This is a genomic window from Lentzea sp. NBRC 105346, assembly GCF_030269605.1.
Lineage (GTDB): Bacteria > Actinomycetota > Actinomycetes > Mycobacteriales > Pseudonocardiaceae > Lentzea.
Genome location: NZ_BSTQ01000026.1, coordinates 1 through 54,500, shown reverse-complemented (window position 1 = coordinate 54,500; position 54,500 = coordinate 1). Strand labels below are relative to the sequence as shown.

Annotated in this window: 63 protein-coding genes and 1 pseudogene (1 of these 64 running past the window's edge); 27 read left to right on the top strand and 37 right to left on the bottom strand. The window is 69.0% G+C overall.

The window, feature by feature from the left end; translation table 11 throughout:
- Positions 1-457 carry the 5' portion of a helix-turn-helix transcriptional regulator gene (locus tag QSK35_RS39640; protein WP_285753145.1) on the bottom strand. Its footprint begins 368 nt before the window's first position, so the window shows 457 of its 825 coding nt (coding positions 1-457); it begins with the start codon at positions 455-457; the stop codon falls past the left edge of the window.
- Between the two features lie 102 nt (positions 458-559).
- Between QSK35_RS39640 and QSK35_RS39635 the strand changes: the two genes are divergently transcribed.
- Positions 560-1,324, top strand: coding sequence for an SDR family oxidoreductase (locus QSK35_RS39635; RefSeq protein WP_285753143.1), 765 nt, complete (start codon positions 560-562; stop codon positions 1,322-1,324).
- A gap of 508 nt (positions 1,325-1,832) precedes the next feature.
- Here the strand turns inward: QSK35_RS39635 and QSK35_RS39630 are convergent.
- From QSK35_RS39630 to QSK35_RS39590, 9 genes are all read right to left on the bottom strand, one after another.
- Positions 1,833-2,810: a hypothetical protein gene (locus QSK35_RS39630; RefSeq protein ID WP_285753141.1), complete on the bottom strand. Its 978-nt coding sequence runs from the start codon at positions 2,808-2,810 to the stop codon at positions 1,833-1,835.
- Positions 2,811-2,910: 100 nt separating this feature from the next.
- Entirely contained in the window at positions 2,911-3,801 is an 891-nt protein-coding gene (locus tag QSK35_RS39625) for an SDR family NAD(P)-dependent oxidoreductase (protein WP_285753203.1), read from the bottom strand.
- Between the two features lie 259 nt (positions 3,802-4,060).
- Positions 4,061-5,245: an ABC transporter ATP-binding protein gene (locus QSK35_RS39620; RefSeq protein WP_285753139.1), complete on the bottom strand. Its 1,185-nt coding sequence runs from the start codon at positions 5,243-5,245 to the stop codon at positions 4,061-4,063.
- Positions 5,246-5,252: 7 nt separating this feature from the next.
- Complete coding sequence (locus tag QSK35_RS39615) at positions 5,253-6,098, bottom strand: carbohydrate ABC transporter permease (protein ID WP_285753138.1); 846 nt, start codon at positions 6,096-6,098, stop codon at positions 5,253-5,255.
- Positions 6,098-7,051: a carbohydrate ABC transporter permease gene (locus tag QSK35_RS39610; protein WP_502881777.1), complete on the bottom strand. Its 954-nt coding sequence runs from the start codon at positions 7,049-7,051 to the stop codon at positions 6,098-6,100. The genes QSK35_RS39615 and QSK35_RS39610 overlap by 1 nt, the downstream gene beginning before the upstream one ends.
- Positions 7,048-8,304 (bottom strand): ABC transporter substrate-binding protein, encoded by a 1,257-nt coding sequence (locus QSK35_RS39605; protein WP_285753136.1) that lies wholly within the window; start codon positions 8,302-8,304, stop codon positions 7,048-7,050. Before QSK35_RS39605 ends, QSK35_RS39610 begins: the two co-directional genes overlap by 4 nt.
- 292 nt (positions 8,305-8,596) lie before the next feature.
- Positions 8,597-9,118: a YflT domain-containing protein gene (locus tag QSK35_RS39600; protein WP_285753134.1), complete on the bottom strand. Its 522-nt coding sequence runs from the start codon at positions 9,116-9,118 to the stop codon at positions 8,597-8,599.
- A 74-nt stretch (positions 9,119-9,192) separates the two neighbouring features.
- A complete protein-coding gene (locus tag QSK35_RS39595; protein WP_285753133.1) occupies positions 9,193-9,606 on the bottom strand; it encodes a DoxX family protein in 414 nt (137 codons plus the stop codon).
- Positions 9,599-10,339 (bottom strand): CDP-alcohol phosphatidyltransferase family protein, encoded by a 741-nt coding sequence (locus QSK35_RS39590; protein ID WP_285753131.1) that lies wholly within the window; start codon positions 10,337-10,339, stop codon positions 9,599-9,601. Before QSK35_RS39590 ends, QSK35_RS39595 begins: the two co-directional genes overlap by 8 nt.
- A gap of 43 nt (positions 10,340-10,382) precedes the next feature.
- On the opposite strand from QSK35_RS39590, the gene QSK35_RS39585 reads away from it, so the two are divergent.
- Together QSK35_RS39585 and QSK35_RS39580 are read left to right on the top strand one after the other, a co-directional pair.
- Complete coding sequence (locus QSK35_RS39585; RefSeq protein ID WP_285753129.1) at positions 10,383-11,351, top strand: zinc-dependent alcohol dehydrogenase; 969 nt, start codon at positions 10,383-10,385, stop codon at positions 11,349-11,351.
- Entirely contained in the window at positions 11,348-12,031 is a 684-nt protein-coding gene (locus QSK35_RS39580; protein WP_285753127.1) for a creatininase family protein, read from the top strand. Before QSK35_RS39585 ends, QSK35_RS39580 begins: the two co-directional genes overlap by 4 nt.
- A 99-nt stretch (positions 12,032-12,130) precedes the next feature.
- On the opposite strand, the pseudogene QSK35_RS39575 reads toward QSK35_RS39580, so the two are convergent.
- The 4 genes and pseudogenes from QSK35_RS39575 to QSK35_RS39560 form a co-directional block, all read right to left on the bottom strand.
- A pseudogene (locus QSK35_RS39575) lies at positions 12,131-12,916 on the bottom strand (lysylphosphatidylglycerol synthase transmembrane domain-containing protein); the annotation flags it as partial.
- Entirely contained in the window at positions 12,913-13,713 is an 801-nt protein-coding gene (locus QSK35_RS39570; RefSeq protein ID WP_285753125.1) for a class I SAM-dependent methyltransferase, read from the bottom strand. The gene QSK35_RS39570 and the pseudogene QSK35_RS39575, both read right to left, overlap by 4 nt.
- Positions 13,710-14,693, bottom strand: a complete 984-nt coding sequence (locus QSK35_RS39565) for a glycosyltransferase family 4 protein (protein WP_502881776.1) — start codon at positions 14,691-14,693, stop codon at positions 13,710-13,712. The genes QSK35_RS39570 and QSK35_RS39565 overlap by 4 nt, the downstream gene beginning before the upstream one ends.
- Entirely contained in the window at positions 14,690-15,088 is a 399-nt protein-coding gene (locus QSK35_RS39560) for a 6-pyruvoyl trahydropterin synthase family protein (protein WP_285753200.1), read from the bottom strand. The genes QSK35_RS39565 and QSK35_RS39560 overlap by 4 nt, the downstream gene beginning before the upstream one ends.
- Positions 15,089-15,176: 88 nt before the next feature.
- Here QSK35_RS39560 and ribA point away from each other — a divergent pair, with 88 nt between their 5' ends.
- Together ribA and QSK35_RS39550 are read left to right on the top strand one after the other, a co-directional pair.
- Positions 15,177-15,830: a GTP cyclohydrolase II gene (gene ribA, locus QSK35_RS39555; protein WP_285753123.1), complete on the top strand. Its 654-nt coding sequence runs from the start codon at positions 15,177-15,179 to the stop codon at positions 15,828-15,830.
- Complete coding sequence (locus QSK35_RS39550) at positions 15,802-16,572, top strand: inositol monophosphatase family protein (protein ID WP_285753122.1); 771 nt, start codon at positions 15,802-15,804, stop codon at positions 16,570-16,572. The genes ribA and QSK35_RS39550 overlap by 29 nt, the downstream gene beginning before the upstream one ends.
- Here QSK35_RS39550 and QSK35_RS39545 read toward each other — a convergent pair.
- Positions 16,558-17,403, bottom strand: coding sequence for a hypothetical protein (locus QSK35_RS39545; RefSeq protein WP_285753121.1), 846 nt, complete (start codon positions 17,401-17,403; stop codon positions 16,558-16,560). The two genes, QSK35_RS39550 and QSK35_RS39545, sit on opposite strands and share 15 nt — an antisense overlap.
- A gap of 154 nt (positions 17,404-17,557) precedes the next feature.
- Entirely contained in the window at positions 17,558-18,754 is a 1,197-nt protein-coding gene (locus QSK35_RS39540) for an acyl-CoA dehydrogenase family protein (protein WP_285753120.1), read from the bottom strand.
- Between the two features lie 88 nt (positions 18,755-18,842).
- Here QSK35_RS39540 and QSK35_RS39535 point away from each other — a divergent pair, with 88 nt between their 5' ends.
- Positions 18,843-19,148, top strand: coding sequence for a DUF4190 domain-containing protein (locus QSK35_RS39535; RefSeq protein ID WP_285753119.1), 306 nt, complete (start codon positions 18,843-18,845; stop codon positions 19,146-19,148).
- Positions 19,145-19,276, top strand: a complete 132-nt coding sequence (locus tag QSK35_RS39530) for a hypothetical protein (protein WP_285753118.1) — start codon at positions 19,145-19,147, stop codon at positions 19,274-19,276. The genes QSK35_RS39535 and QSK35_RS39530 overlap by 4 nt, the downstream gene beginning before the upstream one ends.
- Here QSK35_RS39530 and QSK35_RS39525 read toward each other — a convergent pair.
- Entirely contained in the window at positions 19,273-19,446 is a 174-nt protein-coding gene (locus tag QSK35_RS39525; RefSeq protein ID WP_285753116.1) for a hypothetical protein, read from the bottom strand. The two genes, QSK35_RS39530 and QSK35_RS39525, sit on opposite strands and share 4 nt — an antisense overlap.
- A 144-nt stretch (positions 19,447-19,590) precedes the next feature.
- Entirely contained in the window at positions 19,591-20,550 is a 960-nt protein-coding gene (locus QSK35_RS39520) for an HpcH/HpaI aldolase/citrate lyase family protein (RefSeq protein WP_285753114.1), read from the bottom strand.
- 114 nt (positions 20,551-20,664) lie between these two features.
- Between QSK35_RS39520 and QSK35_RS39515 the strand changes: the two genes are divergently transcribed.
- From QSK35_RS39515 to QSK35_RS39500, 4 genes are read left to right on the top strand one after another with little or no spacing between them, the layout of a single operon-like run.
- Complete coding sequence (locus QSK35_RS39515) at positions 20,665-21,000, top strand: hypothetical protein (RefSeq protein WP_285753112.1); 336 nt, start codon at positions 20,665-20,667, stop codon at positions 20,998-21,000.
- The gene (locus QSK35_RS39510) at positions 20,997-21,836 is read left to right on the top strand and encodes an aminoglycoside phosphotransferase family protein (protein WP_285753110.1); all 840 of its coding nucleotides are present in this window, start codon (positions 20,997-20,999) and stop codon (positions 21,834-21,836) included. Before QSK35_RS39515 ends, QSK35_RS39510 begins: the two co-directional genes overlap by 4 nt.
- A gap of 14 nt (positions 21,837-21,850) precedes the next feature.
- Complete coding sequence (locus tag QSK35_RS39505; RefSeq protein ID WP_285753108.1) at positions 21,851-23,104, top strand: magnesium transporter MgtE N-terminal domain-containing protein; 1,254 nt, start codon at positions 21,851-21,853, stop codon at positions 23,102-23,104.
- Positions 23,097-23,588, top strand: coding sequence for a DUF1003 domain-containing protein (locus tag QSK35_RS39500; RefSeq protein WP_285753106.1), 492 nt, complete (start codon positions 23,097-23,099; stop codon positions 23,586-23,588). Before QSK35_RS39505 ends, QSK35_RS39500 begins: the two co-directional genes overlap by 8 nt.
- Before the next feature lie 117 nt (positions 23,589-23,705).
- Here QSK35_RS39500 and QSK35_RS39495 read toward each other — a convergent pair whose 3' ends face one another.
- The gene (locus QSK35_RS39495; protein ID WP_502881775.1) at positions 23,706-24,842 is read right to left on the bottom strand and encodes an Mrp/NBP35 family ATP-binding protein; all 1,137 of its coding nucleotides are present in this window, start codon (positions 24,840-24,842) and stop codon (positions 23,706-23,708) included.
- Positions 24,843-24,916: 74 nt separating this feature from the next.
- On the opposite strand from QSK35_RS39495, the gene QSK35_RS39490 reads away from it, so the two are divergent.
- Together QSK35_RS39490 and QSK35_RS39485 are read left to right on the top strand one after the other, a co-directional pair.
- On the top strand, positions 24,917-25,414 hold the full coding sequence (locus QSK35_RS39490) for a MarR family winged helix-turn-helix transcriptional regulator (protein WP_285753102.1): 498 nt from the start codon (positions 24,917-24,919) through the stop codon (positions 25,412-25,414).
- Positions 25,378-25,788 carry an NUDIX hydrolase gene (locus tag QSK35_RS39485; RefSeq protein ID WP_285753100.1) on the top strand — a complete coding sequence of 137 codons (411 nt, stop codon included), beginning with the start codon at positions 25,378-25,380 and terminating at the stop codon, positions 25,786-25,788. The genes QSK35_RS39490 and QSK35_RS39485 overlap by 37 nt, the downstream gene beginning before the upstream one ends.
- A gap of 4 nt (positions 25,789-25,792) precedes the next feature.
- Here QSK35_RS39485 and QSK35_RS39480 read toward each other — a convergent pair whose 3' ends face one another.
- The 4 genes from QSK35_RS39480 to sigE form a co-directional block, all read right to left on the bottom strand.
- Positions 25,793-26,167 (bottom strand): sec-independent translocase, encoded by a 375-nt coding sequence (locus QSK35_RS39480; protein WP_285753098.1) that lies wholly within the window; start codon positions 26,165-26,167, stop codon positions 25,793-25,795.
- Positions 26,168-26,324: 157 nt separating this feature from the next.
- Positions 26,325-27,845, bottom strand: a complete 1,521-nt coding sequence (locus tag QSK35_RS39475) for a S1C family serine protease (protein WP_502881774.1) — start codon at positions 27,843-27,845, stop codon at positions 26,325-26,327.
- 35 nt (positions 27,846-27,880) lie between these two features.
- The gene (locus QSK35_RS39470) at positions 27,881-28,387 is read right to left on the bottom strand and encodes an anti-sigma factor family protein (protein WP_285753097.1); all 507 of its coding nucleotides are present in this window, start codon (positions 28,385-28,387) and stop codon (positions 27,881-27,883) included.
- On the bottom strand, positions 28,384-28,962 hold the full coding sequence (gene sigE / locus QSK35_RS39465) for an RNA polymerase sigma factor SigE (protein ID WP_285753096.1): 579 nt from the start codon (positions 28,960-28,962) through the stop codon (positions 28,384-28,386). The genes QSK35_RS39470 and sigE overlap by 4 nt, the downstream gene beginning before the upstream one ends.
- A gap of 248 nt (positions 28,963-29,210) precedes the next feature.
- Here sigE and QSK35_RS39460 point away from each other — a divergent pair, with 248 nt between their 5' ends.
- A complete protein-coding gene (locus QSK35_RS39460) occupies positions 29,211-29,816 on the top strand; it encodes an O-methyltransferase (protein ID WP_285753095.1) in 606 nt (201 codons plus the stop codon).
- Between the two features lie 208 nt (positions 29,817-30,024).
- Here QSK35_RS39460 and glgC read toward each other — a convergent pair whose 3' ends face one another.
- Entirely contained in the window at positions 30,025-31,239 is a 1,215-nt protein-coding gene (gene glgC, locus QSK35_RS39455; protein WP_285753093.1) for a glucose-1-phosphate adenylyltransferase, read from the bottom strand.
- Positions 31,240-31,298: 59 nt separating this feature from the next.
- On the opposite strand from glgC, the gene glgA reads away from it, so the two are divergent.
- Positions 31,299-32,450 carry a glycogen synthase gene (gene glgA / locus QSK35_RS39450; protein WP_285753091.1) on the top strand — a complete coding sequence of 384 codons (1,152 nt, stop codon included), beginning with the start codon at positions 31,299-31,301 and terminating at the stop codon, positions 32,448-32,450.
- A gap of 1,315 nt (positions 32,451-33,765) precedes the next feature.
- Here the strand turns inward: glgA and QSK35_RS39445 are convergent.
- Entirely contained in the window at positions 33,766-35,010 is a 1,245-nt protein-coding gene (locus QSK35_RS39445) for an MFS transporter (RefSeq protein ID WP_285753090.1), read from the bottom strand.
- A gap of 52 nt (positions 35,011-35,062) precedes the next feature.
- Between QSK35_RS39445 and QSK35_RS39440 the strand changes: the two genes are divergently transcribed.
- Complete coding sequence (locus QSK35_RS39440) at positions 35,063-36,247, top strand: LysR family transcriptional regulator (RefSeq protein ID WP_352244197.1); 1,185 nt, start codon at positions 35,063-35,065, stop codon at positions 36,245-36,247.
- Here QSK35_RS39440 and QSK35_RS39435 read toward each other — a convergent pair.
- Both QSK35_RS39435 and QSK35_RS39430 read right to left on the bottom strand, forming a co-directional pair.
- Positions 36,229-37,671 (bottom strand): leucyl aminopeptidase family protein, encoded by a 1,443-nt coding sequence (locus QSK35_RS39435; protein ID WP_285753088.1) that lies wholly within the window; start codon positions 37,669-37,671, stop codon positions 36,229-36,231. The two genes, QSK35_RS39440 and QSK35_RS39435, sit on opposite strands and share 19 nt — an antisense overlap.
- A 117-nt stretch (positions 37,672-37,788) precedes the next feature.
- The gene (locus tag QSK35_RS39430) at positions 37,789-37,956 is read right to left on the bottom strand and encodes a DUF3117 domain-containing protein (protein ID WP_065914675.1); all 168 of its coding nucleotides are present in this window, start codon (positions 37,954-37,956) and stop codon (positions 37,789-37,791) included.
- A gap of 251 nt (positions 37,957-38,207) precedes the next feature.
- Between QSK35_RS39430 and QSK35_RS39425 the strand changes: the two genes are divergently transcribed.
- Positions 38,208-39,008: a PaaX family transcriptional regulator gene (locus tag QSK35_RS39425; protein ID WP_285753086.1), complete on the top strand. Its 801-nt coding sequence runs from the start codon at positions 38,208-38,210 to the stop codon at positions 39,006-39,008.
- Between the two features lie 13 nt (positions 39,009-39,021).
- Complete coding sequence (locus QSK35_RS39420) at positions 39,022-39,807, top strand: enoyl-CoA hydratase-related protein (RefSeq protein ID WP_285753084.1); 786 nt, start codon at positions 39,022-39,024, stop codon at positions 39,805-39,807.
- Here QSK35_RS39420 and QSK35_RS39415 read toward each other — a convergent pair.
- Genes QSK35_RS39415 through QSK35_RS39395 form a run of 5 tightly spaced genes read right to left on the bottom strand, consistent with a single transcriptional unit; the run spans position 39,801 to position 42,045 of the window.
- Positions 39,801-40,349: a DNA-3-methyladenine glycosylase I gene (locus tag QSK35_RS39415; RefSeq protein ID WP_285753082.1), complete on the bottom strand. Its 549-nt coding sequence runs from the start codon at positions 40,347-40,349 to the stop codon at positions 39,801-39,803. The genes QSK35_RS39420 and QSK35_RS39415 overlap by 7 nt on opposite strands.
- Entirely contained in the window at positions 40,346-40,750 is a 405-nt protein-coding gene (locus QSK35_RS39410) for an SRPBCC family protein (protein ID WP_502881773.1), read from the bottom strand. The genes QSK35_RS39415 and QSK35_RS39410 overlap by 4 nt, the downstream gene beginning before the upstream one ends.
- Positions 40,737-41,036 carry a DivIVA domain-containing protein gene (locus QSK35_RS39405; protein ID WP_285753080.1) on the bottom strand — a complete coding sequence of 100 codons (300 nt, stop codon included), beginning with the start codon at positions 41,034-41,036 and terminating at the stop codon, positions 40,737-40,739. The genes QSK35_RS39410 and QSK35_RS39405 overlap by 14 nt, the downstream gene beginning before the upstream one ends.
- The gene (locus tag QSK35_RS39400) at positions 41,033-41,713 is read right to left on the bottom strand and encodes a permease prefix domain 1-containing protein (RefSeq protein WP_285753079.1); all 681 of its coding nucleotides are present in this window, start codon (positions 41,711-41,713) and stop codon (positions 41,033-41,035) included. The genes QSK35_RS39405 and QSK35_RS39400 overlap by 4 nt, the downstream gene beginning before the upstream one ends.
- On the bottom strand, positions 41,710-42,045 hold the full coding sequence (locus QSK35_RS39395; protein ID WP_285753077.1) for a PadR family transcriptional regulator: 336 nt from the start codon (positions 42,043-42,045) through the stop codon (positions 41,710-41,712). Before QSK35_RS39395 ends, QSK35_RS39400 begins: the two co-directional genes overlap by 4 nt.
- Before the next feature lie 106 nt (positions 42,046-42,151).
- Here QSK35_RS39395 and QSK35_RS39390 point away from each other — a divergent pair, with 106 nt between their 5' ends.
- The 4 genes from QSK35_RS39390 to QSK35_RS39375 are packed head-to-tail and all read left to right on the top strand — an operon-like array spanning position 42,152 to position 46,623.
- Positions 42,152-43,312 (top strand): cytochrome ubiquinol oxidase subunit I, encoded by a 1,161-nt coding sequence (locus tag QSK35_RS39390; protein WP_285753075.1) that lies wholly within the window; start codon positions 42,152-42,154, stop codon positions 43,310-43,312.
- 13 nt (positions 43,313-43,325) lie between these two features.
- A complete protein-coding gene (locus QSK35_RS39385) occupies positions 43,326-43,952 on the top strand; it encodes a cytochrome d ubiquinol oxidase subunit II (protein WP_285753073.1) in 627 nt (208 codons plus the stop codon).
- The gene (locus tag QSK35_RS39380) at positions 43,922-45,271 is read left to right on the top strand and encodes an ABC transporter ATP-binding protein/permease (protein ID WP_285753072.1); all 1,350 of its coding nucleotides are present in this window, start codon (positions 43,922-43,924) and stop codon (positions 45,269-45,271) included. Before QSK35_RS39385 ends, QSK35_RS39380 begins: the two co-directional genes overlap by 31 nt.
- Positions 45,268-46,623, top strand: a complete 1,356-nt coding sequence (locus QSK35_RS39375; protein ID WP_285753070.1) for an amino acid ABC transporter ATP-binding/permease protein — start codon at positions 45,268-45,270, stop codon at positions 46,621-46,623. The genes QSK35_RS39380 and QSK35_RS39375 overlap by 4 nt, the downstream gene beginning before the upstream one ends.
- Here QSK35_RS39375 and QSK35_RS39370 read toward each other — a convergent pair.
- Both QSK35_RS39370 and QSK35_RS39365 read right to left on the bottom strand, forming a co-directional pair.
- Positions 46,555-47,466 (bottom strand): glucosyl-3-phosphoglycerate synthase, encoded by a 912-nt coding sequence (locus QSK35_RS39370; protein ID WP_285753068.1) that lies wholly within the window; start codon positions 47,464-47,466, stop codon positions 46,555-46,557. The two genes, QSK35_RS39375 and QSK35_RS39370, sit on opposite strands and share 69 nt — an antisense overlap.
- Positions 47,466-47,789, bottom strand: coding sequence for a hypothetical protein (locus QSK35_RS39365; protein ID WP_285753067.1), 324 nt, complete (start codon positions 47,787-47,789; stop codon positions 47,466-47,468). The genes QSK35_RS39370 and QSK35_RS39365 overlap by 1 nt, the downstream gene beginning before the upstream one ends.
- Before the next feature lie 130 nt (positions 47,790-47,919).
- On the opposite strand from QSK35_RS39365, the gene QSK35_RS39360 reads away from it, so the two are divergent.
- The 4 genes from QSK35_RS39360 to QSK35_RS39345 all read left to right on the top strand — a co-directional run bounded on the left by QSK35_RS39360 (position 47,920) and on the right by QSK35_RS39345 (position 51,471).
- Positions 47,920-49,425, top strand: a complete 1,506-nt coding sequence (locus QSK35_RS39360) for a CocE/NonD family hydrolase (RefSeq protein ID WP_285753066.1) — start codon at positions 47,920-47,922, stop codon at positions 49,423-49,425.
- Between the two features lie 83 nt (positions 49,426-49,508).
- On the top strand, positions 49,509-50,015 hold the full coding sequence (locus QSK35_RS39355) for a hypothetical protein (RefSeq protein WP_285753065.1): 507 nt from the start codon (positions 49,509-49,511) through the stop codon (positions 50,013-50,015).
- Between the two features lie 36 nt (positions 50,016-50,051).
- On the top strand, positions 50,052-50,429 hold the full coding sequence (locus tag QSK35_RS39350) for a DUF3224 domain-containing protein (protein ID WP_285753064.1): 378 nt from the start codon (positions 50,052-50,054) through the stop codon (positions 50,427-50,429).
- Entirely contained in the window at positions 50,422-51,471 is a 1,050-nt protein-coding gene (locus QSK35_RS39345; RefSeq protein WP_285753063.1) for a winged helix DNA-binding domain-containing protein, read from the top strand. Before QSK35_RS39350 ends, QSK35_RS39345 begins: the two co-directional genes overlap by 8 nt.
- On the opposite strand, the gene QSK35_RS39340 is transcribed toward QSK35_RS39345, so the two are convergent.
- From QSK35_RS39340 to dapE, 3 genes are read right to left on the bottom strand one after another with little or no spacing between them, the layout of a single operon-like run.
- Positions 51,442-51,975: an LOG family protein gene (locus tag QSK35_RS39340; protein ID WP_285753062.1), complete on the bottom strand. Its 534-nt coding sequence runs from the start codon at positions 51,973-51,975 to the stop codon at positions 51,442-51,444. The genes QSK35_RS39345 and QSK35_RS39340 overlap by 30 nt on opposite strands.
- Positions 51,975-52,751: an LOG family protein gene (locus QSK35_RS39335; RefSeq protein WP_285753060.1), complete on the bottom strand. Its 777-nt coding sequence runs from the start codon at positions 52,749-52,751 to the stop codon at positions 51,975-51,977. The genes QSK35_RS39340 and QSK35_RS39335 overlap by 1 nt, the downstream gene beginning before the upstream one ends.
- Entirely contained in the window at positions 52,748-53,803 is a 1,056-nt protein-coding gene (dapE, locus tag QSK35_RS39330) for a succinyl-diaminopimelate desuccinylase (protein ID WP_285753059.1), read from the bottom strand. Before dapE ends, QSK35_RS39335 begins: the two co-directional genes overlap by 4 nt.
- A gap of 93 nt (positions 53,804-53,896) precedes the next feature.
- Between dapE and QSK35_RS39325 the strand changes: the two genes are divergently transcribed.
- The gene (locus QSK35_RS39325) at positions 53,897-54,313 is read left to right on the top strand and encodes a hypothetical protein (RefSeq protein ID WP_285753057.1); all 417 of its coding nucleotides are present in this window, start codon (positions 53,897-53,899) and stop codon (positions 54,311-54,313) included.
- Positions 54,314-54,500 lie beyond the last annotated feature (187 nt).

Below are 54,500 nucleotides of genomic sequence, written 5' to 3'. Positions count from 1 at the left end.
TGGCGGCGGGGTCGAGGAACATCTGCCGAGCCGCGTTCGTCCACCTGTCGTCGAATCCCCTGATCGCCTTGGCCAGCGGGTTCATCGCGAGCACGTCCATGCGCCGGCCGAGCACGAACGCCGGGACGTCGTTCATCATCTCCAGCATCCTTTGGATGCCGGGCCGCACCTTCTGCGTTCTGCGACGGGTCTTCGACGGCCTGATCAGGTTGCGCAGGTGGTGCCGTTCCGTCTCGTCGAGCCGCAGGACGTTGGCGATCGCGTCGAGCACGGCGTCCGACACGGCGGGGCTGCGCCCCTGTTCGAGCCGCACGTAGTAGTCGACGCTCACCCCGGCCAGCTGCGCGAGCTCCTCGCGCCGCAGTCCGGGCACGCGCCGCCGTGCCCCCGCGGGCAGGCCCACGTCCTCGGGCTGGATGCGGGCGCGCCTCGCGCGCAGGAACTCTCCGATGCTCACGTTCCCAGTATGTCTTTTGCCGGGCCGCTCATCCTGGTACTGCCAAACCCAGGAACAGCAGGGCATCGGGTAGTTGTTGGTGGTGGCAGCAGGGTTGTTGCCATGACCTCTTACGACAACCTCGCCAACCGCACCGCAGTCGTCACCGGAGCCGCCAGCGGCATGGGCGAGGAGATCGCCCGCCTGCTCGGCGCGTCCGGCGCCCGAGTCGCCTTGATGTCGCGCCGCCGCTCCCGCCTCGATTCTCTGGCCGAGAAGATCACCGCCGACGGCGGCCAGGCCCTCGTCGTTCCGGTGGACGTCTCGTCTGCTGATGCGGTGGACGAGGCCGCGGCTCTGGTTCACTCGGCCTTCGGGTCCGTGGACCTGGTGGTCAACTCGGCCGGTGTGATGCTGTCCAACCCGATCGTCTCCGGCCGGGCCGACGAGTGGGAGCGGATGATCGACACCAACCTGACCGGTGCTCTGCGCATCATCCGCGCTTTCGTGCCCGACCTCGTTTCCGTGGCTGCTGCCGGTGGTGTGGCCGACCTGGTCAACATCTCGTCGATCGGTGCTCACCTGACCTTCCCGCGGTTCGGCGTGTACTCCGCTACCAAGGCTGCTTTGACGCACCTTTCGGCTTCGTTGCGCACGGAGCTCAGCCCGTTGGACGTGCGGGTTACGAACATCGAGCCGGGTCTGGTGGCTACCGAGTTGGCCGGGCACCTGGACGATCCCGAGTCGTCCGCGCTGGTCGAGCAGATGTTCTCGGCGTTCGGCACGCTGTCGTCGGTGGAGATCGCCGACCTTGTTGGGTATGTGACCAGCCGGGCGCGGCACGTCAACCTGCGTCAGGTTGTGGTGCTGCCTACGCGTCAGGCTTGATCGGCGGTGGAGCGGGTCCGGAGGGCGGACCCGCTCACGCCGGGTCGGCGGTGCGGGCAGGGCGACTCTCCGGGATCTAACGGACAACTCGGCAGGGGCCAAAGGGCGACTCGCCGGGGTGGAGGTGAGGACTCGCGTCGGGCGGCGTGAGGCCGGGGGCGCCAAGGGTCGACTCGCCGGGGCTGAAAGCGCGACTCGCCGGGGCCGAGTTGAGGACTCGCGCTGGACGGCGTGATCGCGAACTATCGGCTCGACCGAGCCGGAAGCGCCCAAGTACCGGACTCGGCGGTGCCGAATAGGCGACTCGCCAGGGCCGAGTTGAGGACTCGCGTCAGGCTGCTCGGTCCCGGAGTCGCCCGCTTCGCTCTGGTGGCGGGGCCTTACGGCTGGCACACCAGGGTCCTACGGACGGCTTGGCAGGGTCTAAAGGGCAACTCGCGGGGCCTGCGCGCCACGTGGTGGCGGGGGTCCACGCAAGGTGGAGGCGCCGAGTGGTCGAGCGGTGCGGTCAGCGTTGCGCCTCCCAGTCCGGCAGCGGGCGCGCCTTGTCCAGGACCTCGTCCGTGTACTTGTCGAGTAATCGCGTCCCGATCTGCTGCGCGTACCCGAAGATCACGGCCCACAGCAGCAGTGCCGCCGCCGACGGGATGCCGATCAGACCCGAGGTCACACCCGCCCCCAGGGCCAGGATGCCCACGACCGCCAGCGCCGCCCCGAGCATGATCTTGATCAGCGCCTGGTAGCCGATCATCACGTACGGCGAGAGGCTCGGGCGGCGGCGCAGCAGCAACACGACGGAGGCCAGCACGGCGCCGAACGAGCCGAGCACCTGCACGAGCCAGACGTCCACGGCGGAGGCCTTCGGCAGACCACCGGGGCAGACCGTCGGCAGAGCGGTCTCCTTGGGGTCCACGCACAGCGGGATGATGCCGGGCTTCACGATGCCCACGACGCCCAGCACCGTATTGATGACGAACAGCACGAGCGACGCGGCGATCAGCTTGTTGCGCAACGCCCGCGAGCCCGCGTGCGCGAAGTCGGAGTTGTCGTAGGCGCCGCGCAGAGCGTCCACGACGATGGCGCGTTCTACGGCCGGCGTGAACTCCCCCGGCCGCAGCTGCTCCAGCGCTCGGCGCCGGGGGTCGTCCTCGTCCAACGCCGCGGCACGGGCCTGCAGGCCTGGTAAACGGCCAAGGAAGCCGCGCTCCGCCGAGATCGTCGCGACCTCGGCCTCGTGCAGCGCCCGCCATGCCCGCTCGATGTGCCAGCCCGACCACCACGACGCGAACTTCTCGAACCAGCGGTCTTCACGGGTGAGCATCTCGTCGACCACCGCCGCCTGCTCCTCGGCGGTGCGGCGCCACACGTCGCCCTCGGGATCGACCGGGTCGGGCGGGCCGAGCGCGGCCAGATCCGCGCGGACACGGTCCAACCTGGACTGCACGATGAGTCGCCAGTCCGTCACCCTCGGTTTGCGTTCGGCCATGCCACGATGGTGACAGCGGGGTCTGACAAAAACCGGGGCCGAACGTGTGACGTGCGAAAACGTTACTCGTCGGCCCCGAACACGTGATCGACAGGGCGGGTCAGGCCGTCTGCGACGGCTCACCCACCAGAGCGCGCAGCCGCGGCGGCATCCGCTTCTCCAGCCCGTAGGGCTCCAGGTGCGCCTGCAGCACCCCGGTGAACGCCCGCTCCACCGACGCGGTGTCCCAGGTGTCGCTCTCCAGGATCGGCTGCTTGAAGTACGGCTGGCCGACGATGTGCAGCTGCCGGCCGTTGCACCGGATGATCTGGCCGGTGATGCCCGCCGAGGCGTCGGACAACAGGAACAGCACCAGCGGCGCCACCTTGCCCGGCGTGCGGTCCGCCGGAATGGCGCGCAGGGAACGCTCGGACTTCCACACCATCCGGGTGTGCGCCACCGGGCAGACGGCGTTCACGCGGATGCCCTCGGACTCGAGGTCGAGCGCCCACGAGTAACTCAGCGAGGCGACCGCGCCCTTGGTCGCCGAATAGGTGCCGAGTTTGCGTTGGCCGAAGGACGCGCCAGAGGAAATGTTGATGATGGAGCCACCACCGGTGCCGCGCATCACGCGCATAGCGGCGATTCCGGTGTAGATGACGCCGAGGATGTTCACCTCGACGACTTCCTTGATCGTTTCCGCGGAGTCCTCCCAGGGGAGGGTCTCGTAGTTCAGGCCCGCGTTGTTGACGAGGCCGTCGATGCGCCCGAATTCGTCGACGCACAGATCGATGATCTTCGCGGCCTCGCTGGGGTCGGCTACGGTGTGCGTGCTCGCGACGGCTCGGCCGCCGAACTCCCTGATGTGCTCGGCGACCTTCTCGGCCAGGTCACCGTCGATGTCGTTGACCACCACAGATGCGCCCGCCAGCGCCGCGTGCATCGCGTACGCCTCGCCGAGGCCGCGCCCCGCGCCGGTGATGACGACAGCCTTTCCGTCCAGGATCCCCATCGCGCACTCTCTCCCGTCCTCGGCGGTGGCCCGGCCCCCGGTGTTCACGGGATGTACCCGCCTTGGACCAGCGTGATGAGAATCCGAACGATGAAACTGCATGTTTCGATGAGACGTCGTTCGGATGCGCCCAATGGCGAAGCGAGTTCAGCCCGGCCGATGGTCCGGACTAATCATGGGCCCTATGGCCTCACCCGAAAGTGTGAACGGAAAGGGCCGCCCTCCCAAGATAGGGAAGACGGCCCCTAAAAACGAGAATTCAGCGTTCCGTGTATGTCAGGTTCTTACCGGACGACGGGTCGAACAACTGCACCTTGTCCGCGTCGAACCAGATCTCCGCGGACTCGCCCTCGCGCGCGCCGGAAGCGGACGAAAGGCGCGTCACCAACGAAATGCCGCCACCGGGGACGTCCTCGGCGTGGGCGTCCGCGGCGAGGTCCTCCAGGTCGGCCGCCGACGCCGCTTCGCCGCTGAGGCTGAAGTAGGCGTACTTGTCCGATCCCATGGACTCGAGCACCTCGACCTGCGAGTCGAACGTGCAGCCGGCGGAACGCGCGGAGGCCTCCACCAGCGCGGCGTCCTCGAAGTGCTCCGGGCGGATGCCCATGATCACTTCACGAGGTGCGTCGGCGCCCTCCAGCAGCCGGCGGACACGGTCGGTCATCGTGACCGTGCCGAGCGCCGACCGCAGCGAGCCGTCCTCGATCGTCGCGGGGACGAAGTTCATCGACGGGGAGCCGATGAACCCCGCGACGAACAGGTTCGCCGGGTTGTCGTACAGGAACTGCGGTGCGCCGATCTGCTGCACGATGCCGCCGCGCATGACAACGACGCGGTCGCCGAGCGTCATGGCCTCGGTCTGGTCGTGCGTGACGTACACCGTGGTCGTGCCGAGCTGCTTCTGCAGGCGCGACACCGAGGTGCGCATCTGCACGCGCAGCTTCGCGTCCAGGTTGGACAGCGGCTCGTCCATGAGGAACGCCTTGGGGCTGCGCACGATCGCGCGTCCCATGGCGACCCGCTGGCGCTGGCCACCGGACAGGTTGGACGGTTTGCGGTCGAGGTGCTGCGTGAGATCCAGGATCTCCGCGGCCTCCGAGACCTTGCGCTCGACCGTGGCGTTGTCGACCTTCGCCAGCCGCAACGGGAAGGCCATGTTCTCCTTCACCGTCATGTGCGGGTAGAGCGCGTAGGACTGGAACACCATCGCGATGTCCCGGTCCTTCGGCGCCCGCTCGTTGACGCGCTGTCCGCCGATGCGCAGCTCGCCGTCGGTGATGTCCTCCAGGCCCGCGATCATGTTGAGCGTGGTGGACTTCCCGCAGCCGGACGGTCCGACCAGGATGATGAACTCACCGTCGGCGATCTCGAGGTTGACCTCCTGCACGGCCAGTGCGCCGTCGGGGTACCTCTTGGTCACCTTGTCCAGAACTATCTCTGCCATTCGCAACTCACCCCTTGACGGCGCCGGAGGTCAGGCCCGCGACGATGCGGCGCTGGAAGAACAACACGAAGAGGATGATCGGGATCGTGATCACCACGGCGGCCGCGGAGATCGACCCGGCCGGGTCCTCGAACTGCGAGCTGCCGGTGAAGAACGACAGCGCCGCAGGCACCGTCCGCGACTGCTCGGTCGACGTCAGCGAGATCGCGAACAGGAAGTCGTTCCAGCAGAAGATGAACACGAGGATCGCGGTGGTGAAGACACCGGGTGCCGCGAGCGGCGCGATCACCTTGCGGAACGCCTGTCCCGGCGTCGCGCCGTCCATCTTGGCCGCCTTCTCGAGCTCCCAGGGGATCTCGCGGAAGAACGCCGACAGCGTGTAGATCGCCAGCGGCAGCGCGAACGTGATGTACGGCAGGATCAGGCCGGGCCAGGTGTCGAAGATGCCGAGACCACGCTCGATCTCGAACAACGGCGACACCAGCGACACCTGCGGGAACATCGCGATCAGCAGGGAGACACCGACCAGCAGGTTCTTGCCGGGGAAGTCGAGCCGCGCGATGGCGTACGCGGCCATCGTGCCGAACACGACCGCGATCGCCGTCGCGATGATCGCGATGCCGATCGAGTTGGCCAGTGCGCGGACGAACTCCGTGGTGGCGAAGATGTTCCGGTAGTTCTCGAAGCTGATCTCGCGTGGGATCAGGTTGCCGTCCGCCAGCGTCTTGGACGACTTCAACGACAGCGACAGGATCCACAGCACCGGGAACAGCGCGTAGATCACGACGACGAGGTTGAGCAGGCTCCAGCCGACTTTCTTCTGGGTGGTCTCGGCTCCACCGATGCCGGCCATCAGCGCCTCCCTCCGGTGTCACTGCCAGGGGCAGCGGTGCCGAACAACTTGATGAAGATGAACGCGATCAGCGCCACCATCAGGAAGATGAGCACGGACATCGTGGATCCGATGCCGAGGTTCAACCCCTTGATCAGGTTGTTGTAGGTCAGCATCGACACCGACGATGTGCCCTGCGAACCCGCGGTGAGCACGAACAGGTTGTCGAAGATGCGGAACGCGTCGAGCGTGCGGAACAGCAGTGCCACCAGGATCGCCGGCTTCATGATCGGCACGGTGATCTTGATGAACCGCTGCCACGCCGAGGCGCCGTCCATCGCGGCGGCCTTCAGCAGGTCGTCCGGAACGAGCGCGAGACCGGCCATCAGCAGCAGCGCCATGAACGGCGTGGTCTTCCAGACCTCGGCCAGGGTGACCACCATCAACGCGGGCAGCTTCTCGGTCAGTACGGGCTCGCCACCGGCCAGCTCGGACAGGTAACCGGTTCCCGGCGTCCAGGCGAACCGCCACGAGAACGCGGCGACGACCGTGACGATGCCGTACGGGATGAGCGAGGTGGTGCGGACGATGCCGCGCCCGACCAACGCCCGGTGCATGATCAGCGCGAGCCCCATGCCGAGCACCAGTTCGATCGCCACGGAGATGACGGTCAGCACGACCGTCACCCACACGGCGTTCCACCAGTAGGGGCTGCTCAGCACGGTGATGTAGTTGTCGAGTCCGACGAACTCGACGCGGTCGGGGAACTTCAGGTCGTAGCGCTGCAACGACAACCAGATCGAGTACACGATCGGCCAGCCGGTGACGGCGATCATGGTGATCGCCGCCGGTGCGCAGAGCAGCCAGCCCAGCTTGCGCTCGGCCCTCTTGCCCTCGCTCAGCACGGCCTTCTTCTTCGTGTCAGCGGTGGTTTCCGTTGTCACGCCAGGCGTTTCGGTAACCGCGTGGCTCACGGCAGCACCCCCTTGGAGTCGAGTGCGTTCTGCAGTTCCGTGCGCAAGCGGTCCCCGGTGGCCTTCGGGTCGATGCTGCCCGGCGGCGACAGGACGGTGGAGATCACCGTCGAGACGTTCTGGTACGCCGGGGTGCGCGGCCGCACGCTGGCGTTCTCGAGCGTCTCCAGGATCGCGTCCTTCATCGGGTACGCCTTGGCCATCTCGGGGTCGTCGTAGACGTCCTTGATGGTCGGTGGCACACCGTCCTTGATGGCGGCGGTCTTCTGGCTCTCCGCGCCGCGCAGGCACAGCACGGCGTCGAACGCCTCGTCCGGGTGCCTGGTGTAGTTGCTGACCGCGTAGTTGATGCCACCGACGGTCACCTTGGACGACCCACCACCGACGGACGGGTAGGGCGCCCATTTGAAGTTCTTGGCGAAGTCGGGCTTCTTCTGTGCCGCCGCGTAGACGTACGGCCAGTTGAGCTCGAACGCGGCCTTGCCGGACTCCATGAGCAACCGCGCGGGGTCCTCTGTGGAGTTGGAGAAGGACGGGTCGATCGCCTTGGACGTGGCGAGCTTCTTCAACGCCGCCAACGCTTCCACGGCCTTGTCGTCGACGATCGCCTTGGTGCCGTTCTCGTCGAGGATCGTGCCACCGTTGGAGTTCACCAGGGTGTTGAACAGCACGACCAGGCCCTCGTACTGCTTGCCCTGCCCCACGATCAGGCCCGGTTTGCCCTGTGCGACCAGGTCCTCGGCCTGCTTGATCATCTCGTCCCACGTCTCCGGCGGGGAGGAGACGAGGTCCGCGCGGTACCAGAGCAGCTGCACGTTGGTGTTGTCCGGGGCGCCGTAGAGCTTGCCCTCGTACGTCGCGGTGTCCAACGGGGTCTGCAACGTCCCGTTCGTCACCTGCGACTTGACCTGACCCGTGAACTCCTTGATCCAGCCCGCTTTCGCCAGCTCGGCGGTCCACGTGACATCCAGCGCCAGGACGTCCATGCTGTCGTCCTCGGCCGCGAGTCTGCGGACCATCTGTTCGCGCTGACCATCGGCCTCACGCGGCAGCTTGTTGTAGACGATCTTGTACTTGCCGCCGGCTTTCTTGTTGCAGTTGTCGACGATCGTCTGGAAGTTCTCTTGGTTGTACTTGTAGACGTTGACGGTGATCCCGTCGCCACCCGACCCGCACGCCGCTATTCCGGGCACCGCCACCAAGGCGGCCCCCACTGCGGCTACGAGCCTGCGGCGCCGTTTCGCGCCCCTCATCGGCCCTGCCTCCTTCCCGACTACACGGAGGAGCCAGACCGCTGAGCCCGGCACCCCGTCGTGCCACCGGCCGCACCGGGCGTACCGGTGCAACGAACCTAGGCCTGGTGATCAGGAGCCGCAACCAACCGGAGCAACGATTCAGAACCAATCGTTACTTTCGTCGATCTTTATGGGGAAAGATCTAGTGGCGTGGCTCGCGACGTTGCCGTGGGAATCTGCGCGTGGGGCCGGTGCCGCGAGGCGTCCCGCTGAGCGTGGATTCACCGTCAACGTTGCGAGTCACGCGCCACTAGTTGGGCCGCATGGCCAGCTTGGCGAGCAGGTCACGCCCGCGTTCGGCCGAGGAAGGCTGACACAGCACGTCGTATCGGCCGGCGACCAGCTGGCTGGCGGACTGGAAGTCCCGCTTGCCGCGAGCCGACCCGTACCCGACGGCGGCGAATACCAATCCGAAGAAGACACCCGTGACCAGGCCGACCAGCACCGGACCGGGGTTCACGCCGGGCGTGGTGCTGAACAGCGTCAGCAGCAGCCCGACGAACAGGCCGAACCAGGCGCCGGAGGCGGCACCGGTCGCCAGCACGCGGCCCCAGGTCAGCTTCCCGGTGACCCGCTCGACGAGCATGAGGTCGACGCCGACGATCGTGACGTCCTGGACCGGGAAGTCCTCCATCGCGAGGAAGTCGACGGCCCGCTGCGCCTCCTCGTAGGTGGCGTACGAGCCGACCGGCCAGCCCGTCGGCGGCGTGGGCAGGCGCGGCGGGACACCCGGCCGGTTCTGAGCGGAGAACGGACTCGTCACGGTGACCACCTCTTCACGCGCACCTGATCACACCATCCTGCCAGCAAGCGCCCGGCTCGTGCCGGAGTGTCCGGCTTAGCCCGTCAGGCTGAGCGCTCGGTGCGCGTGACGAGGGCGAAGAGGTACTGGATGGTGTCGCGGCGGAAGTACGCGATGACGAGCGCCACGAGACCGAGCAGCGCGGGCAGCTTCGCGTCGCCGTGCGCCAGCAGGAACAGCTCGGTGCCGACGGCGCCGACCATGATCCCGACCAGCCCCAGCGCGGCGAGCCCGCACAGCCGGGGAATCAGCAGCCCCAGCGCACCGAGAATCTCGAGCACACCGGTGAGGTATCGGAGCCACTGCCCGAAGCCGATCTCGTCGAACTTCCGCACGAGACCATCGCCGAACAACATGAAGCCGCTGTACACGAAGTAGGCGGCCAGCAGAATCTGAAGCGCCCAGAGCGCGATGTTCCCGATGCGCGCACCCGTGGACTGCGCTGCCTGATCAGACACGGACAGATCCTTCCACCGTTGCCGAGGGCGCCGCCACTCGAGCGTTCCAGAGCCAGAGCACGTCGCGGCCGAACGACCACACGAGCGACGCGAGCGCGAGCGCGACCAGCACGGCACCGAACGGGAAGACGCCGGAGGCCGCGACGACGAGCACGATTCCCTGCACCGCGGCCACGGTCTTGCGGGCCATCGAGTGCGGGAGCGAACCGCGCATCCAGCGCAGCTTCCAGGAGAATGCCACGAACACGTACCGCATGGCTCCGATCGCGAGCACCCACGGCCCGAACGACAGCGCCACGTACGCGCTCAGCACCAGGATGAGGAACGCGTCGACCTCCATGTCGAACCGCGCGCCGAGCCGGGAGGCGGTCCCGGTCCTGCGGGCGACCTGGCCGTCCACGAAGTCCAGCGCCAGCGCGATGGCGGCGAACGTGACGACGATGGTGGTCGGGATGCCCTCGTCCGCACGGTCGGCCACGAGCGCGGTGACCGCGCCGACGAGCAGCCCGCGGCCGAGGGTCACGCGGTCGGCCGGGCCGAGCGACGTGCCGGACCGCTGCAGCGCGTAGCTGAGCAGCGCCCACGTGGCGAAGCCGTACGCGAGACCGGCGGCCCACCCGAGCCCGCCCAGCCCGATCGTCCCGCCGAGCACGCCGAGCAACAGGAACTGCCCGCCGGCCCAGATGGCCTGCTCTTGCACGACCGGCCCGGTCTTGTGGTGAAGTGTGATCATCGGTGCCCCTCTTGGCTGTGCCCCGCTCTCGGAGGTTCCTCAAGTGACACGTACGGCAAGGGCATTCTGGCTCAATGCATCTGGAAACGGTTTGATTCGGGACGAAACGCTGCCCGAGCCGAAACCGGGTGAAGTCGTCGTGCGGACCCTGTTCTCCGGGGTGAGCCGCGGCACGGAAACCCTTGTCTGGCAAGGACGAGTGCCGGAGAACCAGTACGACTCGATGCGGGCCCCCTTCCAGGAGGGTGACTTTCCGTGGCCGGTGAAATACGGATACCTCAACGTGGGGGTGGTCGAAACCGGTGACCTGAAAGGCCGCACGGTGTTCTGCCTCTATCCACATCAGACCGACTACGTCGTCCCGGCGACGGCCGTCACACCCGTGCCGGACGACGTGCCACCCGAACGGGCGGTTCTCGCGGGCACCGTCGAAACGGCCGTGAACGCGCTGTGGGACGCCAAACCGTTGATCGGCGACCGCGTCACGGTCGTCGGCGGCGGGATGGTCGGCTGCAGCGTCGCGGCGGTCCTCGCGGGCTTCCCCGGCGCACGGGTGGAACTGGTCGACGCCGATCCGGCCCGCCAGGCCGTGGCGGACCGGCTGGGCATCGGTTTCGCGCTCCCCCAGAACGCCACCGTGGGCCGCGACCTCGTCATCCACGCGAGTGCCACCGAGGCCGGGCTGGAGACGTCGCTGCGGCTCCTCAAGGCGGAGGGCACGGTCGTCGAGCTGAGCTGGTACGGCGACCGGCGGATCTCCCTGCCGCTGGGTGAGAACTTCCACTCGCGCCGCCTGACGATCCGCAGCAGCCAGGTCGGCACGGTCGGGCGCCCGGACCGCTCGTACGCCGACCGGCTCGGGCTCGCGCTGGACCTGCTGAAGAGCCCGGTGTTCGACGCGTTGATCACCGGTTCGAGCCGCTTCGACGAGCTGCCCGACGTGATGCCCAAGCTGGCGAGCGGCGAGATTCCCGCGCTGTGCCACCGGATTGAGTACGGTGCCGCCTCGTGATTCCCACATACACCACCGAGGACGCCATCGACCGCACCGTGGCGGTGCTGCCGGTCGGCAGCTTCGAGCAGCACGGCCGGTACCTGCCGCTCGCCACCGACACGATCATCGCGAACACCATCGCGCGCGCGATCGCGGACACGTACCCGGTCCTGTTGCTGCCACCCATCACGATCTCTTGTTCGCACGAGCACGCCGCTTGGCCCGGAACCGTGAGCATTTCGGCGAAAACGCTCTACTCGGTCGTCACCGACATCGCCGAGTCACTGGAACGCTCGGGCGTGCCGCACCTCGTGATCGTCAACGGGCACGGCGGGAACTACGTGCTGCAGAACGTGGTCCAGGAGTCACGCGGCCGCATGGCGCTCTTCCCCGGTTTCGAGGACTGGGAGGCCGTCCGCGAGGCCGCGGGCCTGGAGGCCTCGGCCTACGAGGACATGCACGCCGGCGAGCTCGAGGTCTCGCTCCTCCTGCACGCGCACCCGGAGGTCCTCAGGCCCGGTTACGAGACCAGCGACCACGACGGCGGGTCGCGCCGGTTCCTGCTCACGCAGGGCATGGGGCCGTACACCGAGTCCGGCGTGATCGGCCGTGCCTCGCTCGCCACCGCCCGCAAGGGCGAGGACCTGCTCGCCGCGCTCGTCGACGCCTTCCGCGACTACCTGGACGTCTGGCACTGACCGCTTGCGGAACAGCGTGACAGCGCCCGGCAGGCTGGCGATCATCGCGAGCACGCCGTAGACCACCGCGGTCGTCACGCCCTGCGCGGCGCCGAGCCCGGACGCGCCGAACGCGACGGCCAGGAACGCCTCGCGCGGGCCGAAGCCGCCGATGTTGATCGGCACCGCCATCACCAGCAGTGCCAGCACGAACAGCGGGACGAGCTGCGCGAGCGTCGCCTCGGAGCCCGCGACACGAGCCGCGACGTAGAACATCGCGATGTGGCCGGCGATCGTCGCGGCCGAGGAGAACGTGACCCGCGGCAGCGCGTGCCGCGAGAACAGCCCGGCCCGCGCGTCCAGCCAGGTCGTCGTCAGCAGCTGCCGCACCCGGCCGACCATCGCCGCGCCGGTGACCATGACACCCAGGACCACCAGTGCGGTCAGCACGGTCTCGCGGCTCGGCACGAGGTCGACGGGCAGCGTGCGCTGGGTGAGCAGCACGCCGACGCCGACGACGATCAGCACGATCTGGCCGGCGAACCGCTCGAACACCACGGCGCGCACGCCACGGCCGACGTCACCGGACTGCTGGCCGTGGTTGACCGCGCGGTGCACGTCACCGAGCACGCCGGCGGGCAGCACCGAGTTGAGGAACAGGCCGCGGTAGTAGTCCGCGACGGCCGTGCGCAGCGAGAGCGGCAGACCGAGGTTGTGCGCGACGACGCTCCAGCGCCACGCGCTCAGCACGGTCGTCGCGAACCCGATGCCCAGCGCGGCGAGCACGGACCACGCGTTGATCGCGCGCAGCCCGTCCACGAACGCGCCGGTGCCCAGCTTCCACGCCAGCGCCGCCAGTACGGCGACCGCGAGGAGCAGGCGCAGCCACGGCCAGAAACGCTTCATCGGTCCACCCTCGGTATCGCCAGCAAGTCGATGTGGTGGACGACGGCGTTCAGCTCACCGCTCAGCCTGCGCTCCAGATACGGCCCTGCCTGTTCGGCCAGCTCCGGCTCCTGCTCGACGGCCGCGCCGACCCAGCCCCGCAGCCATTCCGCCGTGAGAGCGGCCTGGTCCGGGCCGAGTCGCCACGGACTCGGTGCCGTGCGCACGTCCGCGCCCAGCTGGGCGAACGCCTCCGCAGCGGCCTCGGGGGCGTCCGGACCGAGCAGCCTCCGCCCGCCCTCGACGCGGCGCTGGTGCGCGTTGAACGCGTCCTGGAACGCGGCGTCGAGCGGCTCGGCCGGGGTCAGCTCGACCCGGCCGGCGACGGACAGCGTGAAGAGTGCGGGCACACCACCATGTACGCAGGCGGCGGCCAACGCGTTCATCTCGTCGGCGGTGAGCAGGTCCAGCAGCGCCGAGCAGGTCACCAGATCGGCACCCGCCAGGTCGTCCGCCTTCAGCGCGGCGAGGTCGCCCTCACGCGTCTCCACGGTGATGCCAAGGGCGCTCATGCTCGCCTCCGCGAGCCCGAGCAGCCGGGGGTCGCGGTCGTGCAGCACCACGTGCCGCACACCGCTGAGCTTCCCGGCGAGCCATCGCCCCATCGATCCCGTGCCACAACCCAGGTCACGTACCGAGACCCCGGATCGGTTCAAAATGGAGTCACGCAGGTAGTCGAGGAGTTCCGTCGCGCGCGCGTCGGCGTCCGCCTTCTCCCGCAGTGCCAACCATTCCGGGGCGAATCCCTCATTGCTCATGCGCGCAGACTAGCCAGCACCTCCGTCATCGCCCGCGCGGTTTCGTCCCAAGTGGACAGCTCGGCCCGCCGCTTCAGCGCGCGGTGGCGCAGGTCACGCCGGTGCTGCTCGTCGGTCAGCCACCGCCGGAGCGCGCGGGTCAGCGCGCCGGCATCACCCGGCGGGAGGAGCACGCCACCGCGGCCCAGCGCGTCCGGCACCGAGCTCGCGACCACGGGGATTCCACGCGCCAGCGCCTCGGTGACGACCATGCCGTAGGTCTCCGCGCGCGACGGCAGGACGAACAGGTCCGCGGCCGCGTACGCGGCGTCCAGGGCCGCGCCGACCAGCGGGCCGCTGACCCGGATCCGGCCGTCCAGCCGGTCGATCTCGGCGTGACCGGGACCGACGAGCTCGCAGGTCCACGGCAGGCCGACGAGCGGCCGGAGCGCCTCCACCAACACGTCCTGGCCCTTGCGCGGGGTCAGCGACGCGACGCAGAGCAGCCGCGACACGCCGTCCGTGCCCGGCGCGAGGGCGGCGGGATCGGTGCCCGGTGTGACGGTGTTCACACCGGTGAGCCCGTGGTGCTCCTCGAGGCGGCGCCGGGCCCACGGACTGGTGGCGATGACCGCGCTCGCCGCCCGCAGCACCTCGCGCTCCGCGGCGTCGAGGCGAGCCGCGGTGTGCGGGTCGAGCCCGGTCTCGTCGGCCAGCGGCAGGTGGACCAGCACGGCGAGCCTGAGGCGTCGCGCGTGCGGCACGACGACCTCCGGCACACCGCACGCGACGAGGCCGTCGAGCAGCACGGTCTCGCCGTCCGGAATGTCGCCCAGCGCCTGGTCCAGGGCCGCGCAAGCGATTGCGTCCGGCTGCGGCCAGGCGCCGGGGACGGCGACCTCCTCGAACGCCAGCGCGTCGCACAGGCGCCGGTCGTAGACGTTGCCCCCGCTGGGAGCGGAGGCATCGTCGATGTCGCCGGGCAGGACGAAGCGGATCACAACTGCCGTTCGTACGATGCCCAGGCCACGTGGGACTCGTGCAGGGTGACCTCGATCGCGGTGAGGCCGCGCGCGCCCTCACCGAGCGAGCCCGCGTGCACGCGTTCGGCGAGCTGGTCCGCGATGTGCTTCGCGAGGAACTCGGTCGATGTGTTGATTCCCGCGAACGCGGGTACGTCGTCGAGGTTGCTGTAGTTGAACTCGGAGAGCACTGCGTGTAGCTGTTCGGTCGCTAGTCCGATGTCGACCACGATGTTGTCGTCGTCCAGGTCGGGACGTTTGAACCGCGCGTCCACAAGGAACGTTGCCCCATGCAGACGTTGCGCCGGTCCGAACACCTCGCCTCGGAAGCTGTGAGCGATCATGACGTGATCGCGGACGGTGATGCTGAACAGGGTGTCCTCCACCTGGTGAGCCGGGTTACGGTGCAACTTCGGCCGAGCGTAATGACGTTCGGCCGGTGTCGGGTGACGAGGGGACCGGATGTACGAGCAAGCGTTCAACGAAGAGGACGTCGCGGAGTCGGACCTGGTGACACGCCGGGGCACGTTCCGCGCGGTGGCCTTCCGGGCGAACGGGCACGAGCACATGGCCCTCGTGTACGGCAAGATCCGGATGCGCGAGAAGGTGCTCGTGCGCGTGCACTCCGAGTGCATGACCGGTGACATCTTCGGCGCCATGCGGTGTGAGTGCGGTGAACAGCTGGACGCGGCGCTGGACACGATCGTCCGCGAGGGCAGCGGTGTCCTGGTGTACCTGCGCGGCCACGAGGGACGTGGAATCGGTTTGGTCGCGAAGGTTCGCACGCACGTCCTGCAGGACGAGCAGGGCCTCGACACGCTCGACTCCGCCACCACGCTCGGCCTGCCGGTCGACGTGCGCGACTACACGCCCGCCGCGCTGGTCCTCAAGCACCTGCGGGTGCAGTCGGTGCGCCTGATGTCGAACAACCCCGACAAGATCTCGGCCTTGGAGTCGCACGGAATCCCCGTCGTGGCACGGGTTCCGCTGCTGATGCCGCCGAACACCCACAACATCGGCTACCTGACCGCCAAGCGCGACCGGCTCGGTCACGACCTGCCCCAGGTCGACGTCTTCACGCTCCCCAATGCGGCAGCTGCTCCCCATCGCTCGTGAGGCCGTAGCGGTCGCCCGCCGGATCATCCGGTCGCGTCCGCTCGGTTCCGTGGTGGAGAAGAGCGAGCGCGACCTGGTGACCGACGTCGACCTCGCGGTCGAGGACGCCGTGCGCTCGTTCCTGGCGCGCGAAACCCCCGAGATCGGTGTGCTGGGCGAGGAGCGCGGCCACACCGGGTCAGAGGACCTGTGGTGGGCCCTGGATCCTGTGGACGGCACGACGAACTTCTCGCGCGGCATGCCGTTGTGCGGCGTCTCGCTGGCGCTGGTATCGGGTTCGGCGTCGGTCGTCGCGGCGATCGACCTGCCGTACCTGGACGAGACCTACTCGGCGGTCGCGGGTGAGGGCGCGTTCGTCGGCGTGGACCGGATTTCCTGTTCCACGGTGGACGAACTGTCATCGGCCGTGATCTCCATCGGCGACTTCGCCATCGGTCCGGGTGCCGTCGAGAAGAACCGACGACGCCTGGAGCTGTTGTCGTACCTGGGCTCTCGCGCGCAACGGATCCGCATGCTCGGCACGGCGGCGATCGATCTCGCGTGGGTGGCCTCGGGCCGGCTCGACGCGTCGATCATCCTGGCCAACATGCCGTGGGACACCATGGCCGGGGTGCTGCTCGTGCGCGAGGCGGGCGGTGTCGTGGTCGACACCGACGACACCGACCACACCGTGTCGTCCAAGGCGACGATCGCCGTGTGTCCCGGTCTGCGCAAGGAGATCCTGGCCCTACTGTCCGATTAGGACGGGCGCGAGAAACCGGTGCAGCGGCTCCAGATCCTTGGTGTCCTCCAGATCGTCGGTGAGCTTGAGCAGAATCCGCCCACCGCCGAGGTGCTCGCGCCACACGCACGGAGCGTCCCGGAGCACCCGCTCGACCCCGCCGAGCTGGGCGACTTGCCTTGGTCCCAGGACAGTCGCCCAGTGCACCCCGCGGGCATAGTCCGCGACGCCGACGAGCGCGGCGTCGATCCCGATGCCCATGTGTTGCTCGTAGGCGGTGCGCGCGCCGACCCGGTCGAGCGTGATCCACCCGTGCGCGGCCTTGGCGAGCGTCGCGCCGGTGGCGAGCACCTTGAGCCAGTCCTGCTGGACGACCCGGCTCACCCAGCCGCCGAACGCCTCCCTGGCCGCGGTGACGATGACCTGGTGCGGGAACTCGGGATCGCGCTTGAGCGTGATCTCCGCGCACCATCCGCCCTCGGTGGTCGGGAGCCCCTGGTCGTCGAGCCGGATGAGCATCACGCGCAGGAAGTCGCTCTCACCCCTGCTGAGCGCGTCCAGCTGCCGTGCCCAGGCGTCGACCGTGAAATCACCCGCACTGAGCAACAGGCGGGCGTAACCCGGCGGCCCCCACGGCGTTGTGTCGGACGGGTGGTATCCGCGGGCCACTTCCACCAGTTCTTTCACGCTCGCAGGGCACAACGGCACGAGGAGCGTGGCGAACACCTCGCCGAACCACGCGGCGAGCTGTCCGGCGTCGCGGCGGAGGTCGGCGAACGTGTCGACCTCGAGCCGGACGACGTGCGGCGGGACAACGGATCTGGGGAGCGTCAGGTCTAACGGGAGTTCCAAGGACGACCTTCTGTCAGCGGCGGCTGGTCCCCCGGCGACGAAGACTCTACTCAGCGGCTGAACGAGTGACGCCCTTTAGCCCCAACGAGTGCTATGAGGGGAGCTTTGCCAGCGCTGACCGCTGGCAAAGCTCCCCCCATGGCGATTCCGGGTGTCAGCCGCGCGACTGGTACTCCCGCAGCAGGCCACGGCTGATGATCGTCTTCTGGATCTCGGACGTGCCCTCACCGATCAGCAGGAACGGCGCCTCCCGCATCAGGCGCTCGATCTCGTACTCCTTGGAGTAGCCATAGCCGCCGTGAATGCGGAACGCGTCCTGAGTGACCTCGGCGCAGTACTCCGACGCGATGAGCTTCGCCATGCCGGCCTCGACGTCGTTGCGCGCGCCGGAGTCCTTCAGTCGCGCCGCGTTGACCATCATCAGGTGCGCGGCCTCGACCTTGGTGGCCATCTCGGCGAGCTTGAACGCGATGGCCTGGTGCTCGGCGATCGGCTTGCCGAACGACTTGCGCTGCTGCGCGTACTCGATGGCCAGCTCGAACGACCGGATCGCGATGCCGCACGCGCGGGCGGCGACGTTGACGCGGCCGACCTCGACGCCGTCCATCATGTGCCGGAAGCCCTGGCCGGTCTGGCCGCCGAGGACCTGGTCCGGGGAGATCTTGAAGCCGTCGAACACCATCTCCGTGGTGTCGACGCCCTTGTACCCCATCTTGTCGATCTTGCCGGGGATGGTCAGGCCGGGCAGCACCTCGCCGTAGCCGACGGGCTTCTCGACGAGGAACGTCGTGAGGTTCTGGTGCGGCTTGTCGGCGCCCTCGTCGGTCTTCACCAGCACGGCGGTCAGGTTGGACGTGCCGCCGTTGGTCAGCCACATCTTCTGGCCGTTGATGACGAAGTCGTCGCCCTGCTTCACGGCCTTCGTGCGGATCGCCGCGACGTCGGAGCCGAGCTCGGGCTCGGACATGGAGAACGACCCGCGCACCTCGCCGGCCGCCATGCGCGGCAAGTACTTCGCCTTCTGCTCGGGCGTGCCGTGCTGCTTGAGCATGTGCGCCACGATGAAGTGCGTGTTGATGACACCGGAGACGCTCATCCAGCCGCGCGCGATCTGCTCGACGACGAGCGCGTAGGTCAGCAGCGACTCGCCGAGGCCACCGAACTCCTCCGGGATGGTGAGCCCGAACAGGCCCATCTCCTTCATGCCGTCGACGATGTCGGCGGGGTACGTGTCGCCGTGTTCCAGCGTCTGGGCGTGCGGGATGATCTCCTTGTCGACGAAGGTGCGTACGGTCGCGAGGATCTCTTCCTGGATGTCAGTGAGACCCGCGGTCTGGGCGAGGCGCGCCATCGCACTTCCCTTCGTTCCTGGAGGTTACCGGCGAGTATGGACCGGTTAACGCCCGTTTGCGAATGCGGGTGTGCTCATCGCAACATGCTTGACCGAGACAGCGCTCGACGAAGGGGCCGCGATGTACCAGCCGTACTACCCGCCACCGCGCAGAACGAACACGCTGGCCATCGTGTCGCTCGTCATGCTGTTCTTCTTCGCGCCGGCGTCGATCGTGCTGGGCGTCATGGCCCGCAAGGAGATCCGGCGCACCGGTGAGGACGGCTGGGGCCTGGCGACGGCGGGCCTGATCGTCGGGAGCGTCCTGACCGCGTTCTACACGCTGGCCATGATCTTCTGGATCTTCATCATCGTGAGGTACTGGCCACCGATGTCGGATCTGCCGAACCAATGAGCAAACGCCGGATCGTGGCGATCGTCCTGGGCATCGTGGTCGTCAAACTCATCGTGCTCGCGGCCGCGTTGTACGGCTTCGCGGCGCTGCTCGGGTGGGTGTTCCACGAGGCGAACAACCCGCACTAGCCGGCGAGGAGCTCCAGCGCGCCGCCGCAGTGCCTGCAAACGTCGAAGAACACGTGCACATCGGTGTGACAGCCGGGGCAGCTGCGGAAGCTGCGCTCGTAGAGATCGTCTTCGCGGCGCTTGAACAGCCGCAGTCCTCTCCAGCCCTTGCCGTTACTCGTTCGTGACATGCGATCAGCATGCACCCACAGGGGGCCGCGAACGCAATTTTCTGTCACGGATTGTGCGCCACTTCACGCGTTTTTGAAGCAACCAGTAACCGTCGAACACGTCCAGTCACAGTCGGCGTGAAGTGGCGCACAATCTGTAACGGCCTACTCCTCCGGCGGCGACCAGACGTTGCTGCGCTGCATACCCGCCGCACGCCCCTTGCCGGAAATGACGAGCGCCATCTTGCGGGACGCCTCGTCGATCATCTCGTCGCCGAGCATGACGGCGCCGCGCTTGCCGCCCGCCTCCGAGGTGAAGTACTCGTACGCGTCGAGGATGTTCTCCGCGTGGTCGTAGTCGTCCTGCTTGGGGCTGAACACCTCGTTGGCCGCGTCGATCTGACCGGGGTGCAGCACCCACTTGCCGTCGAAGCCCAGCGCGGCGGACCGGCCGGCCACGCGCTTGTAGCCCTCGACGTCGCGGATCTGCAGGTAGGGACCGTCGATGGCCTGCTTGTCGTGCGCCCGCGCGGCCATCAGGATCCGCATCAGGATGTAGTGGTAGGCGTCGCCGACGTCGTAGCCGGGCGGCTGCTCACCGACCACGAGCGACTTCATGTTGATCGACGCCATGAAGTCGGCCGGCCCGAAGATGATCGTCTCGACGCGCGGGGACGCCGTGGCGATCGCGTCGACGTTGACCAGGCCGAGGGCGTTCTCGATCTGCGCCTCGATGCCGATCTTGCCGACCTCGTAGCCCATGGTCTTCTCGATCTGCGTGATCAACAGGTCGAGCGCCTTGATCTGCTCCGGAGTCTGCACCTTCGGCAGCATGATGCAGTCGAGGTTCGCGCCCGCGCCCTCGACGACCTCGGTGACATCGCGGTAGGTCCACTCGGTGGTCCAGTCGTTCACGCGGACCACGCGGGCCTTCTCACCCCAGCCGCCCTCGTTGAGCGAGGCGACGATCGTCTTGCGGGCGTCCGGCTTCGCGAGCGGGGCGCAGGCGTCCTCGAGGTCGAGGAACACCTGGTCCGCCGGCAGCGTGCGGGCCTTGTCGATCATCTTCTGGCTCGAGCCGGGAACGGCCAGACACGAGCGACGGGGACGCTGCTGGTCGACCACGGGGTACCTCCTCGTACCAGCCGGTAACTATGTGTTGGGGCCAACATTGGCACGCCCGAGGGGCGACCGCATATTCGCTGAGTCGGGTCTCACAAACCGTGCCAGGCTTTACCGGTGGAGATCGCACAAGTCCTCGACGCCGCTCTGCGCAAGGCCGCCGCCATCTGGATCACCGTGCCGGCACACCCGCCCCGGCTCGTCTGGGCGCTGTGGCGGAACAACACGATCTGGCTCGCGACCGGCGGCACCGAGCAACAGGTGCCCGGCCTGGCCGACGGCACCATCTGCACCATCACCCTCCGCTCGCCCAGCACCCATTCGCATCTGCTGGAAACACAGGCGATTGCGCACAATGTGGAGCCCGACGAGGAGACCATGCAGGCTCTCAGAACCGCCAGGTTGAACACCGATCCGGAGTGGGAGTCCGTATACCGCCTGGAGGTCGTGTGATCACTGTCCCGGACGGATTCGGCGACGGCCTGGGCCCCGACGCGCCGCAGTGGGTCGCGACGCTGCCACGCCTCGCCACGAAGATGTGCGCGCGCTGGGACCTCACCCCGGACGGCGACGTCATGACGGGGTTCTGCGCGGTCGCGCTCCCGGTACGGCAGGCCGACGGGCATCCGGCCGTGCTCAAGCTGACGTGGATCGACGAGGAGACCGAGCACGAGGCGCTCGCCCTGCGGACCTGGGACGGCGACGGCGTGGTGCGCCTGCTGGACCACGACGCGGAGCTGGGCGCGTTGCTGCTGGAACGACTGGACCACACGTACTCGCTGCACGAGGCGCCGATCGAGGAGGCGATCGACGTGATCGGCCGGCTGCACCGGCGGTTGCGCGTCCCGGCGCCGCCCGAGATCCGGCGCGTCGAGCCCGAGATCCTCGACCACGCCGGCGTGCCCGCGCGGTTGCTCGACGCCGCGCGCGAGGCGGGTGAGGAGCTGGCCAAGACGCAGGGCGAGCTGCTGGTCAACGAGGATCTGCACTACGACAACGTGCTGCGCGGCGACCGCGAGCCGTGGCTGATGATCGACCCCAAGCCGGTGTGCGGCGATCCCGAGTGGGCGGTGATCCCGTTGCTGTGGAACAGGTTCAGCGAGCTCGACGACGGGCGCGGGCTGAGCGACCGGTTCGCGGCGATCTGCGCGGCGGGCGAGCTCGACCCGGACCGGGCGCGCGGGTGGGTGTTGCACCGCGCGGTGTCGAACTGGATCTGGTGCCTGGACGCCGATCCGGAGGCCGAGGAAGTGCTGGAGAAGATCGCGCTGTGGGCCGCCGGTTCCTGATCTAGCCTTGCCTTGTGGTGGCTGTGAACAGGGTCTACGTCGCTCAGCTCGCCGGTCTGCCGGTGTTCGGCCCGGACGGTGAACCCATCGGCAAAGCCCGCGACGTCGTGATCAGCCTGCGGATCGACCGCCAGCCGCCGAGGGTGCTCGGCGTCGTACTGGAGCTCGCGACGCGACGGCGCATCTTCGTGCCGATGCTGCGCGTCACGTCGATCGAGCCGAACGCGGTGACGCTCGCGACCGGGTCGGTCAACCTGAGGCAGTTCCACCAGCGCGCCAACGAGGTGCTGGTCATCGGCGAGCTGCTGGACGCCCGCGTGCAGCTGGACGACGGCGCGACCGCGGTGGTCGTCGACGCCGCGATGGAACCGACCCGCACGCGCGACTGGCGGATGACCCGCGTCGCCGCGCGCACCCGCACCGGACGGCTCGGCCGCAAGGGGCCCGTGCAGGTGTGGCGGTGGGAGGAGATCAGCGGCCTGAGCGTCAACGAGCTCGCCGGCCAGCCGCAGGGCGCACAGCAGCTGCTGGCCGTGTTCGAGGGCATGCGCGCCGCGGACGTCGCGAGCACGCTGCACGCGTTGCCCGCCAAACGCCGCTACGAGGTCGCGGACGCGCTGGACGACGAGCGGCTCGCCGACGTCATCGAGGAACTCTCCGAAGAGGACCAGAAGGACCTGCTCGCGCACCTCGACGAGGAACGCGCGGCGGACATCCTCGAGGTGATGGACCCGGACGACGCGGCGGACCTGCTCGCCGAGCTGCCCGAGTCGGAGAAGGACCGGCTGCTCGGCCTGATGGAGCCGGAGGAGTCCGAACCGGTCCGGCGGCTGCTGGAGTACTCGTTCGACACCGCGGGCGGCCTGATGACGCCCGAACCGATCATCCTGCCGCCGGACGCCACGATCGCCGAGGCGCTGGCCCACGTCCGCAACCCCGACCTCACGCCCGCGCTGGCGTCGATGGTCTTCGTGTGCCGGCCCCCGACCGCGACGCCCACCGGGCGCTACCTCGGCTGCGTGCACATCCAGCGGCTGCTCCGCGAACCGCCGTCCGACCTGGTCGCGGGAGTGCTGGACACCGACCTGGCCCGGCTTTCGCCGTCGGCGTCCCTCGGTGACGTCACCCGGTACTTCGCCGCGTACAACCTGGTGTGCGCGCCGGTGATCGACGAGACTGACCACCTGATCGGCGCGGTCACCGTTGACGACGTGCTGGACCACCTGCTGCCGGACAACTGGCGCGAGACGGGACTGACCCATGCCTGAACTGCTGCCGCGGCGCCGACTCGACCAGCCGCGCGAACCCCGGCGGTTCCGGTTCGCGATCGACCCCGAGGCGTTCGGGCGCGTGTCGGAGCGGCTGGCCCGGTTTCTGGGGACCGGGAAGTTCCTGTTCTGGCAGACGGTCCTCGTGGTGTCCTGGATCGCGCTGAACCTGTTCGCGGTCTCGCTGCGCTGGGACCCCTATCCGTTCATCCTGCTGAACCTGGCGTTCTCGACGCAGGCCGCCTACGCCGCGCCGCTGATCCTGCTGGCGCAGAACCGGCAGGACGACCGCGACCGCGTGTCGCTCGAGGAGGACCGGGCGCGGGCCGCGCAGACGAAGGCCGACACCGAGTTCCTCGCCCGTGAGCTGGCCGCGCTGCGGCTCGCGGTGGGCGAGGTCGCGACGCGCGACTTCGTGCGCGGCGAGCTGGACCGCCTGGTCAAGGAGAAGAAGGTCCGGGCCCGGGACTACGAGCCGCGCTGACGCGAGCGTCCCCGACCCGCTGGGGGACCCCCGGTTTCAATTCTCCCAGGCAGGACCGACAGTTCCGGCCACGCGACCATCGACCTGTGGACAACTCGTGGCCTGTGGACAACCGGGTCAGCGGCCCGCGGGCGACACGTTCAGCAGCCGCCCGGCCAGGCCGCGCGACCGCACGCTGAGCTTCTGCGCCACCTCGGTCAGCACCTGTGCCGCCGCCGACTCCGGGACGGCGGTGACGATCGGCGTGCCGGTGTCACCGTTCTCCCGCAGCCGCGGGTCGAGCGGCACCTGGCCCAGCAACGGCACGTCGGCGCCGACGGCCTTGGTCAGCGACTCGGCCACCGCGGAACCGCCGCCCGAACCGAAGACCTCCATGCGGGAGCCGTCGGGCATCTCCAGCCAGGACATGTTCTCGATCACGCCCGCGACCCGCTGCCGGGTCTGCAACGCGATCGAGCCCGCCCGCTCGGCCACCTCGGCGGCGGCCTGCTGCGGGGTCGTCACGACCAGGATCTCGGCGTTCGGCACCAGCTGCGCCACCGAGATCGCGATGTCGCCGGTGCCGGGCGGCAGGTCGAGCAGCAGCACGTCCAGGTCGCCCCAGAACACGTCGGCGAGGAACTGCTGCAGCGCGCGGTGCAGCATCGGGCCGCGCCACACGACCGGGGTGTTGCCCGGCGTGAACATGCCGATCGAGATGACCTTCACGCCATGCGCCTGCGGCGGCATGATCATCTTCTCGACCTGCGTCGGCTTTCCGTCAGCGCCGAGCATGCGCGGGATCGAGTGGCCGTAGATGTCGGCGTCGACGATGCCGACGGACAGGCCGCGCGCGGCCATCGCGACCGCGAGGTTCACCGTGACGCTGGACTTGCCGACCCCGCCCTTGCCGGACGCGACGCAGTAGACGCGCGTCAGCGAGCCCGGCTGGGCGAACGGGATGACCGGCTCCTCCGCGCCGCCGCGCAGGGACTTGCGCAGCTCCGTGCGCTGGGCGTCGCTCATCACGTCGAGCGTGACGCGCACGTCGCGCACGCCTTCGAGTGCCTTGACCGCGGCCGTCACGTCCGCCGTGATCTTGTCCCGCAACGGGCAGCCGGCCACCGTCAGGTAGACCTCGACCGCCACGATCCCGTCTTCGCCAACTGAGACGTTCTTGACCATCCCGAGCTCGGTGATGGGACGCTTGATCTCGGGGTCCTGGACTCCGGACAGCGCCTTGTGGACGTCGTCGACCGCGGGTAGGAGCTTCACGTTTGCCATGCTACGTCCGGCCCAGCGACGTTCTACCGACTGGTCACTTTCGTCCACAGGGTCAGGTCGTAGTCATGCACCTGCAGTCCGTAACATCGACATCCGTGCCGGATTCGGGTAGTTCCCGTTTGCCCACCCGCGTTGAGCTCGGGGTGTGGCGATCGTTCCTCCGCGCGCATGCAAGGATCACTCGGATCCTCGAGACCGAACTGATTGCTGAGCAGCGCCTTTCGCTCGCGGCCTATGACGTCCTCGTCCAGTTGGCGGAGACACCAGGCATGCGGATGCGCATGACCGAACTAGCGGACGCCGTGCTGCTGTCGCGCTCCGGTGTGACTCGCCTCGTGGACCGTTTGGAACGCGCGGGCCTCGTCGGGCGGGAACGCGCCGATGGTGACGGACGCGGCATCGTTGCGGTACTCACACCTCAGGGCATGGATCGCCTGAAGAACGCCTCGGTCACCCATCTCGCGGGCGTCGCGCAGCACTTCGGCGAGAGCTTCGGCCCCGGCGAGCTGGAGGCGTTCGGCCAGACGTGCGACCGCCTCGGTACGGACGGGGAGTACACCTGATCACGGTCGTCGGGCTCGTGCACGTGCGGGACGGGCGGCTGCTGGTCGTCCGCTCACGGCACAAGCAGGCCTTCTACCTCCCCGGCGGCAAGATCGAGCCGGGCGAGACGCTCGAGGCCGCCCTCAGACGCGAGGTCGCGGAGGAGCTGGGCGTGCGGCTGCGGGAGCCCCGGCTGCTGCGGCGGTACGTCGCGCCCGCCTATGGGGAGGGTGAGGGGGCGATGGTCGACATGACCTGCTTCACCGCCGACTTGGACGGCGAACCCCGGCCGTGCGGGGAGATCGCCGAGCTGAGCTACGTGACGGCCGCGGAGTACGCGGCGCACGACGAGACGGCACCCGCGATCCACGAGGTGCTGGCCGACCTGGCCTGACGCCTCAGGTCGCGTCCGGGTCGTAGGGCGGACGCTCGCCCGGCGACAGCGGCCGCTGCTCCTGGATCGGCGGCGTCGACGGCGTGGCCGGATACCCGTTGGGCTTGGCGTCCGAGTCGTCGAACAGGTGCTTCGTGACCGCGCGCTTCGGATCGAAGTTGCGCAGCTCCCGCAGGTCCTCCAGCGGCTTGCGCAGCTGTTCGAACTCGGGCCCCATCTCCTGCTTCAGCTGCTCGCGTGCGCCGGTCGCGTACTCGCGAATCTGGCGCACGGTCCGGCCGAGCCATGCCGCAGCCTCCGGCAGGCGGTCCGGGCCCAGGATGAACAGGCCCGCGACGACGATGATGAGGATCTCGCCCCACCCGATGCTGTCGAACACAACGCCAGCCTAGCCGTGAGGTCGCGTCGGTGTCTGGACTGAGTCATTTCGCGCGGCCCGGCGCCCCCTAGGGCGCTGGGCCACGCGAAATCACGAGGGAAGACACCGACTTCCGGCGACCTCACCGCGCGAGCGGAGCGAGCGCCATCCAACACCGTCAGTCGGACTTGAGAGTCACGTCGATCGTGAGCTCCCTGCCCTGCCGAGCCAGCACGACCTTCACCGTCTCACCGATGGCGTGCTCGCGAACGGCCACCGTCAGCTCGGCGGCGTTGCGCACCATCCGGTTCCCGACCTTGGTGATCACGTCACCCTCCTGGATTCCGGCAGCGGCGGCCGCCCCACCCGCGGGCACGTTCTGCACCTGCGCTCCCTCGGACGTCTCGGCGGACACGGACTTGACGTTGAGGTTCATGTCCGCGTGCTTGACCTGACCGTCGCGGATCAGCGCCTCGGCGATCTTGCGCGCCTGGTTGCCGGAGATCGCGAACCCGAGGCCCACCGACCCACCGGTCTCGGTGCGGATCGACGAGTTGATGCCCACGAGAGCACCCGACGAGTCGACCAGGGCGCCACCGGAGTTGCCCGGGTTGATCGCCGCGTCGGTCTGGATGGCGTCGTAGGTGACCTGCGGGCCGCCGTTCTCCCCCGCCGCCGTCACGGGCCGGTGCAGCGCGGACACGATGCCCTCGGTGACGGTGTTGGACAGCTGCAGCGGCGAGCCGACCGCGATGACCGAGTCACCGACCTGCAGCTCGTCGGAGTTGCCGAACCGCAGCACGGTCGGGTTCTTCACCTCGACCCGGATCACCGCGAGGTCGGTCTTCGAGTCGCGGCCGACGATCCGCGCCACGGCACGGGTGCCGTCGGTGAACACGGCGGTGAGCTTCGCGGAGGTGTCCTGCGCGGCGGGCGCCACGACGTGGTCGTTGGTCAGGATGTAGCCCTGGCCGTCGATCACGACGCCCGAGCCGATGCCGGCCACGTTCGTGCCCTTGAACTCGATCGACACCACCGACGGCGTCACACGCTTGGCGATGTCGGAGATCGAGCCGGCCGGACGTTCCTTGCCGGGCGCCACCTCGGCGAGCGTCACGCCGGCGTCGGTCAGCGGGTTGCCCGCGCGGCCGAAGAGCCAACCGACGAGGCCACCGACGGCACCGATCGCCAGCACGATGACCAGCAAAAACACCAACGCCATCGGCTTCACGCGGCGGCCGAACAGCAGCTCGGGCACCGACAGCTGCGGGCCGGGCGCGGGCTTGGTCTCTTTGGCGGGCGCCTCTTCGGTGACCGCGGGCGGGCCGATCACGGCACCGGCGCCGGGGTCGCGCCACGGCTCACCGGCGGTCTTGCCCTCCCAGAACACCGGCTCGATGTCCGGATCCACGGGAGAGTCCCCAGGCGGGCGCTGCAGCAGCTCGTCGCCGTAGGGCGGACGCCCGAAGGCGGTCGCCAACGCCTCGGGCGGCGGCGGTGCGAGCTGAACGGGCGGCGGAGTCACCTCGGGCCCGCGCGCGAAAGCGCCCTCCACACCGGAAGGGCGCCCAAAAGTAGTGGAGAGCGAGGGATCGACGGCCGGCCGGTCGATCGGCCGGGGCCGCAGCCTGCGATGCGCGCCGTCGTCCACACCGGACACGGGGGTGGACGTCTGTCCGTTCGGCGACTGCTCACTCACGCCAACAGCCTGCTACAGAATCGGTGAAACTGGCGTCAGTGGTTAACGACCAGCGCGGCGCGCCCGTCGAGCGCCGGGGCTTCCTCGTTGTCGGCGGCCATGAACGCCAGGGCGCCGATCATCAACCCGGACACCACGACCCCCGCACCCTGCCGGGTCCGACGGCCGGCGAACCAGCCCTGACTCCCCAACGGCTTCGACTCACCGAGCCGCGGCCCGGATCCGAAGGCGCGCTGCGCGGTGACGAACTGCCCGTTCTCGTCCAGCGCGAGCCCTTCGGGCGCACTCGGCAGCTCGGCTTCCTGCGGAATCTGCCCAAGCCGGTCGAGCAGCCCAGCGGGTGCCGTAGGCGCCCCAGCCGACCGCACGGCCAGCCGTGCCTGCTGCTGGGAGTAGGTCTCGAACGCGCAGAACCCACAGCGCGCGAGGTGTGCCGCCGCACGCTGGTGCGCGGTTGCCGAGAGCTCGCCGTCAACGAATGCGACAACGGCGTCCGGCAGAAGATGCTGCTCGGGCAAGCGCCAACCACGCAGGTCGGTCATGCAGAGTCCTCCCGCACAGTTTCCCTCCGGCGTTCCAGAGCGGCGCGCAGAGCCTGACGGCCCCGGTGGATCCTGCTTCTCACGGTACCCAGTTTCACCCCGAGTGTGGCGCCGATCTCCTCGTAGGAGAGACCTTCCACGTCACAGAGGACGACGGCGGCGCGAAACTCGGCGGGCAGCTCGTCAAGAGCAGCCTGCAGGTCCGGGTCCAGGTGCGTGTTGTCCCAGATCTCCTCCGGCGTGGGGTCGTCCCCCTCCAGCCGATCGGTGTCCTCGGGCAACCCCTCCATCCGCAACCGCGACCGGCGCCGAGCCATGTCGAGGAAGAGGTTGGTAGTGATGCGGTGCAGCCACCCCTCAAAGGTGCCGGGCTTGTACGACGCCAGCGACCGGAACACCCGGATGAAAGTCTCCTGGGTAAGGTCCTCGGCGTCGTGCTGGTTACCGGTCAGGCGATACGCCAGCCGGTACACCCGGTCAGCGTGCTCGCGCACGACCTCGTCCCACGAGGGCGGCGTCCAGTCGACCGTCTCGATGGGCGCGACGGCCTCCGCGGAACTCGACTGTGTACGCATCAGGTGTTACGGCACCTCCAGCGGGCCCGGTAGCCCTTGAGCGGCTCAACGCTGATCCGGTCCCGTGTGTTCCCGATCTGAGCCTGGTTCCAACCTCGAGCATCACTTTCTCGTGCTCCCTTTAGACGATCGTGAGGAGAGGCTGAGAGCTGCCTGAGAATCCCGGGTTGCGGCGGGTTCACCCGTTTTGGGCACGAGCAGCAGTAACCTCCCTGCTTGTGACACCGGATTCGCCACTTCGGGAGTACGTGGAGCAGTACCTCCCGGAGGACGACGTGCAGCAGGCCGCACGGGCCCGCGGCCTGGAACTGGGCTGCATCCCGATCGGCACGGGCGGCGGCGCCGCCCTGCGCTTCCTAGCGGCGGCGCTGCAGGCCAAGGCCGTGGTAGAGGTAGGCACGGGCGCCGGGGTCAGCGGCCTGTACCTGCTGGGCGGCATGCCCCAGTCAGGCGTCCTGACCTCGATCGACGTGGAACCCGAACACCAGCGCGTAGCCCGCGACATGTTCGCCAGAGCGAAAATCGCGCCGTCGCGCACCCGCCTGATCATGGGCAGCGCCCTGGACGTACTCCCCCGCCTTACCGACGGCGGCTACGACCTGGTCTTCGTAGACGGACACAAGCCGGAGTACCCCCAGTACCTGGAACACGGTGTCCGCATGCTGCGCCCAGGCGGCGTCATCGCGTTCGACAACGTCCTGTGGCACGGCCGAGTGGTCGATTCCACTCAGCGAGACGAGTCCACCACCGCCATGCGCGACATCGCCAGGTCCGTCCGCGAGGATGACCGCCTAGTCCCAGTAATCCTCCCGCTAGGCGACGGCCTCTTGGTAGCCGCACGCCGCCCCACCTAACTCCGCGACGCGCGCAGCGCGAGCCCCCCAACACCCCCGCAGGGCGCAATCCACAGGGGTGGTGGGGCCCTCCCCTCGCATCGCAGGCGAAGCCCTGCCGCAACTGAGCCCTGGGGTCAAGCCACGCTTTAGGGCTTGGTCACGGTCCTCGACCTTGTCGGGTTGGGCGATGGCAGGCGGGACAGCGTTGAAGCCCCATCCAGGGCGGTCAGTAGGCGCGAACACCCTTCCCAAGCACGGTGACACCACCCGCACTGACCGTGTACCGCTCCCGATCAGTAGCCGGATCCACCCCAATCAAGGCCCCATCCGGCACAAGCACGTTCTTATCAAGAATGGCCCGCCGAACAACAGCACCCTTCCCGATCCGCACACCGGGCAGCAAAACAGACCCCTGCACCACGGACCCAACCTCAACCACAACATCGGAAGAGATCACAGACCCGTGAATCTTCCCGGAGATGATCGACCCAGGCCCAACCATGGAATCCTCAGCCGACCCACCGGCAATGAACTTGGCAGGCGGCAACGGCGGCGTGGCGGTCCGAATAGGCCACAACTGGTTGTACAAATTAAAGATCGGATTCACAGACACAAGATCCATATGCGCGTCGTAGTACGCATCAATGGTCCCGACATCCCGCCAGTACCCCGCGTCACGCGAGGTAGCACCGGGCACGATGTTGTCAGCAAAGTCGTAGACGTGCGCCGACCCTTGATCCACAAGCATGGGGATGATGTCCCCACCCATGTCGTGATCAGAGTCAGGATTCAACGCATCAGCCCGCAAGGCATCCAGCAACGCCTCACAGGTGAACACGTAGTTCCCCATCGAGGCGAACGTGACCTCAGGATCGTCAGGCACATGAGGCGGCTCAGACGGCTTCTCCAGGAACCGAGTGATCTTCCCAGAGGCATCGGAGTCGATACACCCGAACGCCTTGGCCTCAGTCCGGGGCACCCGAATCCCAGCCACCGTCACCGACGCCCCAGAAGCCACATGCTGATCGATCATCTGCGACGGATCCATCCGATAAACGTGATCCGCCCCGAAGATCGCCACATGGTCAGGCTTCTCGTCGTGGATGAGATTCAGAGACTGGAAGATCGCATCAGCGCTGCCGGTGTACCACCGGGGCCCAAGCCGCTGCTGCGCCGGCACCGGCGTCACGTACTGACCGAGCACATTGGACAACCGCCACGTGGTCGAGATGTGCCGGTCCAGCGAGTGCGACTTGTACTGGGTCAGCACGCACAGCCGGACCAACCCGGCGTTGACCAGGTTCGAGAGCACGAAGTCGACCAGCCGGTAGTTGCCGCCGAAGGGCACCGCGGGCTTCGCCCGGTCGGCCGTCAGTGGCCAGAGGCGCTTGCCCTCGCCGCCGGCGAGCACAATTCCGAGGACGTGCGGCTGCCCCTTCACATCACGTGACCCTATCTGCGCGACCGCCGCCGGACCAGCGTCTGATCTAACGTATGGACGTGCGCGTCGGACTGTTGACACGGGAATACCCGCCGGAGGTCTACGGCGGGGCTGGAGTTCACGTCGGGTTCCTCGTTCCGCACTTGCGCGAACTGGCCGACGTCGACGTGCACTGCTTCGGCGGTCCACGTGACGATGCGACGGCGCACAACCCGCCGGACACGCTGAAGGACGCGAACGCCGCGCTGCAGACGCTGGGCGTCGACCTGGAGATGGTCGCCGCGCTCGGCGGCGTCGACCTGGCGCACTCGCACACCTGGTACGCCAACATGGCGGGCCATCTGGCGAAGCTGTTGCACGGCGTCCCGCACGTGATCACCGCGCACTCGCTGGAGCCGCGGCGGCCGTGGAAGGCCGAGCAGCTCGGCGGCGGGTACCGGATCTCGTCGTGGGTCGAGCGCACCGCGTACGAGGCGGCCGACGCGATCATCGCGGTGAGCGAGGGCATGCGTGACGACGTGCTCGACTGCTATCCCGCGCTGGATCCGGCACGGGTGCACGTGGTGCACAACGGCATCGACACCGACGCGTACCGGCCGGTGACCGAGACGGACGCGCTGACGCGCCGGGGCATCGACCCGGCCCGGCCGATCGTCGCGTTCGTCGGGCGGATCACCAGGCAGAAGGGCGTGGGGCACCTCGTCGCCGCCGCGCACGAGATCTCGCCCGACGCGCAGATCGTGCTGTGCGCCGGGGCGCCGGACACCCCGGAGATCGCCGCCGAGACGCGCGCCGCGGTCGAGGAGCTGGCGGCGGCCCGGCCGGGTGTGTTCTGGATCCAGGAGATGCTGCCGCTGCCCGAGATCAAGCAGGTGCTGAGCCACGCGACGGTGTTCGTGTGCCCGTCGGTGTACGAGCCGCTGGGCATCGTGAACCTCGAGGCGATGGCGTGCGGCACGGCCGTCGTCGCGTCGGACGTCGGCGGTATCCCGGAGGTCGTCGCGCACGGCGAGACGGGCCTGCTCGTGCATCTCGACGAGCACGATTTGTCGACATATCGACACGAGCTGGCGGCAGCGATCAACTCTCTGTTGGCCGACCCGGCCCGTGCCAAAGCGTTCGGCGAGGCCGGTCGCGCCCGCGCTGTCCAGGACTTCTCCTGGTCGACGATGGCCCAGCAGACCGTGGACGTTTACCGGACCGTGATCTGAGTCACGCCCGATTGGGGCAACCCGATCGGGCTACAACCCGCTTTCACCAGTAGTGACTTTCGAACTACTGGGGGCGACCTGTGCGACTGCTGGCAGTGGCGCTGACCTGCTTGTTCGCGGCATCCTGCGCGAGCGCGCCACCGCCACAACCGCGTGAGGTGACGCTGACGATCCACGGCAAGGCTGTGCTCAGCGCGGCGGATCTGGAGGCGCAGGCCGAGGCGCAGCTGGCCTACACGCTGGACTTCGGTTACGTCGCACGAGCGGGGTCGGCGGCCGTCAAATGCTGGTTCGCCCGCAAGTCAGGCGAGAAATTCGACGTGGACGAGAAGCTGTGGTGCGGGCCGGTGCAGGTGCCTGGCACCGCGCCGTCGCCCGACTGGGTGCCCGTGCCGTTGAAGGAGGTCACGAAGACCGCGGAGGGCGTGAAGTTCGAAGTCCAGCCGCCGCAGGTGCCGCAGTCCGGCGCGCGCAGCACCCCGGCGAGCAAGCTCGTCCGCACCGACGGCACCGAGCTCGACCCGGCCAAGCCGGACGAACCGGTGGCAGGCCCGGAGTTCCTGGCCGTGCTGCCCGACGACGAGAAGAAGACGAACGCCGAGCTCGGCCTGGGCGATCTCGACGTGCGCCTGCGCGACGACCTGCTGGCCGTGCGCGGCACCGGCTGGGCGAACCCGGATACGTGGCCGACGCCCGACGGCGTGCTGCGCGCGAGCCCCGGCAACCGCCTGCGCGTGATGCGGTTGCACGTCGAGAAGCTCTTCGCGACCGACTCGGGTTTCCGCTCGACCAACTGGCACGGGTGGGCGCCGCAGCCGTCCGAGCTAGCGCTGGAGGTGCCCGGCAAACGGCACCAGCTGCCGCAGGACCGGTTGCCGGACAACGGTTCCGTGCTGGTCGTCTACACCGTGCCGGACTCCGGCGAGGCCGAACGTCTGGTGATCGGGTCGGTCGGGGTGAAGTCGCTCGAGCAACGCATGGAGATCCCGTCGGGCAAACGCGTCGGCGACGCCCCGAAGGCCCTGCTGCGCGCGGGCGGCGCCACCACGTCCATGCCCACCCAGAAGATCAAGATCGGTTCGACGGAGTTCGGCATGAAGGTCAACGGCGTGCGACTCGGCGTCCGCCGGCCGGTGAAGACCAACGAGCTCGCGATGTACGACATGGTCAGCGCGTCGGCCCCGGACAAGGCCCTGCTGGAGATCCTGCTCACCACCTCGGGCGGCGAACCGGACAGCGCCGCCGCGTACGCGACGAAGGACCTGATCACGGTCACGCTGCCCGGCGGCGCGACGGCCCCGCAGGTCGGCGTGCGCTACGACGGCGGCGTGCTGCCGACCGCGATCGTCGTGGAGGTGCCCGCCGACGTGCGGTCGGTGTCGCTGGGCCTGAAGGAAGGCTCGCTGGACCTGCCCAGGCTCGGCAAGGTCGACCTCAAGGCACTGGAAGCACCGGTCTCGATCCCCCTGGATTTCTGAACCAGCACAGCCGCCACCGCCAGCCACCCCAGCACCAACGCGACGAGCCCGCTCCACCCCCACGCGCCGAACGCCGTGCTGCCGGTCGTGCCGAGCACGCTGCTGCCGACGTAGAACCCGCACAGGTACAACCCGGACGCCTGCCCGCGCGCACTCTCCGGCGCCCGCGCCCCGACCCAGCCGCTGGCGGTCGCGTGCGCGGCGAAGAACCCGGCGGTGAACACCGCGAGCCCGAGCGGCACCACGGGAATCGTCAGCAGGGCCCCGGCCCCGGCGATCGCCAGGCACAGCAGCATCACGCGACCCCGGCCGTACCGGTCGGCGAGCCGGCCCGCCGTCGCGCTGGCCACGCTGCCCACCGCGTACACGAGGAAGACCAGCGACGACAGCCACGACGGCAGTCCCGCGAGCCGGAAGCCGACCACGTTGTAGAGCGATATGAACGACCCGACCGCGAGCACCGCGACGCCGTACAGGCACAGCAGCACCGGGTCCGTCATCGCCTGGCGCAGTCCCCGGTCCCGCCGCGGCCGGCCCGCGGCCTTCGGCAGGAAGAACACCACGACGACCGCGCAGAGCGCGCCGAACACGGCCGTGGCCAGCAGGGCGTTGCGCCACCCGAGCCAGTCCGCGGTCGTCCCGGCGAGCAGCCGCCCGATCATGCCGCCCGCGCTGTTGCCCGCGACCATCGCGCCGACCGCGCCGCCGAGGTTCTCCCGGAGCTCGTCGGCCAGGTAGGCCATCGCCGCGGCGGGCACGCCCGCGACCGCCGCGCCCTGCAGCACCCTGATCGCGAGGAACGTCTCGTAGTTCGGCGCGAACGGCAGCAGGAGCCCGAACAACGCCGCCGCCAGCACCGACACCAGGATCACCGGCCGCCTGCCGACACGTTGACTGAGCGCCGCGACCGGCACGACCACCAGCGCCAACGCCCCCGTCGCCGCACTGACCGCGAGCGACGCGCCACCGGACGCGAGCCCGTACTCGGCGGCGATCTGCGGCAGGACGGGCTGGGGCGTGTAGAGCAACGCGAACGCGGTGAGCCCGGCGGCGGCGACGGACACGGTCAACCTGGTGGACACGCTTTCGACGCTAAGCCATCCGTCCAATACGGCTCGGCGCGATAATCAATCCATGGATGAATCGAACGGGGGAACCCCCGATTCTTCAATTCTCCCAGGCAGCACCGACAATTCCGGCGCGGCTCCGCAGGCACCCCCGCACAGCGCGCTGCCGCAGGCGTCCCCGCACGGCGCGTCCCCGCACGGCGCGTCCCCGCACGGCGCGCTCCCGCAGGCGTCCCCGCCCCAGGGAACCCCCGCTTCCACTCTCCCAGCCGGCACCGACAGTTCCGGCGCGGCTCCGCAGGCACCCCCGCACAGCGCGCTCCCGCAGGCGTCCCCGCCCCAGGGGACCCCCTTCTCAATTCTCCCAAGCAGCACCGACAGTTCCGGCGCGATCGCCCCCAAGCTGGCCGTCCTGCGCGCCCTCGCCGAGGACGAACACGTCACCAGGGCCGCCGAACGCGTCGGCGTCCCGCAGCCGACCGTCAGCCGCTGGCTCGCCGAACTGACCCAGGACCTCGGCACCCCGGTCGTAGTCAGGGAAGGCCGCCGCGTCCGCCTAACCCGAGCCGGCCGCCTCCTCGCCGAGGCGGCCGAGCGCGCGATGACCGCGCTGGAAGCGGGTCTACGGCAGGTCGAGGAAGAGGTCGACCCCGATAAGGGCCGCGTGGTCCTGGGATTCCTGCACATGCTCGGCCGCGAACGAATCCCGGCACTGGTCCGCGGCTTCCGCGAACACCACCCGCACGTGCGGTTCGGACTGGTGCAGAACAGCCGTCAAGTGATCCTGGAGCAGCTGGCCAGCACAGAGATCGACCTCGCGCTCGTCGCGCCACCGCCCGAAGACCCGGCGTTCGAGAGCGCGGTGCTGTTCGAGCAGCAGCTGATCGTGATCGTCCCCGACACGCACCGTCTCGCAACCCGACAAGAAGTCCGCCTGATAGACCTGGAAGACGACGACTTCATCCTGCTGGAACACGGCTACGGCCTGCGCCAGATCACCGACGAGATGTTCGCCGACGCCGGTTTCACCCCGAAGATCGCCTTCGAGAGCCAGGAGATCGAGACCGTCCGCGGCCTGGTCGCGGCCGGGCTCGGCGTGGCCGTGCTGACCCACGCCGACCCGGCACCCGAAGGACTGGTCGAGCTACCCCTCGTCCCGCGGGCGAGCAGGCGGTTCGGCCTCGTCTGGCTGAAGGACCACCCGCTGCCACCCGCGGTGCGCAGGTTCCGGGATCACGCCCTCGAGGCGTAGGACTCCACGAGCTCCACGAGGGTGCGCGCGCCGAACCCGGTCGCGCCCGGCACGACCTCGTCGTAGTTCTTCTCGGACCGCGCGGGCCCGGCGATGTCGAGGTGCGCCCAAGGCACGCCGCCCGCGAACTTCTCCAGGAACAGCGCGGCGGTGATCCCGCCGGGACCGGGCGGGCACTGCCGGTAGTCCGCGATCTCGCTGTCGACGGCCTCGACGTGCTCCTCCAGCAACGGCATCCGCCACCACTGCTCACCGGCCCGCGTGCCGGCCTCCACGACCGAGTCGGCCACGGAGTCCGTGTTGCTGAACAGGCCGCCGGTGCGCAGCCCCAGCGACACCTTCATCGCGCCGGTCAACGTCGCCACGTCCACGAGCAGGTCCGGCGACAGCCGGCGGACCGCGTACGCCAGCGCGTCGGCGAGCACCATGCGACCCTCGGCGTCGGTGTTCGTGACCTCGGTCGTCGCGCCACCGAAGTGCCGCACGACGTCGCCGGGACGGTAGGCCGAGCCGGACACGTGGTTCTCGGCACACGGCACGAGCCCGGTGACCCGGACGCCGAGACCGCGTCGCGCGACGGCGACCAGCGCGGAGATCACCGCGCCGCCGCCGGACATGTCGGTGCGCATGAGGTGCATGCCGTCCGCCGGCTTCACCGAGATGCCGCCGGTGTCGAACGTGATGCCCTTGCCGACGAACACGATGTGCGGCGCGTTTTTCAAGGACGCGTTCCAGCTCAGCTCCAGGAACCGCGGCGGCCGCGTCGATCCGCCGCCGACGGCGAGCACGCCGCCGAAGCCCTCTTCCGCGAGCCACTTCTCGTCCCGCACGACGGCGGTGAGGCCGGGCACCTTCTCGGCGATCTTCGCGGCGGTGCCCGCGAGCCACTTCGGGTCCTTGACGTTGGACGGGGTGTTCGCGAGGTCACGGGCCAGCGCGGTGGCGGTCGCCAGCGCGTGGGCCTTCAGAGCGGCCTCGGTGAGGACGTCCTCGAGTCCTTCGTCGGCGACGACAAGACGCAGCGAGCGCACCTGCGGGTCGGCGTCGTCACCGGTGACCCGGAAGCGGTAGCCGCCGAGCGCGGCGCCGAGCACGAACGCCTGCAGCCGGTCGGCGTCGATGTCGGTGAGGAACACGTCGGCCGTCTTCGGTGCGGCCTGGCCCGTCAGCCCCCGGACGAGCGCGGCGCCCGCGATCTTCCAGTCCTTGAGCTCGCTCTTTCCTATGCCGAGCACCCAGGAGTCCCCCTGGCGCATGGTCTCGCCGGCCTTGCCGGTGACTTCAGTGAGATCAACATTCGCGGCGCCGGGCCCCAGTTCGGGACCGGTCGCGGCGAGCACGACGCGGGGCACGTTCGCGCGCGGGGCAGAAGCCACCTCGACGTCCACGAGCTTGGTGGGCACGGTGGGTACCGGCGAGCGCACGAAGGCCTCCCTCGAAGGCGATTGCAGTTCCGTCACATTCTGCGTCACGGCGCCAACGAAGCGATGCCCCGGTCTCCACTGTGGAAACCGGGGCTGTGCTCTCTGCCGGGAGGCCTCTCAGCCGGCGGCGGCCTTCAACGCGTCGCCCAGAGCGCTGGCCTCGTCCGCCGACATCTCGACGACAAGGCGCCCACCACCCTCGAGCGGCACGCGCATGACAATGCCGCGTCCCTCCTTGGTGACCTCGAGGGGACCGTCGCCGGTCCGGGGCTTCATGGCCGCCATCGCGTGCTCCCTCCGTCTACACCTTCCCCGTCCGGCCAGGCCGGATCCGACGCCCATTCTCCCCTATCGCGACTCAGCCGCGAAACCGAACCGATCTTTCGGCGAGTTCAGCCGCCTGTTGGCGATCTTGCTAAGTCGCTGCTCATAGCCGGGATCCCCGACGCCCTAACGCTTTCGGGTCCGATGTTCATCTTCAGAAGGTTGTGACCAATCCACCGCGAGTGACCGAGACCATGACAGACTTGGCGGTCGTGCGAGCCCGATCGGCGCTGTTCGACGTCTACGGTGGTCACCTGCGAGAGCGGGGTGGCGCCGCGACGATCGCCGCGCTGGTCCGGTTGCTCGAACCACTGGACTTCGCCGCGCCCGCCGTGCGCACCGCCGTGTCCCGCACCGTGCGCCAGGGCTGGTTGCGCCCGGTCCGGCTGGCCGCGGGCCCCGGCTATGCCATGACACCTCGCGGAGAACGCCGTCTCGATGAGGCCGCGGCACGCATCTACCGCACGTTGCCGTCCAACTGGGACGGTCGCTGGCACGTGGTGGTCCTGGAGGAGATGCCCGGCCGCGACTCCCGCGACCACCTGACCTCGGAGCTGCAACTGCTCGGTTACGGCGCGCTCGGTCCAGTGACGTGGATCGCACCCAGACCGTCCGCGGAACTCCCCGACGTACTCGCCGCCGAGAACGTCGCCGCACGAACTTTTCACGGTTCACACGACGGTCCGGACGCCGAACTGGCGGCTCGGGCGTGGGACCTGGAATCCCTGGGCCGCGACTACGCCGAATTCGTGGCCGCGCAGCAACCCACTGTGTCCGTTGTGGACGAAACCGACGCCCCGGCGGCCTTCGCCGCGTCCCAGCGCCTGCTGCACGCCTGGCGGAAGTTCCTGTTCCGCGATCCGGGTTTGCCTGCTGAACTGTTGCCGGACGACTGGCCGGGGCACACCGCCGCGGCGTTCTTCGACGAACAGACCCGCCGCCTCGCACCGGCGGCCCGCCGCTTCGTCGACGAGTGCCTGGACAAGCCCCTGCGCAACGAATCAACAGCTTGATGGAGGTCCACCCGTGTCCGAACTGCTGATCGACGACACCGAAGGCGTGCGCACGTTCACCTTCAACCGCCCGGAGTCGTTCAACGCCTTCACCATCGCGCTGAAGGAGCAGTTCCTGGCCGCGTTGCAGGAGACCTCTGCCGACCCCAAGGTGCGCGCGGTCGTCCTCACCGGCGCGGGCCGCTCGTTCTGTGCGGGCCAGGACCTCAAGGAGCACATCGCCCTGCTCGAGGCGGGCGACCCGGCCCCGCTGCACACCGTGGACATGCATTACAACCCGATGATCCGCACGATCATCGCCATGCCGAAGCCGGTGATCGCCGCCGTCAACGGCTCCGCGGCCGGCGCGGGCGCATCCCTCGCGTATGCCAGCGACCTGCGCATCGCGGGCGCCTCCGCCAAGTTCCTGATGGCCTTCGCCAACGTCGGCCTGACCGCCGACTCCGGTGCCTCGTGGACGCTGCCGCGCCTGATCGGTCACGGCCGCGCCATGGAGATGATGCTGCTGGCGCAGCCGGTCGCGGCCGAGGAGGCGCTGCGGATCGGCATGGTCAACCAGGTCGTCCCGGACGAGGAGTTGCTGTCCACCGCGCAGGCACTCGCCGCGCGACTGGCGGCCGGTCCGACCACGGCGTACGCCAAGATCAAGGAGGCCCTGGCCGCGGCCGCGGACGGCACCCTGGAGGACGCGCTGCAGGCCGAGTCGCGCACGCAGGCCGAGGCCGGGGCGACGCAGGATCACCGCGAGGCGGTCGAGGCGTTCGTGCAGAAGCGCAAGCCGAGCTTCGTCGGTCACTGACCGGCGCGGAAACAGCTCACGATGTGGTCGTCGACCATGCCGGTGGCCTGCATCAGCGCGTAGCAGGTCGTCGGCCCGAGGAACGTGAACCCGCGGCGCTTGAGCTCCTTGGCCATGGCCTTGGACTCGGGCGTCACGGCGGGCACGTCCGCGATCGTCGCCGGCCGCACGCGTCCCGCCGGGTCCGGTGCGAACGACCACAGCAGTGAGTCGAGGTCGGTGTCGAGCGTCGCGATCACCCGCGCGTTGTGGATCGCCGCGTTGATCTTGGCGAGGTTGCGGACGATCCCGGCGTCGGCCATCAGCCGCGCGATGTCGTCGTCCCCGTAGCCCGCCACCACCTTCGGCTCGAAGCCGGCGAAGGCGGCGCGGAAGTTCTCCCGCTTGCGCAGGATCGTGATCCACGACAGGCCGGACTGAAAGGACTCGAGGCACATCCGTTCGTAGAGCTCGGCCGTGCCGTGCAGCGGAACGCCCCACTCCGTGTCGTGGTACTCGACGTAGTCCGGCGTCGACTCGCCCCACGGGCAGCGCGTGATCACCGATATCCCTCCGCGAACCGGGCGAACCGCCGCAGCGAGTACCGCAGCCCGGCGGTGAACAACGGCCGCACCACCGGCCAGAAGAACGGGACCGAGATCCGCTCGGTCCAGACGAACGACGACCCGCGCACCGCGAACACCCCGGTTCCGCGCACGAAGCGCCCGAGATGCCGGACCTCGACCACGGAGGGGGACTCCCACCGGGTGATCCGCATGCGGTCGGGAACGCCGTAGGTCACCGCGAGGATCTCGGATCCGACGGACCGGCCGTCGCCGGAGACGACCGACACACGCGTGCCGAGCATCCACTTGGACTGGCGCGGCCAGTCGGTCATCGCGGCGAAGATCGCGGCCGGCGGGGCGGCGACGTCGACCGAGAGCGTCACCTCAGCTGTGCTCACGTTCGGCCTCTAGCTCGGCCACTCGGGCGCGCAGCACATCCACCTCGTCGGCGAGCCGCTGCAACGCCCAGTCCACCTCGGTCATCTTGTAGCCGCGCAGCACCTGCTGGAACTTCAGGTCGCGCACGTCCTGCGAGGTCACGTCCTCGGCGGGCAGGCGCGTCGGGGACGCACCCGGCGGCAGCGGCGCCAGTTCCTCACCGCGCCCGAACACCAACGAGGCGAGCAGGAACACCACGGCCGCCACGAGGACCATGACGATCAGGTAGATGAGTGCGGTGGTCACGAGACGATCGTGGCACAGCTCAGGCAGCGGCGAGCGAGGACACCGAGCATGCCGAGCGCGACCCACGATCCGGCCGTCACGACGAACATCGGTGGCGACAACGCGAGCCGGCCCAGGTCGATCTGCGCCCCGATTTGCACCGTCGCGGCGGCGATCGCGATGTTGCCGAGAATCACGACCACCACGGACAACATGGCGATGCCACCGGCGAGCCGGGCCATCGTGATCGCACGTGTGCGGCCGCGACTGAGGTAGCGGCCCGCGATGAGGGCGGCGATCGCGACGCCCGCCGCGACGCCGCCGGTCATGTCGTTGGCCTTGGCGATGAGGATGTACCAGTGCGGCACCGGTCCGCGGAAGTCCGACCAGGAACCGATGAAGAGCCAGCGGTTGAGCTCCCACAGCATGTGCATGAGCGGCAGCACGATCGCCATCGTCTGCAACGTCCGGGCGCCGTAGGACACGGCGAGCTCTTCCTGGTATTCCACGGCGATCTCGTCGACGGGACCGAACTCGGCCACCGCGCGCCGGTGCGCCTCGGCCTCGTCGACCCCCTTGCGCAGGTACGCCTCGACGGCGTCGGTGAGGCTGTCCCGCGTCTCGGCGAGCAGGTCGAGCTTCGCGTTCTTCAGTCCGCGCAGCCTGCCGCCGAGCTCGCCGACGTAGTCGTCGATCACGCTTGGGCCCACTTGCCACCCCCCAGGACACCGTCGATCACGCTGGTGAACTCGCGCCACTCCGACCGTTCCGCCGACAGCGCGCGCTGACCCGACGAGGTGAGCCGGTACGTGCGGCGCTTGCGGCCGCCGACCGTGCTCCAGTCGCTCACGACGTGACCGGCGCGCTCCAGGCGCCGCAGCGCCGGGTAGACCGTGCCGGTCGGCAGGTCGAGCGCACCGCCGCTGCCCTCCTGGAGCGCCTCGATGATCGCGTAACCGTGCAGCTGCCTGCCGTCGAGCGTGGCCAGCAGCAACGCGTCGAGGTGGCCTCGCAACGCATCGGGCTTCATAGGTAGCGACCTTACTGATCCGCGGGGTCCGGGGACCCCTGAGATGTCCCTGACATTTCGCCGAAACCGTCGTGCTGTAGCCAGCCTACATATAACGTGCCTACCTATGGAGACCTTGGACCTGGCCAGGCTGCAGTTCGCGGTCACGACGTCGTTCCACTTCCTGTTCGTGCTGCTCACGCTGGGTCTCGTGAGCCTCGTCGCGCTGATGCAGACCAGGTTCACGCTGACCCGCAGGCCCGTGCACGAGCGGATGACGAAGTTCTGGGGCCGCATCTACGTGATCAACTACGCGCTCGGGATCGTCACCGGCGTCGTGATGGAGTTCCAGTTCGGGCTGAACTGGAGCGGCCTCGCGTCGTACGCGGGCGACGTGTTCGGCGCGCCGCTCGCGCTGGAGACGCTGATCGCGTTCTTCCTGGAGTCGACGTTCCTCGGCCTGTGGATCTTCGGCTGGGGCCGGCTGAACCGGTGGGTGCACCTGGCCCTCATCTGGCTGACCGCGCTGACCGCGTACGCGTCGGCGTTCTGGATCATGGCCGCCAACGGGTTCCTGCAGCACCCGGTCGGCTACGAGGAACGCGACGGCGTGCTGCGGCTCGTGGACTTCGGCGCGCTGCTGACGAACCCGACGTTCGGCACCGCGCTGACGCACGTCGTGTTCGCGGCGCTGACCGTCGGCGGCGTGTTCGTCACCGGCGTCAGCGCGTACCACTTCATCAAGCGCACCAACGAAGTCGAGTTCTTCCGCCGCTCGCTGCGACTCGGCGTCGTGGTGACCGCACTGGCCACACCGTCCCTCGTCGGCGCGGGCTTCGCCCAGTTCCCGATCATCAGCGAGTACCAGCCGGGCAAGACCCACACGGTCCCGTGGATCGGCATGCCGCTCGGGTTCATGATCCTGATCGGAATGACGCTGACGTTCGCCAGCTGGATCACGCTGCCACTGCTGGTCCGTGACTGGGTCATCCGGATGCGCTTTCCGTTGTACCTCATGGTGATCGGCATTCCGCTGCCGTTCCTCGCCGCGATCTTCGGCTGGGTGTTCCGCGAGGTCGGCAGGCAGCCGTGGCTCGTCTACGGCCTGCTGCGCACGTCGGACGCCGTGTCCAAGGTCAACGCGACCAGCATGACGTTGTCGCTCATCGTCTTCTCGACGCTGTTCCTGTTGCTCGCGATCACCGACTGGGTGCTGATCGCGCGTGCCGTCCGGCGCGGGCCGGAGACCACTCCGCAGCCCGTCGCACCTCTGGTCGTTGCTCTGTAGGGGGATTCTTCTCGTGGACACGCTCTGGCTCGCCCTCCTGGCGATCCTCGTCATGGGCTACTTCGCGCTCGCCGGCTTCGACTACGGCACCGGGTTGTTGTTGCCGTTCACCCGTGACCGTGCCGCGGCGTTGCGGCGGATGACGCCGTTCTTCCTCGGCAACGAGGTGTGGCTCGTCGCCGCGGTCGGCGTGTTGTTCGCCGCTTTCCCGCGCCTGGAAGGGGAACTGCTCTCCGGTTCGCACACCGTGTTCACGATCGTGCTGGGCGGACTGGTCCTGTTCATGGCGTCCGTCCAACTGCGACTGTGGTTCGGGCTGATCTTCCTCGGCGCCCTGGCCGTGGCGGTCGGCTGGGGGCTGTTCGTAGCCTCACTGTCCGGAGTGCCGTGGTTCGTGGGTGCCGCGTTGATGCCGGCGCTGTTCGCGTTACACGGCATGACTTTCCAGTCCCGGAGCCGGTTGTTCGGCCTCACCGCGCTGGCCTGCGCACTGCCGGTGCCGCTCGCTTTCAGCTCACACCCTGTTGAAGGGCTGATGGCGGGCCCCGACACGCTCGCGATGCTCAGCTGGGTCGCGATCCCGATCCTGCCGCTGGTGGTGATCCTGCAATGGTCGATCGTCGCCATCTCGCCGCGCTGATCCCGGTCCCGTTCCTGGTTCTGGCCCAGGCCGACCTGCTGGCGCGGGTGCTCAGCGGCGCGGGCGGTCTCGCGTTGCTCGTGGTCGTCGTGCTTCTGCGAGTAGGAGTGTTGTGGCTCAACCGGTTCCTGGGCCGGCGCGCGGCCGCCACCACGAAGGTGCGGCTGCGACGCCGTTTCCTGGAGGCGCCGGGCTCCCGCGCCGGCGAGGTCGCGACGCTGGCGACCAAGGGCGTGGACGCGGTCGAACCCTACGTCGCCGGCTACCTGCCCGCGATGGTGCTGGCCGTGCTCGTGCCGGTCGCGGTCGTGATCCGGCTCGGGTTCGCGGACCTCACGGCCGCCGTGACGATCGCGATCACCCTGCCGCTGGTGCCGGTGTTCGCCTCCCTCGTCGGCGCGCACACCCGTGACCGCACCTTGTCTCAGTGGGACGCGCTGGCCGCTCTGGGCGGTCATTTCCTCGACGTGGTCAAGGGAATCGGCACGCTTCGGGCGTTCGGCCGTGCCGAGGCGCAGTCGGTGATGGTCCGGCAGCTGGCCGCGCAGCACGCGTCCGCCACCATGCGGACGCTGCGCGTCGCGTTCCTGTCGGCGTTCGTCCTGGAACTCGTGGCGACGCTGTCGGTCGCACTCGTCGCGGTGCCGGTCGGGCTGCGGCTGCTCGACGGCGGGGTCAGCCTCTACACCGCGCTGCTCGTGTTGTTGCTCGCTCCCGAGGCCTACCTGCCGCTACGGACCGCGGGATCGCAGTTCCACGCGGCCGCCGAGGGCAAGGCGGTGCTGGACCAGGTGCCCGCACCGCGTCCGTCGGGTGGTGTCACGCCGCCCGACCTCTTCGTCTCGGAGATCGTGCTGGAGAACGTGACCGTGCGGTCGTTGCGTGACTTCAACCTGACCATCGCGCCCGGCGAGCGGGTCGCGCTCGTGGGGCCCAGTGGTGCCGGGAAGAGCACGATTCTGGGACTGCTGCTGGGGTTCGTGCGACCGGACTCCGGCCGCGTCCTGGTCGGTGGCGTGGATCTCGCCTCGGTGGACCAGCGGGAATGGCTGCGGCGCGTCGCGTGGATGCCGCAGCGGCCGACCCTCGTGCCTTCGGACCTGTCTTCCGGTGAACGCCAGCAGGTCGCACTGAACCGGGCCCTGGCCCGCGAGGACGCCGGACTGTTCCTCCTCGACGAACCCACCGCCCGCCTCGACCCCGGCACCGAGGCGCAGGTGTTGCGCGGCAGCCGCGAGTTCATCCGCGGCCGGACCGCCGTTCTCGTCGCACACCGGCCGGCCCTGCTCGACGAGGTGGACCGGGTGGTGCGGGTATGAGGATCTGGCACGCAATCGTCATAGGCGCACTCGCCGAGCTCTCCGGGGTGGCGTTGACGGCAACCGCGACGTGGCTGATCGTGCGGGCGGCCGAGCAGCCACCGATGTCGGCACTGACGGTCGCGATCGTCGCGGTCCGCGCCCTGGCGATGGCCCGCGGCGGACTGCGGTACGCCGAGCGCCTGTCCGGCCACAGCGCGGTGCTCCGCTACGCCGTGGAACTGCGCGGCCGCGTGTACGACTCGCTGTTGCACCGCAAGGACATCCCGTCCGGCGACGCGCTCACCCAGCTCGTGTCCGACGTCGACGAGCGACAGAATTTCCTCCTCCGCACCGTGCTGCCGGCCGCCGTGGCAGTCCTGGTGAGCATGGTCGCGATCGCGGTGGCCACGTCGTGGCCGCTCACCGTCGGCCTGGTGCTCACGTGCGTGGCCCTCCCCCTGGCCTCGGCCGCGCTGGCCCGGCGGCGGCGCACGGCCTGTGCGTCCCTCAGGGCACAATTGGCCGACCAGGCCGTCCACCTCGTGCACGGCCGCGAGGAACTGATCGCCTTCGACCTGTTCGACGCCGAGCTCGCTCAAGCCGAACGGACCGCGAAGGCGTTGGCCCGCAAGGAACATCCCGCCGACCTCACCCCGCTCGCGATGCTCGTCCAGTTCGCCGCTGCCCTGCTGATGCTGAGCCAGGGTGAACCCGCGTGGCTGGTGCTGGGCGCGATCGCCGCCTTCGAGGTCACGCTTCCGCTGTCCAAAACCCCTCTGGGTGCGCAAAAACAGGCGTCCCCCGCCAAGGGGGACCCCCTGCTTTCAATTCTGCCATCCGACACCGACAATTCCGGGCCCGACGATTGTGAGCTGCTCAACGGCAGGACGGCGATCGTCGGACCGACGGGCGCGGGCAAGACCACGATGCTCAACGCCATCGCGCGGGAACTGGAACCGAGCAAGGGCGCGCTGGCGGACGCGCACGTGTTCCACACGACGGTCCGCGCCAACGTCCTGCTCGCCAAACCCGATGCCACGCAAGAAGAACTGGACCGGGCGAAGGCCATCGTCGACCTGGACCTCGACTGGGACCGGGTCGTCGGCGAACGCGGCGAGGAGATCTCCGGCGGCCAGCGCCAGCGGCTCATCCTCGCCCGCACCGTGCTCGCCGACCCGGACGTGCTGCTGCTCGACGAACCCACCGAGGGCCTCGACCCCCAGCACGCCGACACAGTCCTGCAGCGCATGCTCGACAACTGCAAGGGAACAGCCGTCGTCGTCACCCACCGGATGGAACAGCTACGACTGTTCGACCACGTTCACCATCGGGGGCCGATCGACGACCAGAACGTCAGTCGAATCGGGTAGCCACTCGTCGCTGACCTGAACGAACTGCGTCAACGGCCCAGGCGAGAACTCAACCCCACACCGGGCCAGCGCCGTGCCCATGATCTGCGACGACATCACGCCGAGCTGCAACAGCGACCGGTTGCGGTGTTTGCGCACCCCGAGGTTGACCTGCGCGAGCGCCGGCAGCCCGTACAACCGGTGCGCGTCGAGGAGCAACCCGATCTCGACGCCGTACCCGGCCGCGAACGGCACGGACTCCAAAAAGGACCGGGTCGCCGCGTACTCGCCGCCGAGTGGTTGCACCACACCGGAAAGCTCCGGCCGCAGGGTGTTGAGCAACGGCCTGGCGACCAGCTCCGTCACCCGGCCGCCGCCGGTCGACTCCAGCCGCAACGGCCGGCGGTAGAAACCCTTCACGAGGTGCACGCCGTCGACCGACAGCAGCGGCCCGAGCAGCGACGGCACGAACGCCGGGTCCGGGTCGACCAGGTCGGAGTCCAGGAAGACGATCAGGTCGCCGGACGTGGCGGCGAGCGAACGCCAGAGCACCTCGCCCTTGCCGGGCAGGGGTTCCAGCGACGGCAGGACGTCGGACCGCAACACCACGCGCGCGCCGGCGGCACGGGCCCGCGCCACGGTCTGGTCGGTCGACCCGGAGTCCATCACGACCAGCTCGTCGACCAGTGTTCCCACCAGCGGCCGGACGACGGAGACGACGTCGGCGACGGTCTCCTCCTCGTTCAGCGCGGGCAGCACGACGGAGACCGTGCGGTCCCCCTTCAGTTCCACCAGCGACGAGACCGTCCAGGACGGCTGCTGCCAGGTGTGCGTCGCGAACCAGCTCTCGACCGAAGGCAGCATCAGGCTAGCGCCCGGATCGCACGGGCGGGCGGGCGCGTCCCCGCGATCGAAGCGACCATCTCGACCACCTTCCGCGTCAGCCGCGCGTCGGTCGTGCGCAACGCCTCCGCGCCGCGCCACGCCGCCACCGAAGCGAACGCCAGCATTTCGTCCGAATCGCCTATCGGCACTTCCACCACATTCAACGGGGATGAATGCTCCGGGAATTCCAAGTCGCCGTCGTACTCGATCAAATCGGCCCCTTGACTTCTCGCGAGTTCGGCCTGGTCAGGTCCGTCGACACGCACGATGACCTGCACTCGGTCGAGCACTGGATCAGCCACTCGGAATCGTTTCACGCCATCCAGCCTAAACAGTGAGCTGAGTCACAGCTCATTGCTACCGACGAGTAAGTCTCTGTTTACTCACCGGTAACAACCCTGCGTGATCCGCGTCACGGTCAAGGAGGACCTCGTGCGGCGATCACTTGTGCTCTTAGTCGCTTTCCTGACAACCCTGCTGAGCCCGACCCTCTTGGGTACCCCGGCCGCCTTCGCCGCCGGCAGCACCACGAGCTACCAGACGATCGCCGGCGTCGGCGGCACGCCGATGAAGGCGTTCGTGATCCAACCCACCGGCTGGGGCAACGGCCCGTTCCCGCTGCTGGTCATGCCGTCGAGCTGGGCCGTGAACAACATCGAGTACGTCGGCGCGGCCGCCAAGCTGGCCAAGGAATCCGGCTACGTCGTCGTGAGCTACACCAGCCGCGGCTTCTGGGACTCCGGCGGCGAGATCGACATCGCCGGCCCGGACACCGTCGGCGACGTCAGCAAGATCATCGACTGGGCGGTCGCCAACGCCCACGCCGACGCCACGAAGGTCGGCGCCGCGGGCATCTCCTACGGCGCGGGCATCTCACTGCTCGCCGCCGCGGCGGACCCGCGGATCAAGGCCGTCGCGGCCATGAGCACGTGGACGGACCTCGCAAGGTCCTTGTACCCCAACGAAACCGTCAACAAGCAGGCGGTCGACGTGCTGCTCACGGCCGCCGACCTGACCGGCAAGCCCGGCCCGGTCCTCAAGGAGGCCAAGGCCGCCTACAACGCGGGCCGGTTCCACGAGGTCCTGCCGATCTCGGCCGGCCGTTCGGCGGCGTCGAAGGTGGCGCAGCTCAACGCCAACCACACCGCGGTCATGCTCGGAAACGCCTGGAACGACGGCATTTTCGCGCCCGGCCAGATCGCGGACTTCTACACCCAGCTCAGCGGGCCGAAGCGCCTGATGCTGTCGCCCGGCGACCACGCCACGGCCGAACTGTTCGGCGCGGCCGGCCTCCCGAACGACATCTGGGAGTCCGCGGGCCGCTGGTTCAACCGGCACCTGAAGGGCGAGGCGAACGGCATCGACGCCGAGCCGGCCGTGCGGCTCAAGCCGAACAACGGCGGCGACTGGCGGACCTACCAGGCATGGCCGTCCGGCACCGGCGACACGGTGTCGTTGGACGGCAAGAAGATCTGGGCGGGCTGGCCGACCGTCGCGGACAGCGGCACCGTGCTGCTCAGCGGCGCCATGCAGGGGTTCTTCAACATTCCGACCGGGGTGGCCCTGCCGTTCGTCGACCGCAACGTGGCCGGCGTGTGGACCGGGCCGAGCTACCCGAACGGCGCCACGCTCGCGGGCACGCCGCGGTTGAACGTCACGGTCACGCCGAGCGCGGAGAAGACCTCGCTGTTCGCGTACCTGTACGAGGTCGGGCCGCTCGGACTGGGCGCGCTCGTCACGCACCGGGCGTTCACGGTGACGGGTGCGAGCATCACGAGGAACCTCGACATCCAGCTCGAGCCGACGGTGTGGAACGTCGCGCCCGGCAACAAGCTCGTGCTGGTGATCGACACCGTCGATCCGCGCTACCTCTCGCAGAGCACGCTCGGATCGACCGTCGCATTTGGACCGTCGACGCTGACGGTTCCGCGCGCTTAACAGGCGAGGGTGCGGTCGCGCTCGTACGTTGAGTACGGCGCGACCGCACCGGGCGGTCGCATTTTCGGAGCGGAAATTCAACTATGGCAAGGATTTCACCCGTTATTGCAATCGCCGCGACGGTCGGACTCGTAGCCGCCGCACCGGCTTCGGCCGACGTGCCACAGGTCATGCATTCTTTCGGGTACAAGCACCTTCTGCTCGGCATGTCCCCGCGGCAGGTGTGGATGACCGGTCTCATCACGATGTCGATGATCGTCGACGAGGAGTGCGCCTACTTCACGCTCAAGGAATCCGAAGGACCGAGCGCGCCCAACACGTTCATCGGGCTGTCGAGGACCACCGGCGAGGTGACGGTCATCGACGCCACCACACCGACGAGAACACCGCGCGACATCGGCAAGGGCTCGACCCTCGACGAGTTGCAGGCCGCCTATCCGGACGCGCAGCAGGACGTGGCGCACCCGACCCGCTGGATCGCGGACGCGCCGGAGAACCCGGCGGCCCAGTACGTCTTCACCGTCAGCACCTTCACCGGCGAGGTCGGCGCGTACTGGCTGGAGTCCGACGACAACACCTGTCCAAACTGACAGGTTCTGTCAGGTATCGGTGCCAGGATCCGTTCCATGAGGATCCAGGCACAGTTCGAGGTCACCGGCTGGGACGAGTCCGCCTACGACGAGGTCGACGGTGAGGCGAAGCTCAGCAGGGCGACCGTGACCAAAGAGTTCAGCGGTGCTCTAGAGGGCAGGAGCACCGCTGCGGTGCTGATGGCGGGACTCGTCGAGGGCTCGGCGGGCTACGTGGCGTCGGAGAAGGTCGACGGCGCGCTCGACGGGCGCAAGGGCACCTTCGTCCTGCAGCACGGCGCGACCATGTCGCCCGAGGGGCCGGTGTTCTTCGGCCACGTCGTGCCGGGCACCGGGACCGGCGAGTTGCGGGGTCTGCGCGGCACGGTGAAGGTGGAGCACGGCCTCCTCACCATGGACTACGACGTTGACTGACCTCACCCGGCAGCAGGTGCTCGCCCACCGGATCCACATGCACGAACTGGACCGGCGGGTACGCAAGGCCGCCGACCTCAGGGTGTTCGACCTCGGCGTCCAGGAGACGACGAACAGCGGGGCCCTGCTCAGCCTCGCCGCCCGGCTGGACAAGCCGGACACCAGCGGTTTCACCCCTACCTGGACCGTGCGCGGCGCACCGCACCTGCACCACCCGAAGGATCTTCCCGCGCTCGCGAAGCAGCTGTGGCCGTGGAGCGACGCGGACGCGCTGGCCCGGATGAGCCGGCCCAAGGTCGACGACGCCGTCGAGGCGCTGCGAGTGCTGGCGAAGGCGATGCGTGACATCGTGAAGAAGCCGATGACCAAGGGCGAGATCAGCACCGCGCTCACCCCGAAGGCCCCGAAGCAGACCGTGGAGTGGTGCCGCGGCTGCGACACCCACCACGTGAGCGACCCGATCTTCCGGCACGCCGCGCTGCCCGCCGGCCTGCGGATCGTCCCGGAGGAACGCACGATCACCTTCGAGCGCATCCCGAAGTGGCCGGGCGTGCCAAGGGAGACCAAGGGTTTCGACGACCTCATCAGGAAGTACCTGACCCTGCACGGCCCGGCGGGACCGTCCGAGGTGGCCTCCTACTTCGGCACCACCGCGAAGGAGGTCAAGCCGCACTGGCCGGACGACCTCGTCGAGATGAAGGTCGAGGGCCGCAAGGCCTGGTTGCCCGAGGGCGTCGAGATCGCCGACGCCGAGCCGCCCGAGGTCCGGCTGCTGCCGCCGTTCGACCCGTACGTGCAGGCCCGCGACCGCGACCTGCTGATCCCGGACAAGGCGCAGCAGAAGGACGTGTTCCGCATCCTCGGCCGGCGTGGCGTCGTGCTGGTGGACGGCGAGGTGGCCGGGTCCTGGCAGGGCAAGGTGTCGGGCAAACGCCTCGACGTCGTCGTCAACCCGTACCGGCCGCTGCCCGATCTCGACGAGGAGGCCCAGCGCCTGGCCGCCGCGCGCGGACTAGGCGACGCACGCGTCCAGAGCGGCTGACACGTCGTCGGTCACGACCAACGACCGCAACGCGTGCTCGGACACGAAACCCTTGTCCCGCAACTGGTACAGCCACTCGACGAGGCCCTTGTAGTGGTTGTCGACGTCCAGCAGCACGACCGGCTTGGCGTGCATGGCGAGCACGCGCGACGTCCACACCTCGAAGAACTCCTCGGCCGTCCCGATCCCGCCGGGCAGCGCGAGGAAGGCGTCGGCGTGCGCCTCCATCGCGGCCTTGCGCTCGCGCATGGTGTCGACGACCAGCAGCTCGTCGGCGTCGTGGTCGGCGATCTCGCGGGTGGCGAGGCCGCGCGGGATGACGCCGATCGTGCGCGAACCGCCGGCGCGGGCCGCGCTCGACACGGCGCCCATCATCGACGTGCGGCCGCCGCCCCACACCAGGGACCAGCCGCGCGCCGCGATCTGCGTACCGACCGAGGCCGCCAGGTCGAGGTAGGACTGCGGCACGGTTTTCAACGAGCCGCAGTACACGCAGACGTGCATCAGTGCGCGTCCGCCCAGGCCTGGTGGGCGTCCTTGACGACGCGGACCGCGTCCTCGATGTCGTCGGTGAGGTGCAGCAGCGCGAGATCCTTCTCGCCGACCTTGCCGCTGGCCAGCACCGAGTCCCGGACCCAGTCGTACAGGCCCTGCCAGTAGGCCTTGCCGAACAGCACGACCGGGAACTTCGTGACCTTCTTCGTCTGCACCAGCGTCAGCGCCTCGAACAGCTCGTCGAGCGTGCCGAACCCGCCGGGCAGGCAGATGAACGCCTGCGAGTACTTGATGAACATCGTCTTGCGGACGAAGAAGTAGCGGAAGTTCACGCCGAGGTCGACCCACGGGTTGAGGCCCTGCTCGAACGGCAGCTCGATGCCGAGGCCGATGGAGAACCCGCCCGCCTCGGAGCAGCCCCGGTTGACCGCCTCCATCGCACCCGGACCGCCGCCGGTGATCACGGCGAACCCAGCCTGCGCGAGCGCGCCGCCAAGGTCGCGGCCCAGCTGGTACTCGGGGTGGTCGCGCCCGGTCCGCGCCGAGCCGAACACGGTCACCGCGCTCGGCACCTCGGCCAGGGCCCCGAAGCCCTCGACGAACTCGGCCTGGATGCGGAACACCCGCCACGGGTCCGTGTGGACCCAGTCGGCGGGACCCCGCGAGTCGAGCAGTCGCTGGTCGGTGGTGGTGAGCTCGTCCTTGCGGGAGCGGCGCAGCACGACGGGCCCGCGCTGCTTCTCCTTCGGGTGCTCGTCCACCTGGCCGTTCGTGTCTTCGGTCATTGGCGCGATTCTAGTGACGCACCCAACAGGAAACGCTTCAGGACGTCCACGCAAACACCGATCTGCGCGACGGGAACGCGCTCCTCGTGCATGTGCGCCAGCGTGGGGTCGCCGGGCCCGAAGTTGACGGCGGGCATCCCCAGCGCGGCGAACCGCGCGACGTCCGTCCACCCCAGCTTGGCAACAGGCGTGCCACCGGCCGCCTTGACCAGCTCCTGCGCGATCGGCGCGCTCAGCCCCGGCAACGCGCCAGGGGCCGCGTCGACCAGCGTGACCTCGTACCCCTCGAACAGCTCCCGCAGGTGCGCCTCAGCCTGCGCGGGCGACCGGTCCGGCGCGAACCGATGGTTGACGGACACGACGGCCTCGTCCGGCACGACGTTGCCCGCCACCCCGCCGCTGATCTTCACGGCCTGCAGTCCCTCACGGTAGGTGCAACCGTCGATCTCGACGATGCGCGGCTCGTAGGCCTCCATCCGCCGCAGCACCTCACCCATCCCGTGGATGGCATTGATCCCCATCCACCCGCGCGCAGGGTGCGCGCGCCGACCCTTGGTGCGCACGTTGACGCGCATCGTGCCCTGGCACCCAGCCTCGACCGTGCCGTTGGACGGCTCGCCCACGATCGCGAGGTCGCCGATCAGCCACTCCTTCAGCTCGCGCTCGACGCGCGTGAGCCCGTTGCGCTCGGCCTCGACCTCCTCGCAGTCGTAGAAGAGGAACGTCAGGTCGTACAACGGGTCCTGCGACAGCGCGGCGATCTGCAGAAAGACGGCGTCGCCCCCCTTCATGTCGACGGTGCCGCACCCGTGCAGCGTGTCCCCGTCGCGCCGCGACGGCCAGTTGTCGTTGAGCGGCACGGTGTCCAGATGCCCCGCGAGCACCACGCGCTGAGCGCGCCCGAAGTTCGTCCGCGCCAGCACGGTGTTCCCCGATCGGGCGATTTCGAGGTGCGGCGCGTGCAGCCGCAGTGATCGCTCGACGAGGTCGGCCAGCTCGGCCTCCTCACCGGACACGCTGCGCACATCCACCAACGCGGCCGTCAGGTCCACTGGGTCACTGTGAAGGTCAAGGGTGTCGGACACGGGTCCGACCCTACCGATGAGGGGTGTCGCCTACGCCGAGCGACCACTACGGTGCGCCGAGTGACGCAACGCACACTGCTACTAGTAGGCGCCCTGCTGTCCGCCTCCACCGCCTGCGGCCCGGCCCCCGAAGCCTGTGCCAGACAGTGTGGCGAGATCAGAGAGCTGTTCGAGGCGCCGTGCGGCTCCCAGCACACCGGCACCCCCGCCGAGTGCGCACCGTGGGTCGGCAAGGTCAGCGCGATGGCCAAGGAACTCGACAACTCGTTGCAGGGCAAGCCGGTCGAGCCTGGGGTGCGGGAGGCGCTGCCCAAGCTGATCACCGCCGTATCCGACTTTCAGTCGCAGAACTGTGGTGATGTGAAGGTCGACAACGTGGCCAGTACGGAGCAGCGACAGTCGAAGTGCAACGAGGCGTTGATCGCCACCCGTGGTGACCTCGGTTCCCTGTACTTCACCGCACAGGTGCCCGACTAGCTCGGGGTTGTCGCTGGTCTTTGGGTGTTGGCTGCCGGTTCCGTGCGTGGTTGTTCTTTGGTCGGCTGCCGGTGTCGTGGGGCGCTGCGTCTTCCGGGGGCGCCTTCGGCGCCGCGATTGGGGCTTGACTTGGGGCCCCTCGCGGCGTGGTGGGCCGGCTCCGCCGGCAGATGCAAGATCTGCCGGC

Coding starts and splice junctions, on each gene's coding strand:
- QSK35_RS39635 (WP_285753143.1), top strand. CDS start 560: ATGACCTCTTACGACAACCTCGCCAACCGCACCGCAGTCGTCACCGGA.
- QSK35_RS39630 (WP_285753141.1), bottom strand. CDS start 2,810: ATGGCCGAACGCAAACCGAGGGTGACGGACTGGCGACTCATCGTGCAG.
- QSK35_RS39625 (WP_285753203.1), bottom strand. CDS start 3,801: ATGGGGATCCTGGACGGAAAGGCTGTCGTCATCACCGGCGCGGGGCGC.
- QSK35_RS39620 (WP_285753139.1), bottom strand. CDS start 5,245: ATGGCAGAGATAGTTCTGGACAAGGTGACCAAGAGGTACCCCGACGGC.
- QSK35_RS39615 (WP_285753138.1), bottom strand. CDS start 6,098: ATGGCCGGCATCGGTGGAGCCGAGACCACCCAGAAGAAAGTCGGCTGG.
- QSK35_RS39605 (WP_285753136.1), bottom strand. CDS start 8,304: ATGAGGGGCGCGAAACGGCGCCGCAGGCTCGTAGCCGCAGTGGGGGCC.
- QSK35_RS39590 (WP_285753131.1), bottom strand. CDS start 10,339: ATGATCACACTTCACCACAAGACCGGGCCGGTCGTGCAAGAGCAGGCC.
- QSK35_RS39570 (WP_285753125.1), bottom strand. CDS start 13,713: ATGAGCAATGAGGGATTCGCCCCGGAATGGTTGGCACTGCGGGAGAAG.
- ribA (WP_285753123.1), top strand. CDS start 15,177: ATGTACGAGCAAGCGTTCAACGAAGAGGACGTCGCGGAGTCGGACCTG.
- QSK35_RS39550 (WP_285753122.1), top strand. CDS start 15,802: ATGCGGCAGCTGCTCCCCATCGCTCGTGAGGCCGTAGCGGTCGCCCGC.
- QSK35_RS39540 (WP_285753120.1), bottom strand. CDS start 18,754: ATGGCGCGCCTCGCCCAGACCGCGGGTCTCACTGACATCCAGGAAGAG.
- QSK35_RS39530 (WP_285753118.1), top strand. CDS start 19,145: ATGAGCAAACGCCGGATCGTGGCGATCGTCCTGGGCATCGTGGTCGTC.
- QSK35_RS39525 (WP_285753116.1), bottom strand. CDS start 19,446: ATGTCACGAACGAGTAACGGCAAGGGCTGGAGAGGACTGCGGCTGTTC.
- QSK35_RS39500 (WP_285753106.1), top strand. CDS start 23,097: ATGCCTGAACTGCTGCCGCGGCGCCGACTCGACCAGCCGCGCGAACCC.
- QSK35_RS39490 (WP_285753102.1), top strand. CDS start 24,917: ATGCACCTGCAGTCCGTAACATCGACATCCGTGCCGGATTCGGGTAGT.
- QSK35_RS39470 (WP_285753097.1), bottom strand. CDS start 28,387: ATGACCGACCTGCGTGGTTGGCGCTTGCCCGAGCAGCATCTTCTGCCG.
- sigE (WP_285753096.1), bottom strand. CDS start 28,962: ATGCGTACACAGTCGAGTTCCGCGGAGGCCGTCGCGCCCATCGAGACG.
- QSK35_RS39440 (WP_352244197.1), top strand. CDS start 35,063: ATGGATGAATCGAACGGGGGAACCCCCGATTCTTCAATTCTCCCAGGC.
- QSK35_RS39430 (WP_065914675.1), bottom strand. CDS start 37,956: ATGGCGGCCATGAAGCCCCGGACCGGCGACGGTCCCCTCGAGGTCACC.
- QSK35_RS39395 (WP_285753077.1), bottom strand. CDS start 42,045: ATGAAGCCCGATGCGTTGCGAGGCCACCTCGACGCGTTGCTGCTGGCC.
- QSK35_RS39390 (WP_285753075.1), top strand. CDS start 42,152: ATGGAGACCTTGGACCTGGCCAGGCTGCAGTTCGCGGTCACGACGTCG.
- QSK35_RS39380 (WP_285753072.1), top strand. CDS start 43,922: ATGGTCGATCGTCGCCATCTCGCCGCGCTGATCCCGGTCCCGTTCCTG.
- QSK35_RS39375 (WP_285753070.1), top strand. CDS start 45,268: ATGAGGATCTGGCACGCAATCGTCATAGGCGCACTCGCCGAGCTCTCC.
- QSK35_RS39370 (WP_285753068.1), bottom strand. CDS start 47,466: ATGCTGCCTTCGGTCGAGAGCTGGTTCGCGACGCACACCTGGCAGCAG.
- QSK35_RS39355 (WP_285753065.1), top strand. CDS start 49,509: ATGGCAAGGATTTCACCCGTTATTGCAATCGCCGCGACGGTCGGACTC.
- QSK35_RS39350 (WP_285753064.1), top strand. CDS start 50,052: ATGAGGATCCAGGCACAGTTCGAGGTCACCGGCTGGGACGAGTCCGCC.
- QSK35_RS39340 (WP_285753062.1), bottom strand. CDS start 51,975: ATGCACGTCTGCGTGTACTGCGGCTCGTTGAAAACCGTGCCGCAGTCC.
- QSK35_RS39335 (WP_285753060.1), bottom strand. CDS start 52,751: ATGACCGAAGACACGAACGGCCAGGTGGACGAGCACCCGAAGGAGAAG.